Origin of the sequence: Thermococcus sp. MAR1, assembly GCF_012027305.1 — an archaeon.
In the GTDB taxonomy this organism is placed as follows: domain Archaea; phylum Methanobacteriota_B; class Thermococci; order Thermococcales; family Thermococcaceae; genus Thermococcus.
On the sequence record NZ_SNUF01000001.1, the window covers coordinates 930617 to 985226 of the forward strand.

Below are 54610 nucleotides of genomic sequence, written 5' to 3' on the forward strand. Positions count from 1 at the left end.
CCAGAACTCCTTGCCCCTGTGTATGCCCATCAGATCGCCAATGAGATAATAGCCGTAGAGGGGTATAAGCTTTGCGCCCTCGAATTTCGCACCTAATGCCTCGAAGAATTCGTGGTTCACACCCACGCCGCTGATTATCGCCGTCTCGATGTCCTCGCTGTACGGTTCAAAAAGCGCCATAAGCGGAGGCGCCGAGCGTACGGTGTTTATAGAGTCTCGCTCCATGATGCGGTTCGTGTACCTAACCAGTGGATCCAGTATCTTTAAAACAGCTTCCAACCCCTGGGTCTCGTAAACTTTCTTCAACCCATCGGTTTCCATACCTATGAAGTACAGCAAACCCCCGTAGCTCCACACCAGCTCGCTGATCTCTTCCTGAAACCATCCGTAGGGACCGTGGGCAATGGTTCTCATCCGGTGCTTCTCGTCGTAAGTCTTGTTGAGGGCGTAAACTTCATCTAGAGACGTTCTCAAATATCTATGAACGGCGAAAAGATATCCCCTGTCCCAGTGACCAATGGCCCGCTCCCTGGTGGTTCCAGAGGACTGATAGAACCTAATCTTCCCGGTGTATCCGTCGGGAACGAAGTCCACCCAGTTGTGCCTGAGGTATTCCTCCTCCACGATGAGTCCGGAATTAAAAATATTCTCAAAAACTTCCTCCAGAGTCCCTTGGAATATTGAATCCAAATCCGGCCGAAGCTCTGCGGAGACTCTCCTCCAGTAGGGGGTGGTTTGAAAATGAAACTCAAAAACCTCTCTGAGATACTCTGTTACAGTGAAGTCATTAATCTTCAGTGGATTTTTATACAAACTACCAAGTATCTCCCCATAGTTCATAGTGACAATTTAAAAAACTTGTATAAAAATATTTCCTGTTGAAACTTATTCTACAAGTTGGAAAAATCTCAATTGTTATATAATCCAAAGTAATGTATTGTTCCGGTGAGTTTACATGGCTTTGGTTGTTGGAAGGGTTGATAGGGAGGGGGTTGATGACCTTAGATACACTCTTGGAAAAGCCCTAGAGACGACACGATTCTGGCAGGAGAAGTTCTCAGGAGTTGACCCCGATGAACTATCCATAGAGGACCTCGCCAGTCTCGTTGATGCCGTAAAGATAACCCCCTGCGATCTCTACGACATCGATAGGGTATGGCCCGATTATATCCAAGATGCCCGGATATTTTACACCGTGATGCGGACGAGCGGAACAACTGGGAAGCCCAAGAGAATAGCCTACACCCGAGACGACCGCTTCCGGACTGCCCGTCAGATAGAGCCATGGGTCAGAGAGTACATGGACAAAGGTGATAGAATCGCCTCGTTTTTCCCACCGCTACCATCTTCATCCGGAATGTTTGCCTTCGGGAGCTTTGAAGCGCTCAACGCAAAGTCCGCCTACTACCAGATACCGATCCAGTACCTCCTCGACAAGGAGATGCTCCTTAAGGAGCTAAACTACATAAAACCCACCGCTCTCTTCTGTCTGACGGCGACTGCCTACAACCTCGGCCTCGTTCTCCCAGAGTCCATAAAGAAGGATATCCAGACGATAGTGGTAGGCGGCGAGACACTTACCCCCGAGCTCGCGAGGGCGACCCTTGAGCTGTTTGAAAACGCTGTGATAATAGACAACTTCGGCTCGACGGAGGATGCCATAACCGGCTACCGCGTCATCACGAAGAAGAAAGCCACTAAATTCAACTTCGAGGAGTCCATAGTCGTCCTCAAAGACAACGGCGACGGCTACGACGAATACAAGCGCATCTACATAACCAAGGTCATGAGAGAGGGCGAGCTCACTGGTCTGCCCCTCTTCAACTACGACATCGGCGACCTCGCAAGGATTGAAGACGGCGAGGTCAAGAACATAATCCGCATCAAGGATGTCGTAACGCTCGCAGGAGCCAAGCTCCACATCGACCAAGTGATGGAGATAGTCTACGATCATCCGGACCTCCTTGACTTCGTGATAATCTACTACCCACTCTCACCCGAGAACCCCAAGCCGAAGGCCATACTCCGCGTTGCCTACAGCGGAGAAAAGCCAGCGGGAATAGAGGACGAGGTTAGGGAGCTCATCTACGAGGCAAACAACCCGGTTCGCTACGAGGTGGAGGAGTCCAAGCAGGCAGAGCTGGTCATTGAGGCGGTTCCCCTTGAGAAGCTCAGGGCTGACCTCCCTAAGAGGCTCGGAAAGACCAAGAGGATATACATCGTCGGCAAGGATCTCTGATTCTGCCGTTCTTTCCCTTCCAATTTTGTCACAATGCCGAAAATTTATATAAGGCTCTTCTCAAACTTCCAGCGGTGGTGTAGATGGATGGGAAAATCATTCACGATGGCATTCATGGTAGCATGAAACTCACCGGCATTATCCTTGACCTCGTCAAGACCCCGGAGTTTCAGAGGCTCAGAAACATAAGACAGCTCGGCCTAGCCTACCTCGTCTATCCGGGTGCCAACCACTCCCGCTTTGAGCACTCCCTCGGCGCGTGGCACCTCGCCAAGAGGCTCTCACAGGAAGTCGGCCTGGATGAGAACGAGAGCATGCTCCTGCAGGTAGGAGCCCTGCTTCACGACATCGGGCACGGTCCCTTCAGCCACACCTTTGAGAGCATATACAAGCACTACGTCAAGGAGCACGACCACATGCACCTCGGCCAGGATATGGTGCTAGGAAAGGTGAACATAACTGAGAGCGAGAATGGGGGAAGGATCCCGGAGATAATTGAGAGTTATTCCTATGACTTCACGCCCAGGGACGTTGCCGACCTCATACGCGGGAAGCACAAAAAGCATTACCTTGGCCACATGCTGCACGGCGATGTTGATGTTGACCAGCTCGACTACCTTGTGAGGGACGCCCACTACACCGGCGTCGCCCACGGTATAATAGACCTTGAGAGGTTGCTGAAGGTTCTTAAAATCCACGGTGGGGAGCTAGTCGTTGACGAGAAGGGTATAGAGGCCGTCGAGGGCATGATGGTGGCCCGCTCGCTGATGTACTCGCGCGTCTATTTCCATCACACGGTCAAGATAGCTGAGGGGATGCTGACCAGAGCCCTAGAGTTTGCCCTAGAGGAGGGTTACCTCTGGGACTTTTGGAGAATGACCGACTGCAGAGTCCTGGTCGAGCTGGAGGACCTCGAGGGTTTTCCGGCCGAGATGGTGAGGCGCATAAAGTACCGCGAGCTTTACAAGGCCGCGGTTCTTGCGAGTGCGGACGAGCTGACGGGCGAGGAGAAGAGGGAACTCCTAACGGCATACAGAAACGTGAGGCGGAGGCAGGAGATAGAAAGAACCCTCGCGGAGATGGTCGGCGCGAGGGAGGGCGAGGTCATCCTTGAGTTCAGCATAGCAGACCTCATGCTCAGCGAACCGAGGCTCAAGGCGACTGAAATAAACGTCCTCCTGGGCAACGGGGAGCTTCAGCCACTTACCAAGGTTACCCCACTTGCCAACGCCCTTAAGAGACGCCAGACGCCGCGCTGGGCAGTCCTCATAGCTGCGCCAAAGGAGTACGTCCCGAAGGTAAGGGAAGTCTGGAGAAAAGTTATCTTCAGCTGAAGAGTTCCTTCTTTATCTCCTTCTTGAGCTCCTCTATCATCTCTATGAGTTCGTCGGCGTCTCTGACTTCCTCAAGACTTTCCTTCGGTATCAACGGGACCTCACCGACAACCTCGGTTCTGGTCTTTTCCAGGATGAAAACGCCGTCGCTGTTGATTATCTTGCTGACCTCCGTCACCATCTCGGCCCGTTTCACCGTTGAACGAGTCTTCGTCTCGTCTATCCCTGTGAGGATGTTGAATTCATCCTCCTTGGACACCGCGTTGAAGGGCGCCTTTTTGACCTTCACGACTCCAAGGCCCAGTCCCTTGAGACGTTCAAAAATCTCCCTTTCAAGGGGGCTCTCCGGAGTCACGTTGAGGTTGGCCTCGACCGTTGAATGGAGTATGTCAATCGGCTCCGCAAGGGGCTCGTCGAACAGTTCCTCAAGCCTTATCGCAACCTCAAGCGACACCGCTTGCTCACCGCGCTCGTAGTTTATCAGGCTCTTGCGTGAGACTCCCAAGAGTTGCGCCAGCTCGTTCACGGAATAGCCGTACTTCTCCCTCAGCCTTTTAAGAAGCCCGCCGTTTATCCTTACGTAGAAGCCACCACGCTCGGCGAATATCGCCGGCAACTCGTTCTCGACGAGGACGTCGTACAGGGTCTCGGGCCTGAGCGCGTATATTCCAAACCTCTCGTAAACTACACCCTCTTCCAGCTCAGCGTTCTTCGTCTTCAGCCCCACTATCAGTGGCGAGGCCTTGAAAAACTTGGAGAGTCTCTTTAAGTCTTCGGCCTGCTCCTCGGTGACGGTATCTATGTTTGTGGCCACCTTGACGAAGAGCAGGAGGAGTAACCTGCTCGCCACTATGTCGAAGCACGAGCCCTTGAAGTCCATCCGTGCCGTTTTGTATCCCGTGCCCCTGAGTATTGCCTCGACGGTTCTTATGAGCCTTTCCCTGTCCATCATTTTTAAATACGCAAAGGGCTTAATAAAGTTAAGGTGTTCGCATGAGGCCGATAATCGTTAAGGGTAATCTGGTCTCCCTTGGCGTGCTCCTCCGAGAGGACTTGAAGCACGCTTGGGTTTGGTACAACGACCGCGACGTCAGGCGCTACCTCTCATTCTCGGAGGAGATATTCTTCTACGAGGACGAGCTGGAGTGGTACGAGGCTCTGAGACGGGAGAAGAAGCACGAAAAAGTTTTTGCAATCATAGAAAACTCCTCGCGCTCCCTCGTTGGCCTTATAGGCCTTCACAGGATAGACTACCACAACGGTAGGGCAGAGCTCGGTTACTTCCTGGCCAAGGAGTACTGGGGGCACGGATATGCCAGCGAGGCCGTAAAGCTCGCCCTTGAATATGCCTTTGACTGGCTCAACCTGCGAAAGGTCTATGCCTACGTCTTCGAAACCAACATCCCCTCCATCCGGGTGCTGGAGAAGAACGGCTTCAGGCTGGCAGGCCGCTGGAGGAAGCATCAGTACGTGCCGGGGGAGGGCTTCGTTGATGTGCTGATGTACGAGAGGTTTAGGGAATAGCGGGCCACTTGAGGGGGCTCCGGTTGATTTTTAAACCCCCTCCCTTTTCTCTCAACGATGAGGCTTCACATCGGAATCGACGACACCGATTCACCCAACGGCATGTGCACCACGTACCTCGGTGCCCTCCTTTACAGGGAGCTTTCCAGTCTAGCGGAGCCCATCGACCTGCCGAGGCTTATCAGACTCAACCCGAACATCCCCTACAAAACGAGGGGAAACGGAGCGGTCGCGATGACCTTCGAGGTCGAGGAGGATTTGATCCCAGAAATCAAAGATACCGTCCTTTTTTACGTAAACCAGCTTTCTGACTTCACCCACGAGAACACCAACCCGGGAGTTGTCTTTTTTGAAGGTGAAATTCCCGGGGAGCTCCGCGAGTTTTCGCTTAAAGCTCTGAGGGAGCACGTTAAGATCGAAGATGCCGAAAGGGTCGCGAGAAAAGTTGGGGCAGAGTACTTCAAGTTCAAGCTCGGCAGAGGGATAATCGGCGCGCTCGCTTCCCTCGGCTACCCTCTTGAGCGCTTCACCTACGAGTTGCTGGCTTATCGCGAGCCCGAGAACTGGGGAACTCCGAGGAGAGTGGAGGAGGAGAGCGTTTTTATGGCAGACCGCTGGAGTTTCCCTTTCACCTATGACAACGTTGACCCCTACAAGAGGAGCGTCCTCATAACACCGCACGGCAAAGACCCCGTTCTCGTTGGAATCCGCGGGATTGACAGAGGAAAAGTCCTACAGACCTTCGAGCGGGTTCGCTTTGGGGAGCCTGTCGCCTTTTACCAGCTCTACAAGACCAACCAGAACACCGACGACCACCTTACCCCAAAGAAAATCGGCGAACTGAAGCTCTACGACAGCGCGGTAGTTAGGGGCAGGGTTGCGAGCCCTTACTGGGAGAAAGGCCGGCACGTCTTCTTCGAGCTGGAGGACGAGACGGGAAAAATCAGAGTAGCGGCCTTTGAGCCGACGAAGAAGTTCCGCAATTACGTGAGGAAGCTTTTGCCGGGCGATGAAATCATCGCGGCCGGTGGCGTTAAGGAGCACGAGGGCGTTCTGACGCTCAACCTCGAAAAGTTCTATCCGGTGACGCTCGTCCCCAGAATCGAGTACCGAAAGCCCAGGTGCCCGCGCTGTGGAGGGACGATGAAGAGCAAGGGCAACTATTTGAAGTGCAAGCGTTGCGGTTATAGAATGCCGAAGAAGCTCATTCCGGTCGAAGTTCCGCGCGAGCTGGAGAGGAAGATTTATGAAGTCCCTCCGGATGCCAGAAAGCACCTGTCGAGGCCGCTGGTGCTTTCTGGTGGTGAGGAGAGGATTTTGGGACTTTTGTGAAGTGAAATAATTGGTAATCACAATTATCATAACGGTGATTATCATTGATTGATTTGCATTCACCCTGCAAAGGGATTTAAAAAGAGTTTGCAGTGAGGATACAATCTATCTAATGACTTCAATCGCGTTAATGCCCTCAAAGTCAGAATCAAAGGTCGCTATCCGTGGAATGCCGTGCTTCATGCAGGTCGCGAGGATCGTTGCATCGCTTGGCAGGAGGCCGTACATGGCGGCAACCTCTTTTATTATTTCGGCTCTATCTTCATCGGGGAGGATATCAATCCCAGCATCCCCGATGAGACCTAAGACCATGGAAAACGCCGTTTCAATCAGTTTTAAACCATCTGTAGTCTTGACGAATCGCTTTACATCGTAGATGTTAGAAATTCCGTGTTTCTCTTTGGCGAGCTTCCTAAAAGAGACGTAAACTGCTTCGTTGATTGAAATCGGAGAAATAACCAGCTCGTCTTCTGAAGTTAGTATGTCCCTCGCTCTTGGAGTTAAGGACGTCGTGAAAAGAAAGTTGTAGATGATGTTGGCGTCAATGTATGTCCTCAAAGCCCTTTAGATAGAGCGTAGGTGTCAAGCTCCTCAACGGAAGCCTTTCCGAGTATTCCCATGTAGCTCTCAACGGGAAGTTTCTTACGTTTTTTCTTTGATTTTAATTCAAGGTAGATTCGAAGGGCTTCAAGCTCAAGCTCTCTTTCAATGGTCCGTTTGGTCTCCTCACTAACCTTACCGGGTAGTTTCACGCGAAGGGTTACCTCTTCCATGCTCCCACCGCTCTTAGTTTGGGGTTCATTAGATATAACCCTATCCCCTCATCACCTTCCACACCAGCAGCGGGAAGACGAGCGTTGCATCTGCCCAGATTTCAACGTAGTCGGCCTTAGCCCTTATCTTGCCCCAGCTGACACCTTCGCTCGGTGGAGCACCGCTCAGAGAGCCGTCCCAGGGGATGGCAGTGGTGATGTAAATCGCGTAGTCCGTTCCACCCCTGAAGAGGTTGGCGTTGATTATCGCGTGCTTGGGTAGAGAACCTCCAAGAATTATCGAGGCGGTCTCCTTCGCTGTGACCGCGAGGTTGTTGAGCTTGACGATGTCGTTGGCGATATCAATGATCAGCTCCCTGTCACCGCGCTCCTCCTTGAAGAAGTATAGCATGTCCCCTATCGAGCCGTCGGTTATGGCCGGACAGAAAATTGGGACGTTCCGCCTGTAGGCCCAGTAGATTACGCTCTTCTCCTTCTCCTTCCCCAGCTTCTCGTCCATGTAGCGACCCATCTCGTGGATAAACTCGCTCGCCGTCAGGGGCTTGCCCCTCTCGCGCTCCATCTCAAGAACCCGCTCGAAGAAGGGAATCATGTACTTCTCGAACTCGATGTAGCGGTCGTTGGGCACGAAGATGTTGCCTATCCTGTTGATGCCCTTCTCGCGCATCAGGACGTCGTTCACATGCCAGTCGCCGATGATGAACGGCTTCAGGGCCTTTATGAAGTCCTCCTCGATCCCGCCGGCGGTAGTTACAATGACGTCCACTTTACCTTCCTTGACGAGCCACGCGACCAGCTCCCTTAAGCCGGAAGAGATTATGTTGGAAGTGTAGCCGAGAAAAACTCTCACCTCTTCCCCCTTAGCGCGCTTCTCCTCGACCTTGCGCCATATCTCTATCGCCTTTCCGAGATGGGTCGCCTGAAAGCCTATGCGCTCGTAATAATCCAAAACCTCCTCAAGGCTCGAAACCTCGTCCAGCCAGGGGCCCTCAATAGGAAGCCCCTCAACTTCTTCGCTCTCCTTTAGCACGATGTCCTTCGGCTCGGTCATGGTTGGCACTTCGAGGGTGGACGTATAAAGTTTTGGGAAAGCGTTTTATTCTCCAGCCCCAACTTTCCCACATGCCGGTGAAGATAGATCTAAACGGCCTCGGGGTCATAGTCACGGCATCATCGCGAGGCATAGGCTTCAACGTTGCAAAGGAGCTGTTGAAAAGGAACGCGCGCGTAGTAATAAGCTCCCAGAACGAGGAGAACCTGAAGAAGGCCCTGGATGAGCTTTCAAGCTACGGTGAGGTTTATTCCGTCAGGACAAACCTCTTTGACCAGAACGACCTTGAGAACCTCGTCAAAAAAAGCTGGGAACTTCTTGGAGAAATTGATGCCCTCATTTGGAACGCTGGAAACGTCCGCTGCGAGCCGTGCCTCCTCCACGAGGCAAGCTATATCGACTGGATCGAGGCCTCTGCCCTCCACACGGTCGCCCCGGGCTACCTGACAACGCTTCTCGTTCAGGCATGGCTCGAGAGAAAAAGGAAGGGCATTCTCGTTTACCTCAACTCAGTCTCGATTAAAGAGCCCATGCCCCCGCTGGTCTTAGCCGATGTAACGCGGGCGGGGCTGGTTCAGCTGGCGAAAAGCGTTTCTCGGACGTACGGGAAGAGAGGCATTAGGGCATACTCCGTCCTGCTCGGTAGCTTCGATACACCTGGAGCGAGGGAGAACCTCAAGGCCGTTGCCGAGTCTAGGGGTGAGACCTTTGAGGAAACCTGGGAGCGGGAGGTTCTGGCCAGAACGCCCCTCCACAGGACTGGCAGATGGGACGAGCTCGGCTCGCTCGTGGCTTTCCTCCTGAGCGAGGAAGCGGAGTACATGCTCGGCTCGACCGTTGTCATAGACGGCGCGATGACGAGGGGGATAGACATTTAAGGCCTCCCTCCCTTCCCACACCCATGAAGGAGGACTACCTCACCGGAGAATTCATAGCCAAGATGCGGGAGGGGTATTTCAAACCGAGGAAGTGGGAGAAGGTCAAACCGTTCCGGAAGGTGGCGGTTCTGGCGATAGACCTTCAGGCATATTTCCTCAAGCCCGAGAGCAGGGCGTTTCTACCTTCCGCGCCGCGCTTCGTACCGAGGCTGGTGGAGTTTTACAGAGAGACGGAGAAGCTCGGAGTCCCGATAATCTTCACCCGCCACTTCCACCGGAACGACATAATGACCCTCTGGTGGGGCGGCGATATGCCAAAGAACGACCCGTTGAACGAACTTCTCGAAGAGTTCAAGCCCTTCGCCGGAACCGTCATTGAGAAGAAGACCTACGACGCCTTTCACGGCACTAACCTTGAGGGCCTGCTGAGGGGGCTTGGAGTTGAGACGGTAGTCATAACCGGCGTCATGACTCACCTCTGCTGTGAAACCACTGCCAGAGAGGCCTTCGTGAGGGGCTTCAACGTGATTTTTCCAGTCGATGGGACGCTAACCCAGAACAGGCTCTTCCACGAGGCGACGCTCAGAAACCTCTCCCACGGCTTCGCGGTTACGCCCCTGTTAAAGGAGGTGCTGGAATGGCTCTCGTCGGAATAATCGGGGCTGGAATAGGGGGCATAGCGACGGCCGTCCAGCTGGCGCGCTACGGCATTGAGAGTGTAATTTTCGAGCGCGACCGGATAGGTGGACTCATAAGGAACGCCTACTCCGTAGAGAACACCATGTTCTTTCCAGACGGGATCAAGGGCGAGAAGGTCGTCAAAATTCTTGAGGAGTACGTGAGAAAGTACGACCTGAAAATCCTCTACCAGGAAGTCAAGGCCGTGAGAAAGACCGGCGAGATGTTTGAAGTCGAAACGGAGGGAGGAACTTACCGCTTCAAGTACCTCGTGGTTGCGACGGGTACGAGGCCGAAGAAGCTCCCCTTCGAGGGGATAGCCTACCACGTCTCTGAAGTCCCGAGGCGGCACTACGGAAGGGTTCTCATAATCGGCGGCGGCGATGTGGCCTTTGACTACGCTTTAACAGTGAGCGAGACCAGCGACGAGGTAATAATCCTAATGAGGAGCAAGCCGAAGGCCCTGCCCTATCTCCAGGGGCTTGTGAAAAAGCGCTCAAACATCAGGACGCTGATGGGACAGGTTAGGGAAGTAAGACCCATAAACGGGAAGGGAAAGCTTTTAGCCAGGACCAGCGCTGGCGACTTTGAGGTAGAGTTAGTGCTCGGGGCCATTGGGAGGGTCCCAAACATCGAGCTGGTTCAGAACATCGAGGACGATAACCTTTTCCTGGTCGGGGACGTTAAGAACGGAATCTACAGGCAAACGGCCCTGGCCATAGCCGATGGAATCAAAACGGCAATGACGATATGGAGGAGGGAGCGGTATGGAGATACTGAGTGAGGTTGGCGACCCCAACGTTGCGGTGGTTTATATAGGAAAGACCTCCAAGGGGAACATCGTCGAGTTCGTTGAATCAATTCCCACCTACAACCCGGCCGAGAAGTGGGTGCTCATCGTCTCATCGCTCAACGGCTGTCCCGTCGGCTGTAAGATGTGCGACGCGGGCTTCTTCTACAAGGGAAGGTTGGACCTCGATGAGCTGATGGAGCAGATAGAGTACCCGATAGCTAGGCGCTGGAACGGGAAGCCAAAAACCAAAAAGTTCAAGGTGCAGTTCGCGAGAATGGGCGAGCCGAGCTTCAACATGGCGGTGATAGAGGCGATGCGGCTTTTGGGTGAGCGCTACGAGAACTTCCACCCATCGCTCTCGACGATAGCCCCGATAGGAACCGATAAGTTCTTCGATGCCCTGCTGGAGCTCAAGAAGGAGATGTTTCCGACCAACTTCCAGCTCCAGTTCTCGATACACTCGACCAATCCCGAGCAGAGGGACGAGATAATCCCGGTCAGGAAGTGGGACTTCGAGAAAATCGCGGAGTACGGCAAAGCTTTCTACGACGATGGCGGCAAGAAGATTACGCTCAACTTCGCCCTCGCGAGGGAGAACGAGGCCGATGCAAGCGTCATAGCTGAGTACTTCCCGAAGGAATACTTCCTCATCAAGATAACGCCGCTCAACCCGACGGTGAGTGCCCTAAAGAACAGACTCACCAACGACGTTGACCTTGAGACCGGCCTTCCGATGAAGCACCGGAAGTTCGTGGACGATTTAAGGAGGCTCGGCTACGACGTCATCATATCGGTCGGCGACACGAGGGAGAACCTCATCGGCTCGAACTGCGGCCAGTACATTCTCAGGTTCCTCAAGGAGCGGCCAGAGCTGATGGAAGCATACACCTTTGTGCGGGGATTTGAGTTCAGGGTGAGCTGACGAAAGGCTTATCTTCTTCTTTGTCTCAGTTTATACGGTGGTTCAATGAAACTCATGGCAGTGCTCCGCAGGGACTTCCAGGAGTTTAAAGACTCGTGCATGGGAATTCTCCTATACGGGTCCCACGCTAAGGGCGATGCTACAAGCAGAAGCGACATCGATGTATGCCTCGTTAAGCCAAAACCCGGCGTATATGGGGAAGTCCTCCAAAAACTCGGTGGAAAGTACGATATCAAAGTCTTCGAGGAGCTTCCGCTCTACCTCCAGATCGAGGTTATCAGGAACCACAAAGTAATTTACGGCGACGAGATTGAACTGTCGGAGTACTTCTACCGCTTCCGAAAGCTGTGGAAGGACATGGAGCACAGAATAAAGGAGAACCGGTTTGAGAGCGTGAGGGAGAAGATAAGACTCAGGAGGCGTGCCCGTGAGAAGGCAGAGGTACTTAGAGAAGCTTGAGAGGTTTGAGGAGGAATACGAGTTCATAAAGAGCCATGAAATGAAGGACGATGTTACCCAGAGGGCCCTCTTTTATTCCCTTCAGCTCTGTGTGGATATCGCAATGGACATCGTTGCAATGCTTGTTAAGGACTTGGGCATGACCGTTGAAGATGATTATACAAACATCGAGCGACTTAGAAAGGCAAAAGTTATATCCGAAGGTGAAGCAGGACTTTTGAGGGCGTACAACGGACTTAGAAATGCCATTGTTCACAAGTACGACAGACTTAACCTCGATGCTGTGAGGGAGGGCCTCAGCAGAATTGATGAGCTATACGAGATTGTTATAAAGCTCGTGGAAAAGTATGAAAAGCTGGAAGACTAAAGCTCCGCCTCGTGAATCAGCTCGCCCTCCGCGAAGACGTGCGTCGGGTAGTTCTCAAGGCTGAAGGGGTCGCCGTTCCAGACGACGAGCGAGGCCCACTTGCCCTTCTCTATGCTTCCAAGCCTGTCATCAACGCCGAGTATTTTCGCGTTGTTGTGGGTGATTATCTTTATCGCTTCCGCCTTGCTCATGCCGAGCCTTATGAAGTGCCTGAGCTGGAGGTAGAGGTTGGCCTGAAGCGTGACAGGGTGGTCGCTCATGAGGCCGAAGAGGGGTTTTACCTCGAGCAGGTAGCGGGCGTTCTTCCAGTCCTCGTGCTTGAGTTCGACCTTGTAGGGGAGGCTGTCGAAGGGGCCGTAGATTATCGGAACTCCTTCTGCCTTAATCTTCTCGAAGGTCCCCCTGCTGTGGACGTCGCCGGCATGCTCGATTGTAATCCGCAGTCCGAACTTCCTCTTTATCATGAGGAGCGCCGCGATGTCGTCCTCCTTGTGGACGTGGACGCGGAGCGGGACTTCGCCCTTGAGGACTGGTATGAGGGCCTCAACCGTAGGCTCGACCTCTTCGGGTTCCTTCTTGCCCTTCTCAAGGAGCGCTATGGTGTTCCTGGTCTTTATGAGCCAGCTGAGGAGTATCCCTATTGCACCCATCCTCGTGCTTGGCCTCGTCCCCTTCCACTCCTTGGTGGAACGCGGGTTGTAGCCGAAAGCCGCTTTGACGCCCGCGTACTGGATAAAGGCATCCTCGATGTCGCGTCCGTAGTTCCTTATGAAGACCGCCTTTCCGCCGATTATGTTTCCGCTTCCCGGCAGAACTGACGAGTAGAGAACACCGAACTCGATGGAGTGCTTGAAGGCCTTGTCGTCCATGTAAATTGAGTAGAGGGCATCGACGAGTGGAAGAACCGCGTCCATCTGCTCGTTGGCTTCGCCCTCCTGGTAGGGCTCTCCGTAGCGCTCCATTCCTATGTGGCTGTGGCCGTCTATGAACGCGGGTGTAACAACGCCCTCGGCTATAACTTCGGCTTCCTTCGGCTTTTCCTTCGTTACATCAACTATGTTCCTATCGAAGACGACGTACACATCCCTGAGAACGTTCCCCAGACCGTCGTAGAGAATGGTGGCTTTAACGGCCTTCATGGTTGTCACCGCTTAAGAGTCCGCCCGAACGCTTAAATGCCTGTCGATGATTTAATTACAGAATTAGATAATTATGGGATTCCAAAACTCCGCAATATCCACCTATCTGCAAAGGCAAGATAGAAACAGAAAAGAACCTCAGAAGTATATGCCCATCTCCTCGGCGATTTTCCTGAGCCTCTCGATCCTCGCTTCGGTGGGAGGATGAGTCGAGAACAGGTTCGCTATGCTGGCGCCCCTGAACGGGTTGACGATGAACATGTGGGCCGTTGCCGGGTTCCCTTCCCTCATTGGTCTGTAGCGAACCGCCCCTTCAATTTTCATCAGGGCGCTCGCCAGGGCATGGGGCTTGCCGCTTATCTTTGCTCCACCCTCATCCGCCAGGAACTCCCTGGAGCGGCTTATAGCTGCCTGAATCAGCATCGCCGCTATTGGGGCCAGAACTGCCACAAGTATTGCCGCGATTATATTTCCTCCATCATCATCGTCCCTGCCGAAGCCGCCGAAGATGGCTATCCACCTTGCCCAGTAGGCGAGCTGGATTATGGCCCCGGCCATCGCGGCCGCTATCGTCCCTATGAGGATGTCCCTGTTCTTTACGTGGGTCAGCTCATGGCCTATGACACCTTCAAGTTCATCCCTGTCGAGAATCCTGAGAAGTCCGGTCGTGACTGCCACGACGGCGTGCTTCGGATCCCTGCCGGTGGCAAAGGCATTCGGCGTCTCGCTGGGGATTATGGCCACCCTCGGCATCGGAAGGCCGGCGTTCTCGGCAAGCTTTCTGACTATCGCGTAGAGCGCAGGGGCCTCAAACTCATCCACGATCCTCGCACGATACCAGCTCAGGACGATTCTATCGCTGTACCAGTAGGTTATGAAGTTGAAGGCCAGCGAGAACAGGAACATCAGGAAGGCCACGTTCGGCCCGCCGAAGACGTAGCCGATGGCCATTAGCAATCCCGTCAGTATGGCCATGAGCAAGCCGGTTCTGAGCCACATCAGCAGTCCCATCTTTTCACCCCCCGAGAAGTTAAAATAACCGATTGGTACTAAAAGCTTTCGGTGCATTCCCTCAGCCTAGACAAGAACTCCTCCCTGCCAAGGCAGTTTTTACCTTTTCTCAGGTTAACGGCCGCGATTTTGTAGTTGCCTTTCCCAACAAACCTGCAGGCCTCTGAGGGATCATCTACAAGCCTTGCCACCGCAAAGGTCTCGCCACCGCACTCCATGTAGTCTATGACGGTATCCTGGAAGCCGGTGAAGGCCACGACGCACTTCCTGTCTGGGTTGAAGGGCATGAGGTCCTCATCTACGGGCGGGAGCTCCTTAACGACGCAGGACTCCGGAAAGCGGCCGGACTTTATCTCTCTGATAAGCGCCGGAAGCTCGCTCGTTCTCTCGAAGTTCTCAACTTCCTCGATGGTTACGGGCAGGGGCTCAAGGGAATAGCAGAGAACCCTCTCGTCGTGGTACATGATGTAGGTTCCGCCATCTTTGAAGAGAAAGGCTATCCTCCCGCGCGGAAGGTCGAAGATGTAGCCGGCCCTGCTCTTCTTCACGGTGTACATGCCATCACCGTCTGGAATGCGTGAGAGCCAATTTATAAGCTATTCTGGACAGAAAAGGGAAGTGAAAGGGCATCACATGCCCATGTCCATGCCGCCCATACCGCCCATACCGCCGGGCATTCCGCCACCGCTCTGCTCGGGCTTGCTTATCTTTGCCGCGATGACGTCGTCAATGCGAAGTATCATTATCGCGGCCTCGCTGGCGCTCTTGATGGCCTGCTTCTTAACCCTCAACGGCTCGATGATGCCCTTGGCGAGCATGTCGGCCGGCTCGCCGGCGAAGACATCGATGCCTATGGCCCTGCCCCTGTTCTTGTGCTCGCTGATGACCTTGACGAGCATCTCAACGGTGTCGAGACCTGCGTTCTCTGCCAGGGTCTTCGGGATTATCTTAAGGGCCTCGGCGAAGTTCTCTATAGCGAGGGCCTCCTTGCCGCCGACCTGCTTGGCGTACTCGTCGAGCTTGATGCTGAGCTCTATCTCGCCGGCACCACCGGCCGGGAGAACGTAGCCGTCCTCCATGACGTCCTTGACGACCTTGATGGCGTCTTCCAGAGCGCGCTCAACCTCATCTATAACGTGCTCGGTTCCACCGCGGATGAGTATGGTTACGGCCTTCGGGTTCTTGCAGCCCTCAACGAAGATCATGCTCTCGCCGGCGATCTTGCGCTCCTCGACGATGTCGGCGTGGCCGAGGTCTTCACTGGTGAGATCCTTGACGTTGGTGACGACCTTAGCTCCAGTAGCTTTCGCGAGCTTCTCCATGTCGCTCTTCTTGACCCTCCTAACGGCGAGAATGCCGTACTTGGCCAGGTAGTGCTGGGCGAGGTCGTCAATGCCCTTCTGGACAAAGAGGACGTTCGCACCGGTGGCGGCTATCTTGTCCACCATTTCCTTTATCATCTGCTCTTCCTGCTCAAGGAAGCTCATGAGCTGGTCAGGACTGGTGATGTTTATCTTCGCATCGGTCTCGGTCTTTTTGACCTCCAATGCCTCGTTTATGAGGGCGATCTTGGCACCCTCGATCTTGGTGGGCATCCTCGGGTGGACGCGCTCCTTGTCGATAACGACGCCCCTTATCAGCTCGCTCTCCTCGACGCTCTCACCGGCCTTCTTCTCGATCTTGATGTTGTCGATGTCGACGGTGTACCTGCCGTCCTTCTTCTCGGCGACCTGCCTGACGGCATCAACGGCGAGCTTGGCGAAGAGCTCCTTGTGGCTCTCGGCGTTCTTGCCAGTTATGGACGTCATGGCTATCTTCATGAGGGTCTCCTCGTCGTCCGGGGTGACCTCTATGGCGATCTCCTGGAGTATTTCCTGGGCCTTCTCGGCCGCCATGGTGTAGCCCTTGACGATGATGCTGGGGTGTATGTTCTGGTCGAGGAGCTCCTCAGCCTTCCTGAGAAGCTCGCCAGCAATGACGACGGCGGTAGTGGTTCCATCGCCAGCCTCCTTGTCCTGGGTCTTCGCAACCTCAACCATCATCTTGGCAGCGGGGTGCTGAAGGTCTATCCTGTCGAGAATAGTGGCTCCATCGTTGGTGACAACGACGTCGCCAAGGCTGTCGACGAGCATTTTATCCATTCCCTTCGGGCCGAGGGTCGTCCTGACCGTCTCGGCTATAATCCTAGCAGCCAGAATGTTGAGCCTCTGGGCGTCCCTACCAACGTACCTCTGGGTTCCCTCAGGCAGAATAACAACCGGCTGTCCGCTGAGCTGTGCCATTTGACATTCCTCCTACTAAATTGCTTTTTGCAGAAACGCTTCGTCAGCGTTGCATATAAATTTTTGGGTCAAAAATTTCAAGAAATGTGAAGATCTTTGAATAAATGACAGAAACAAAGATTGTAACTGGGGGAAAGGGCTAAAACCTTTAGAACCAAGGCACCGCTGGTGGGAGTGATGGAACCCATGATATACCCGTTGACCCCAGAGAAAGCCCTGAGGATTCTTGACGTCATAGAGAAATACGGCGTCATGAGTGTGGACGTTGACAACGTCGCCTCCATTCTGGATGATATGTTATACTCCAATGCCGAAAAGCTTCAATACGCGCGCAGAATTATAAGCGAGGGAAACGTTGATAAGGCTGTTTTAGTTGTACGGGATGACACAGGGATTTTGGTCATCAAAATGGAGAACGTCGTTGAGATAAGGGTTGCAATAAAGGACTACTTAAGGTTGATTAAGGATTTCGCGCCTAGCCAGGGGTGATTCCATGGAGCTGATAAAGCAGGGAGCCGAGGCAAAGATATACCTGGCCGAGTTTGAGGAGTTCTTCGGAGTAAACCTCCTCCCCGGAGAGAAAGTCGTGATAAAGCACCGAATCCCGAAGCGCTACCGCATAAGGGAGATAGATGAGAAGCTGAGGAAGGAGAGGACGGTGAGAGAAGCCAGGGTTCTCCACCGTGCCAAAGAGTTCGGCGTGAACTGTCCTCACGTTTACGAGGTCAATCTGAGGGACATGGTAATCGCAATGGAGTTCATCGACGGAAAGAGACTGAAGGAGCACCTCGAGGAGATTCCAATGGAGGAAAGGCTTTCCCTCTGCCGCGAGATAGGCAGGCAGGTTGGAAAACTTCACGAGGCTGGAATAGTGCACGGCGATTTGACAACAAGTAATATGATACTCTGGGAGGGAAAGGTTTACATGATAGACTTCGGTTTGGCGGACTTTGACCCCACCCTGGAGGCCCAGGGCGTCGATCTGCATCTCCTAAAGCGGGCCATGGAGAGCACGCACTACACCTGGTTCGAGGAGGGGTTTGAGGCGGTTCTGGAGGGCTACGCCGAGGTTCGCGGCGAGGAGGCTAGGAGAGAAATAGAGGTAAAAATCGAGGAGATAGAAAGCCGTGGTAGGTACAGGGAGCGGAGCTGGGTGGGGTAAGTTCAATATATCAAGCCAAAAAGGAAGAGCGGAATCCTGCCGTTTCCGGTCAGCAGTCCGTCCACGGCTATATAATCCGGCCTCTGATATCTCCTCTTCTTCTCACCACCAACTTCTATTATCCAGTCTCCAACTTTAAAGTCCGCGGTTTTTTCACCCCGCTTTCCCTTTAGGTAGCACGGCTGGGAGATCCACCTCACGTGGTTCACGAAGAACTCCTCCCTCAAGGCACCCAGGTGAATGCTGAAGCCCTTTTTGGCAAAGAACATTCTGAGTGGAACTGTAAGGTAGATCTTTGGCTCCTTTCTTACGCTACCGCAGGGCTGGAGGGTGTATAGCAAACCTGCCTTGGAGAGGTCCTCAACGAGCCTTATGGCCATGTTCTTTGAGACGCCCAGCTCCTTGGCTATTGAGGAATAATTCACCTCAAAGGGAGCAGATTTAGCCACGAGATAGAGCAGGCGGTATGCATCTGTCTCGTACTTCACGCTGATTTCCCTCAGCGCGGATAGGTCCTCGAGTATAACCTTTCTGATGGAGTTTTCGAGGGCATCGTAGAACCCGCTCTCCGGGTAGAGGGCACCACCCCGCTCCATGTACTCCGTCCAGAGGGCGTGAAGTTCCATGTACATCTCTGTCATGTCAAACGGTCTGGAAATCACTTCTTCCATTGAGTGGACGGGGATATCCATACCCTTTCGAATGTTCAGCCACTCCCTAAACGATGCCGGCGGCAATTCCTTCAGCACGACCCTACGGGACAGGTCCGCTCCGGAGTGAAGGACATCAACGGCAGATGACCCCTTTATAAACATTGTCCCCACGTGAGGACGATATGCATGCATTCCGTCACCGCTCAGGGACGAGTGCAGAACTCACTCCTGCCCGAACGCCCTCAGAACCCTCTCGAATATCTCCCTCTCCTTCCCGCGCTTCTTTCGTGCAAGTCTTTCAACGATGAGCTCTGGAGTACTCCGACCGAGCTTTCCGAAGACCGGCTGCCGATCAACGATGAGGTTGAGGTTCTCATCAAGGCCTTTGGCCTCTATTCCATCGACTCTGGCAAAGGGAAGTTCTTTCTTCAAATCCTCTCCCAGGTGGGAGACTATGACAACGTAAAAGCCCCTCTCGTGGGCAATTTTGAGGAGCTCACCGATTATCTTCACCGCCGCGCCCGGCTCTGTTATGGCCTCGAACTCGTCTATGAGGATGAGCTTTCTGCCCGAACCCTTCAACGCACGGACGAATGAGCGCAGGGCCGTTTCAAAGGCCCCGGCTCCATAGACACTCCTCTTCCTCCGGAAGAAGAACAACTCATCGAGGGGCTCAACCCAGGCCTTCTCGGCCGGCACGGGAAGACCCATATGGAAGAGGATCATTATCTGGGTCATCAGCTCCAGAAGGCTCGTCTTTCCGCCGCTGTTGGCACCGGTGAGGATAACCACTTTCTCGCCGCCTATATCTCCAGCTCCCTGGACTGAGAACTCATCAGGCGTTTTCCCGACAGCATAGCTGACCGGCTGGGGGTTTTCTATGAAGAGGTGCCTCCCGCTGACGAACGCCATTCCACCCTCCCAGAGCTCCGGAAAGGAAAAGCCCTCGGTGAAGTCTTTCACCGCCAGCAGGAAGTCAAGCTCATAAACCCTGCCGAGTTCTTCCCGGAGCTTGGGGAGAAGGGGCATTATCCTCTCAAGCACTTCCCTGCTCTTTAGGTAAAGCTCGACCCTAAGCTCCCTATCGAGCTCCTCGCGGAGCATCTCCACCCTCTCCGGGGGCACGGTCACCGGATACAGCTCCTCCCGGGAAAAGAGCTCAACGGTTATGCCAAGCTTCTCGCTCAGCTCCTTTTCGGTTTCGTTGATTAAGTCAATAATTTCACCCTCAACCTCTCCAAAGTGTCTGAATATGGCCTCGTAGTTCCCGGCCTTGAGCTCTCCGAGGAAGTCGAGCAATTCCTTCCCGCTCAGCGTCAGGCTGAACTTCTCAAGTTTCTCTGCTATTTCCTCGTTAAGCTCGCGCTCTTTCTCGGCTATTAGTTCCTCAAGGCCGTCGAGGAGCTTCCGCTTTCCCATGACCTCCCCAAGCTCGTTCAGCTCACGGAGGATTTCTGAGGCGACGCTGCCCTCGCCGGTTAGCTCGCCGATTTTGGCCAGGGCCTCAAGGGTTCCCTTATTCTCCCATAGGGGCATGATGTAGAGCTCCGGTGCTATCTGGGACGGCGTTAGCTCGACGTCAATCCCGTAGCCAACGGTGCTGAGCACCAGCTGATAGCCCTCCGCCTCCTCTAAACCCGTCGAGACCTCACAGAGTCCCAGGCTCTGGGCCCTTTCGAGTTCACTTTCGTCAACTATGAGGATTCTGTCGTGAAGGTAATCGCGGCGGAACTTTATCGGTTTGACTTTGGCTACCTGCTCCCTCAGCTCGGCCCGGATTTTAGGGAGGTTTTCCCGGAAATAATCCCGCCTGCGAAGAATTTCATCCCGCTCGGAGGTGGGTTCAAACCTATCTAGAAAGACCGAACTCCCAGGGAGGACTAACCGCCTCTTTATCTCCTCTCTGATTGCGCGGTATATCGCTTTAGCCTCGGGGTTCAGCTTGAGCGTCATCGCTAAGGAAATGGGCAAAGGACTAAAAAAGTTACCTGAAGCTCGGGAACGGCAAATTTTATAAAATCGTAGAGTAAATTCCAAACAATGCCCTCGGGTGAGGTGAATGATAGTCAAGAGAATTCTCAGACCGGCCTACCGTATCAGAGTGCTGGAATTCGCAAAATCCACGCCCAAGGATATCCTACCTCATTTTAAGAGGAAGGGAGCGTATGTTGTCGAATTCTCCTCTGATATCGATCCGGAGCTTCATGTGGAATCCTTCCTGGCCTCAAGCTACGGGGAGTACGTTTATCTGTTAAAATTCAAAGATGGAAAAATGTTTCTTGCAAGGCACACATCATGGGTTTCCAAGGAGGAATGGCCGAGCCCAAAGCGGTTCATGGCCCGAGATGAGAACGGGCTAAAGCGCTTCCTCGTGTCCAGAACCTCTCTAAGGGAGAGGTTTCTCACAGAACTGCCTCCTCTTGTGATATGGGGGGCTGTGTTTCTCGGGATAATAAACCGGGCCTTCAGGGACAATCCCAGCGGAAGCCTCTTTCTGCTATTCTTTGGTTTCATACTGAACGATTTAGCGAAACTACTGGAATACGCCCTGATTGGCTACTGTGAAGAGTAGGTCTCCTTCACCTTCTCGACCACATGAACGTCCTCAATCCTCGTGAAGGGATACTGACCGTTCTCGTCCTTCTCAACGGCCTTCACCATGTCCCATATCGTCAGAAGTGCAACTGTGACGCCGGTTAAAGCCTCCATCTCAACTCCCGTCTTGTAATAGGCGCGAACTTCGCAGGTTGCTTCGATGTAGTCCTCGCCGAACTCGAAGGAGATGTCAACGCCTGTGAGTGGTATCGGGTGGCAGAGGGGAACCAGCTCCGGCGTCTTCTTGACGGCCAGGATTCCCGCTATCTGGGCGGTGGCTACAACGTTACCTTTCTTCGTCTTCCCGGACCTTATCAATTCTATCGTTTCCGGCCTGAGCCTTATCCTGCCCTTTGCCACGGCCCTTCTGAAAACCTCACTCTTGTGGCCAACCTCAACCATCTTAACGCCCCTTTCATCGAAGTGAGTGAACCCCTTCATGAATCTCCCCCAGCTATATAAGTCGCTCCCCCTTTAAAACCCTGCCCGTAATCCTTTTAAGTTATGCCCTCCTTACTATCGTCAGAGGTGGTAATGCATGCCGTCACCCGCCATACTCATCGAGAACCTCACAAAATCGTACGGGACCCTGAGGGCGGTTGATTCCCTCACCCTGGAGGTCAACGAGGGAGAAATCTTCGGTTTCCTGGGTCCAAACGGCGCAGGTAAAACCACCACCATCCTCAGCATGCTCAATCTGGTTATACCTGACGAAGGTAGGGTGGAGCTTCTCGGAATGGACGTGACAAAGGAGCCGATTCGGATAAAGGAACGGCTTGGATACCTCCCGGAGAACGCAACGGTATACGGCGAGCTGACAGCATGGAAAAACCTGGAGTTCTTCGCAAACTTTTACAGGATGTCGAACGCTGAGAAGGAGAAGCGAATAACCGAACTCCTGAAGATGGTCGGCCTCTGGGAGGTTCGCTATAGAAAGGCGAAGACCTTCTCCAAGGGCATGAAGCAGAGACTTCTGATAGCCCAGACGTTTATAAACGACCCCGAACTGCTCATCCTCGACGAGCCGACGAGCGGCCTCGACCCCGAGGGAGCCCACCTCGTTAAGAGGCTCATCAGGGAGGCAAAGGCCGAGGGCAGAACCGTCTTCTTTTCATCCCACGTGCTCAGCGAGGTCGAGGAGCTCAGCGACAGGGTCGGTATAATAGTGAAAGGGAAGCTGAAGGCCGTCGGAACCCTCGGGGAGATAAAGAGGCAGTTCATGGAGCTTGAGGGCTACGAGATAAAGGTTGAGACCAAGGAGCCGCTGCCGGAGATAGAGCATTCCGAGATAACGAGGGTCGAGCCGGTCGGACCGAATCGGGCCATAATATTTGCCAGGACCGACATAAGGGAAGACCTCTCCAAATACCTCTCCGAAAAAGGCCTCACGATCCTGAAGCTCGATGTTGAAGAACCCAGCCTGGAGGACGTTTTCCTCCGGACTATCTACGGGAGGGATGGAGAATGAGAAAATTCCTGGTGGTTCTGCTTTCCTTCGTTCTTCTGTCCTCACTCGTTGCGGCTCAGCCTTACGTGACGGTGTTCGAGGACAGGATCTCCGTGGGGCAGACGATCGCGGTTGGGAACTACACGATAACGGTGGTTCAGGCCGCCGACGGGAGTTACTATCTGATGCTGAGGAACGGGAGCAGGATACTGGAACTGAAGCCCTTCGCCTTTGGAACCGAAATAGAGCGTGACGGCCTCAGGATACTCATGGGGAGCTACACCGCGCAGGGCGGCTTCATAGTCGTGTCCGTGAAGCCAGAGTTCGTTACGTCCCTAAAACCCGAAGTCGGTGCCAAGGCAGTTTTCAATGGGAACGTTGTCCGCGTTATCGCAGCGGGCAACAGGACCGTAGACGTCTCCGTGAACGGTGTTGCGAGGACTCTGGAGGTAAACGGAAGTGCCATTGTCGACCTCATAGCCTTGGAGTACGATGGAAAGGAGATAAAAGTATACGCCGCGGAACCCGCCTCGGAAACGGTCAGCATGGAATACTCGGTGTTCTACCCTTACGGGAAGATAAGGGTCTCCGGGCCCGTTGATGTGCCGATAACGATAACCAGCGCCTCGAACTCGGAGCTTAGACTGCCCCTCAGGGTCACCTCGATGCCGGAAGGGTGGAGGGCAAGCTTCCTGTACGGTGGTGTCGAGGTCGAGGAGATAACGCTTCACCCCAAGGGTTCGGTAACGGTCAGCCTTCACATTGAGCCTGCCGGTAGCGGAACCCTCGGATTCTCCATTGGGGACCTTCCGGGAAGCGTTCAGATAGAGGCCGCTGCAATCGATGTCTCAATTCCGTATCTGGGCCTGGAGGCAGAGGCGGGACAGAAACTCGCGGTTCCAATAACCTTCACGGGAAGCGGCGCCGTGGAGTTCCAGGCAACTGAGGTCCCGGCAGGATGGACGATGTACCTGACGGACGGCCAGTACAGGCTCAGGAGCTTTACCGTTTCGGGAACCTTCAGCGCCACCCTGTTCATCGAGATACCCAGGAACGCGACCCTTGGCGACCACAGGCTGAGCTTCACCATAAACGGGAAGGAATACGGCCTGACGGTTCACATATACAAGACGTACCTCGGCCAGCCCGCGAAGCTGACGGTGATCCTGACCGACGGGAGCGGGAATCCATTGAAGGGATGGGTCAGCATCGGCGGAAAGAACGTTACGACGTCGGCGGTTGGCAGCGTTACCGTTGAGCTCCCAGCGGGAGAGTATAGAATCGCCGCCGGCGCTCCTGGGGCAGTCCCAATAGAGGAAACTGTAAAACTGGGGGACGGCGAGGAGAAGACCCTCAATATAGCCCTAACAAAGGCGCCCCACTACTTCGAGGCCAGGCTCAAGAACGACGTTCTTACAGTGACAGCGGGGGCGAGTGCCAGCACGGAGCTCACGATAACCAACCTCGGCTCCAAAGAGGACGAGTACCGTGTCACGCTGGAGGGTCTCGAACCCGAGTGGAGCTACGTGATCAGCCGGGATCCCACCGGCGCAACGCCTATTGGCACAATGAAAGCAGACCCCGGAGAGAGTGCCAGCGCGTACCTCGTTGTTATAGCCCCGTTCAACGTAGTGTCCGGCGAAATAAACGCCAAGCTCATCATCACCGGGAAGGGCACCAAGGTTGAAATCCCCGTCATAATCAAAGTCGAGAACCCTGCCGCACTCTCCCTCAACGCTGATTATCCGGCGCTCACGGTCAAGGCAGGGGGCTCAACGGCCACCACGGTATGGATTGACAGCATGGGGACAACGGTCACCAACATCAAGATAACCGTCCAGGCCCCCAGCGGATGGGAAGTTGAGGCGGTTCCCAGCAGCATACCCCGAGTAGGACCGATCAGAAAGGGAAACGTTGTGGTCAGCGAGGGCCCCAGCCAGTTTGAGTTGAGGATCAAGGTTCCCAAGTCAGCCCCCGCGGGGACCTACACCATAACCGTAACCGCCACCGGTGACCAGGCAAAGGCAGAAACCGTGATAACGGTCAGGGTTACGCAGGGCTCAAGCAGCGCTTATCTCGGAATCCTCCTGCTCGTGGTCGTCTTCGGCATCGTAATATGGCTGATGAGGAGGGTCGGTAGGAGATGAACCCCGCCTGGAACATAGCTCTCAAGGAGCTATACACCTCGGTGAAGAGCAAGAGGTTCATCGTCATCATGGCTCTCTACCTCCTTATTTTTGGCCTCGCGGTCTACGGCATCAAGGACTACCTGATTCAGATGGGCGTTCCAAGCGTCGAATCCAACGAGTTCGGCCTGTGGGGAACCACGGGTGAGGTTTACATGACCCCCCTTGCGATGCTCTTCATGATAAACATGATGATAATCACCGTCATTGGGGCGGTCCTCGGAGCCGCCCTCGGATCGGACGCAATAAACCGGGAGGTTGAAACCGGAACGGCCAAGGTTCTCCTGGGCCACCCAGTTTACAGGGACGAGGTCATCAACGGCAAGTTCCTTGGAATGGGGGCCCTGATAGTACTGACGAACCTGGTGGTATACGTTGCCATCATCGCCGTGATGCTCATACTGGGAATACCCGTTGATGGGGACTCGCTCCTTAGAGGGTTCCTGGCGATCCTGGCGACAATGCTTTACACGCTGGTATTCCTCTCAATTGGAGTGCTGTTCTCAACGCTCTTCAAAAAGCCTGAGACCTCGATGCTCGCCACAGTTGGTCTGGCGATTTTCCTCACGGTCTTCTACGGCATCGTGGTGGAGATCGTGGCACCAAAGCTCGCAGGACCAGAGCCGCCTTGGGGGACGAGCGCCCATGAGGTCTGGCGAGAAACCGTGAACACATGGATGGCAAGGCTCCACTTCCTGAACCCCGCACACCACTACGCCCAGCTCGTTCAGTACATCTTCGGAGGCGACAGATTCCTCAACTACTACCTCCCCCTTGGAGACTCCTTCACCTACGGCTTCAACAACCTGGCGATACTGTTGGTCATGCTATTCCTGCCCTTTGCCTTCGCCTACGTCAGGTTCATGACCAGCGACATCAACTGACTTTCCGCTTTTCTATTTGCAAATTTGTAAAGAATAGGAAAACCGAAATCAGCCCTTGGCGACGCCCATCGGGCGCATTCTCGCCACGAGGTTCGCTATCCCCGCCTCGTGGACGACGTTGACGACGTTGTCAACGCTCTTGTAAGCTCCAGGTGCCTCCTCGGCAACGACCCTCAGCGAAGCCGCGCGGACGTAGATTCCCCTCTGGAGGAGTTCATTCCTCAGCCTGTCCCCGCGGTACTGTCTCGTTGCGGCCTTCCTGCTGAGCAACCTGCCTGCACCGTGGCACGAGCTTCCGAAGGTTTCCCTCATCGAGCCCTCGGCACCAGCAAGAACGTAGCTCGCGGTTCCCATCGAACCTGGAATCAGAACCGGCTGACCGACATCCCTGTAGGACTTCGGAACGTCCGGGTGGCCGGCAGGGAAGGCCCTCGTGGCTCCCTTCCTGTGGACGACCACCTTGACCTTCTTCCCATCGACCTCGTGCTCCTCGACCTTCGCTATGTTGTGAGCCACGTCGTAGACTATATGCATCTCCATGTCTTCTGCTTTTCTCTTGAAGACCTCCTCAAAGCTCTCCCTGACCCAGTGGGTTATCATCTGCCGGTTGGCCCAGGCGAAGTTTGCAGCTGCCTTCATCGCGCTGAAGTACCTCTGCCCCTCCTCCGTCTGGAAGGGGACGCTGACGAGCTCACGGTCAGGCCACGGCACACCGTACTTTCTGTTGGCCTTCTCCATTATCCTGAGGTAGTCGCTCGCCACCTGGTGGCCCAAACCGCGCGAACCTGTGTGAACCATCACAACGACCTGTCCCTCGAAGAGGCCATAAGCTTTGGCTATCTTCTCGTCAAAGACCCTATCAACCACCTGAACCTCGAGGAAGTGGTTTCCTGAGCCGAGGGAACCGAGCTGTGGAGCGCCTCTCTGCTTCGCCTTCTGGCTCACCGCCCCGGGGTTGGCACCTTCCATTCTGCCGCCTTCCTCCAGGTGCTCCAAGTCCTCCTTCCAGCCGTAGCCGTTGTCAACTGCCCACTTGGCTCCATCAGCCAAGACGTCATCGAGCTGGCTCCAGTGGAGCCTCACCCTACCTTTACTCCCAAGTCCGCTCGGAACGTTTTTGAAGAGCGTATCGACGAGCTCCTTTATCTTTGGTCTGACTTCCTTCTCGGTGAGGTTGGTCCGGATTAGGCGGACGCCGCAGTTGTGGACTACTACGCCGTTGGCTATGAAGTTGTGGGCGCTGTGATAAACGCCGATGTCGTAGAACTTGGTGTAGTCCGGCTTGACCCGCTCTATCTTTACGACTTTTTCAGCCACAAAGCCACCTTCGTAGCCCCTTTCCTTCACAAACTCCTCGAAGGTCGGAAAGTCCTTGGGAACGCGTGGCTCCTTTTCACCCTCGTAGATTGCCCTCTCGACGAAGCGCTTGTTAACTACATCCTTAACGGACTCATAGGCCTTCTTGACACTTCTGGTTTCTTCGTAAACCTTCCTCGCGGTTTCAGAGGCTCGCTTTCTCTCGGCTTTAACACGCTCTTTGAACTTCAGGTAGGCGTAGGCGATTAGGCCCTTGGCCTTCTTTTCAAGGTCGTACTCGTAGTTTATCCTCCCGAGGAAGTTCCTTATGCTATCCTCGCCGACGAGGGCGAGCCGGTAGGTGACACCCTTCTTCGACTTAATCCTGTAAACCGTCGTCCTAACGCCGAACTCTGCGAGAAGCTTTGTTATATCATCCATGAACTCCTTAATGTTCGCCTCAAGTTCTTTTGCCTTCGACTGGGTGAGGTTTATTGGCAATGGAGTGTTGCCCTTGAACTCGACGATGCTTCCATCTGCCGCAAAAAGTCCGGCAAGGAAGTTCCTCTTTATCCAGAGCGGGGCTTCCTTGATCCACTCCGGAATTCTGTAGGTTTTCTCAGCCTTCCTGCCCCTAGGCATCCCGAGGTTCTCCATGAGCAGGGCAAAGCTCCTCGATGTAACCCTGAGCTCTGCCGAAACGCTTTTACCTTCGTACTCACCGCTGACGGTCTCGATGCGATAATCTCTCTCGCGCACGTAGAGGTTTGCTTTGATTCCGAGCCTCTCAAGGTCCTTCTTGAGCTCCCTCAGCGTCCCCTCTTTTCCATAGAAGCTCAGGTAAAGCCTTTCGTCCATCTCACCGAGGTGGCCGTCGCCGAATGCAAAGCCGAGGATTCTCGCAAGGGTTCCGAGCCTTGGGTCGTTCCAGTGGAGGGGCAGGAGCTTCCTCTCGCGCAGAAACATTAGCACTTGGTTATCAACGCCCTCGAAGTCCTTCTCGCTCAGGAGAACTCCTCCCCTCCCCTCGAACTTAACGCCCTCGAAGGGATAAACTAAGACCTCATCGCCTTCCCTTAGGTTTCCAAGGTAAACGTAGCCCTGTGGTGTTAAAACCGGGTGGTCTTCACTGCCCTCGATGATCCTTCCCGACTCGGTGACGATTCTAACTGCAAGCTCTTTCTCCTCAACCTCCCTCTCGGCAACGAAAGCAACATCCGAAAAGTCGTTGTGACCTTCATCAATGTCGTAAACCCTGAGTCCCTGGAGTTTGAACCTCTCGGGCATCTCCTCAACTTTAACCCAGTATCCATGCTCGGTAAGGACTTTCGAGTTGGGGGCAAGGCAGTTAATGTCGTATCCGACGCCCCCGGGGCTTATCACGCCCTCTTTGACGTCAAAGGCCGCGACACCGCCAATGGGGAAGCCGTAGCCCTGATGGCCGTCGGGCATGACTATGGAATACTTGTAGATGCCAGGGAGCATCGCAACGTTGGCGGCCTGCTCAAGGGTTCTATCTCCGCGCATCTTCTCTATCAGCTGGTCGTCAGCGTAAACCCTGCCCGGAACTCTCATGCGCTTGTCGTACTTCGGTATCTCCCAGCGAATCTTGTCTATCCTCTTCAGCGGCACCATCCTTCCACCTCCGTTTTAGATTACCCTAACGTTATTTTAAGCTTTCGAGGGACGGAAATGTTACTCCAGCTTCAGCCTCCTCTCCCTCGGCACGTAGTTTATGAGCTTTCCAGCTTTAGCCTTGGCCGAGCCGAGGTAGTAGGAGCGCCACTTAACTATTACCCACCCATGGAGGTTCTTATCTTCAATCTCGACGCTCTCACCCGCCAGATACAGCCTCGCCCTCTCGTCGTCCAGCTCTACGACGTTCTTCGTGGCCTTTGGCCCAACGAGGAAGGAACCCTCGATGCTCAGCCTTATCCCATCGCTCTCTATTCTCCCGAAGTACACCCCGTTTCTGTCGGGGCCCCTGATTTCAAGGGGGCATGGCTTCCAGGCGTAGACCTTGTGATACCTCCCGCGTATCTCGTAGAGGAGATCAGGTGCATAGCCGTAGTTCTCAAGGAGGAGTTTTTTGACGAGTTCGGCGTCATTCGTCTGCCCTATCTCAGCCCTTGGGTTTTCGCTCATTCCGCTCCCTCCGCCTTGACTATCTTGGCTATGAAGAACGCCTCTGTGTCGTTGTCGTTTGGATGAATTCTGAGGGCTTTTTTCAGCTCCTCAGAGTAGGTTCTCCCCTCCCACTCAAGGACCGGCTCGCTGGTCTTCACCGGCAGATCTATCGGCTCAAGCCTCGCGTCGGTCTTCCTCAGGAGGTAATCAACGACCTCCTCGTTCTCCAGGGGGTCTATCGTGCATGTTGAGTAAACCAGAGTCCCGCCCGGCTTGAGCGCCCGGTAGGCGGCCAGGATGAGCCTCTTCTGAACCTTCATGTACTTGATGACGCCCCTCAGGCGCCACTCAGAGAGAAACTTCCACCTCTTTCTTATCATTCCCACAGAAGAGCACGGAGCGTCGAGGAGAATCCTGTCAAAAGTATTTTCAAAACGGCCGAAGTAAGCACCGTCCTTTGTGGTTACGCGGGTATTTAAGACGCCCATCCTGTTAAGGTTCGCTATGAGGACGTTGGCCCTGCTGAGCTTCGGGTCGTTTGCTATTATGCATCCCTCGTTCTCCATGTATTGCGCTATTTGCCCGGTCTTCGAGCCAGGTGCTGCCGCCATGTCGAGAACCAGCTCACCTGGCTTCGGATCGAGTACCACCGGGGGAATCATGGAGCTCGCTTCCTGGCCGAAGATCAGGCCAAGGCTGTGTTCCGGCACCTTCGCGAGGTTGTCAACGTTGATGAAAAAGCCCTCGCGAACCCAGGGGATGGGTTCGAGCTCGAACTCCTCCTTGAGCCTCTCAACGACCACCTCAAGCGGTGCTTTCAGCGTGTTCACCCTTATGCTCTGCCTGAGCGGTTTAACTAAAAACTCCCAGAACTCGTCCGTGTCTTCGAGCATCGAATAGCGCTCGTAAAAGGCCGGATTGGTTTCTTTAATCCTGTCCCTCGCGCTCATGGAACCACCTCAGATGTCCGGAACCAGCTGCGCCATCCATCTCCCGTCCGGTAGCCGCTCTATCTTCATCTCGTGGTAGGTTATCGCCTTCACCTCTTCCTTCGGCTCGTGCTTCTCGTAATCCAAGGGCTCACCGCAGGCCTTGGCTTTAAGCCGGTAGCCCTCCGTGGTCTTCTCAATCTCAACGTCAACGTCTCCAAAGACCAGCCCTTCCATGTCGTGAAGCACGAGAAGCTCCTCAAGGAAGTTGTAGAGGAGCGCCATCATGTCTTCACCCTCGGCCTCGACCTGGCGGCATTCTTTGCTCTCGACCTTCCTCACATCAACCATCACGTCAAAGAGCGCCAGCGCAACGGCCTCGAAGGCCTCCTCAAGGCTCTCGCCGTAGCCCCTGATTCCAACGTCAGCCGTGTGCTCGTAGTGCTCCCACTTCCTCATCTTCTCACCTCCTCATTCCAGTAAGACTGTCCTGAGTCCCTCCTTCAGGGCAATCTCACCGAGCCTCTTATCAGCGGTGTAAAACTCATGAGCGGACTCGTATTTGGCCGAGACTATCTGAAGTGCATCGGCCTGATAAATATGGTGTCGCCCTATAATTTCCCATGAATCCGCCAGAAGCATAGAGTGGACGGGAACTATCTCCAGGACTCCGATGGTTGACATCCTCTTGACGTCTGTCAGGAAGGCCCTCCTTACGAAGTCGTGGGTCTTCTCGTCGAGTTCTCCCCGTCTTCTCTTCCTATCAAAGACTCCCAAAGCCTCCCCGACGTTCCAGAGACTCGTTATGAGTTTGATTTCCCCGCTGTAGGCCTTTTTGTAGAGTTCTTGGATAACCTCGCTTCCGCTCTCCTCTATGTAGCGTTTAATGAGTGCGCTACTGTCCAAGTAGACTCTTCTCGCGTTCATCCCTCATCTCCCTCACTAGTTCGGATGCCGGCTTTCCCTTGGCCTTGACGGGCTCGAACCATATCGGAATGTCTGAATCGTCTACATTTATCAGCTCCCTGACTATGTAGTTCCTCATTGCTTCTTCCAGTAGCTTGCTGACCTCGCTTCCCTCCCTGATTGCCAGTTCCTTGAACTCCTTCCACAGCTCCTCGTCCACGTAGATGCTCGTCTTGACCCTACCCATCGAACCACCTGTAATGAATTACCGACATAGGTATATAAACCCATCGAAACCGTTAATTAGACCGCCCTCCAACCCTCCAGAGGTGGAGAACATGAGGGAGATAACGCCTCGGAAAATAATCGAGATGAAGGGAAAGGAAAAGATAGCCATGATAACCGCTTACGATTATCCCTCAGCGCTCATAGCAGACAAAGCGGGGATGGACATAATCTTTATCGGAGATTCCCTGGGAATGGTTGTTTACGGCGAGGAAAACACGCTCAACGTCACGATGGAGCAGATGGTCTTCCACACCAGGGCGGTCTCGAAGGCCGTCAAAAGGGCACTCGTTTTGGCCGATATGCCATTTGGAAGCTATGAGATCAATATCGACGAAGGCGTTAGAAACGCCGTAAGACTCATTCAGGCCGGGGCGGATGCTGTGAAGATAGAAGGGGGCTACGACCACAGGAAGCTCGTTAAAAAGCTCGTCCGCATGGGCATACCGGTTATGGGGCACACCGGGCTTACCCCGCAGCGCTACCTCCGCCTCGGAGGTTACCGGCTGATGGGAGAGACCGAGGAAGAGATAGAGGAAATCCTCCGCGATGCTAAGGCACTTGAGAAGGCCGGTGCCTTTGCTGTGGTCCTGGAGTTCACGCTCGCCGACGTTGCGAAGCTTGTAACCGAAGAAGTCTCAATTCCCACCATAGGCATAGGCTCCGGCCCCTGGGTCGATGGGCAGGTTCTCGTCTGGCACGACCTCCTGGGAATCTACGAAGAGACCCCACCCTTTGTCAAGAAGTACGCCGACATCGGCGGGATGATGCGCCTGGCGATTGAGAGCTACCGGGAGGAGGTTAAAGGCGGCGTGTTTCCGGGCAGGGAGCACTACTGGGAGTTCCTCGATAAGGAGGACTTCAAGAAAAAGGCCGCGCATGCCCTGAAGAAACTGAGAGAGGAGGATTGAATGCTGGATGGAAAACGGGTAAGCGTTGTGATTCCAGCGTACAACGAAGAAAAGCGCCTTCCCAACGTTCTGGATAGGATACCTGACTTTATCGACGAGGTAATAGTAGTTGACGACGGCTCCGGCGATGCGACTTACGAGGTGGCACGGGCGTTCTTCGAGAAGGACCCCAGGGTAAAGGCGATCCGACTCGAGAGGAACTGCGGCAAGGGCTGCGCAATGAGAAGGGGCATTGAAGAAGCCTCTGGGGACGTGATAGTTTTCATCGATGCCGACGGACAGCACAAACCCGAGGAGATAAGGAACCTCGTGGAGCCTATAGTCCGTGGTGAGGCCGATCTTGTGATAGGGGCTAGGAAAGTTGAAGAAGCCGGAAAGAGACCCCTTCACAGAAGGCTCAGCAACATAATAACGACTCGCCTCATACGCCTCAAGCTACGGCAGTACGTCTACGACACCCAGAGCGGCTTCAGGGCGTTCAGCCGGAAGTTCCTCCCGGAGATAGAGAGCGACCGCTACGAGGTCGAAACCGAGATGCTGATTAAAGCTGCAAAGATGGGAGCACGAATACAGGAAGTGCCGGTGAGTATGATATACGATCCCTCCCGGGAGGGACGTTTCGGCCCGAGAGACGTTTTTCGATTCCTTAGAGCACTTTTCAAGTCCTGATCTCACTTTCCACCCTAACCGCGCCCAGTGTTCCCAGGGTAATGAGGAGGAAACCGAGGGCATGATAGACTGTAAAGCTTTCACCGAGCAAGACGCCCAGTCCGATTGCAACTGCCGGCGCTGGCGTTATGATGGCGGTGGCCTTGGAGAGGTTGATGAGCTTTATCGAGCGGTACCAGACCAGCTGACCGACGGCTATCACCAGGCCCTCCGCAATAACAAAGCGAGAGAACTCTAGGCCGGTGGCAATGGCAAATGGAAAGAGCAGTAGAAATCCGAAGGTATTCCTTAGAGCCGCTATCGTGGGTGGACTGTATGGCAGTCTTTTGGCTATTACGTGGCCCAATTGCCAGAAGAAAGGAACTAGGAGAAGAAGGAAATCGCCGAGGTGGAGCTCCATCGAGCGTCCCTGGAGTATGACAACGATCAATCCAACCAGTACGGCGGTGGAGTAGCCAATCAACCTCCGCGTTATTCTCTCGCCGAGGAAAAGCCACGAGAGGAAGAACGAGAAGAGCACCTCGCTCCGCGTTATCAGGGCAGCGTTTATTGCCGTGCTCATTCGCACTCCAAATGAGTACGCTAGGTAGGCGAGGGCCGTGCCGAAAAGACCCATGAAAAAGGCTCCCTTTAGATTCCTCGGATTCTCCCTGATTTCTTCCAGTCCTCCTGAAACGATGAGTTTGACCCACAGAAGGAGAGACGCCACGAGTGCCGAAAAGGCGGCAAAGCTTATGGGATTAGACGGGTTAGACTTTATCACAACCGGCTCAAGGCCATAAATAAACATCCCGACGATTGCGAAGAGCGCGCCGAGGGTTTCCCGTCTCATACTTCTTTCTCAGCACCTCATCTTAAAAAATCCTCGGAAAATCGTGGAGACTTCTACAAACTCCTGCGGCCAAGGAAAGCCCAAGTAAAGCCCCTCCATATCTTGGATTTTGTCCAAGATGGTGGGCAAGCTCCAGATTGTGGGGACACACGTAACAAAAAAGAATAAAACTAAAACTTAAAGTCACAAGGTTTAAATACAGCGATAACAAGATTATAATGGGGGAATCGGGGTGGCGGCGATAACTACAGGGTCCCTCACGATGAAGAGGATAGAGGCGTTCGGATTCACGATTCTAATCGTCGGAGCTATACTCCTAGCCGCCACCCTGTGGGGAGTCTCGTACAAGTTCCAGGAGAACATCGTGATACCTGCTGGGGGGTACTACGCATACAAGCTGGACGGCTACGAATGGAGCGTGATACAGTTCTCCGTGAAGTCCAACGAACCGGTGACTATATGTATCACGGACGAAGTGGGCTTCAGAATCCTGAAATCCGGCGATGGTGCATTGTGTCTGTTCAAGGTCGACGGTGCCACCAAGGTTGACAAAATCTGGCGGTTCCCCAAGAACGGTCCGATGTACCTGATAATAATCCCCGACTCAAAAGGCGGCCCCGTTTCAATCTCCCTCCGTGTGAAGGGTGGGCTGATTCTGTGGTGAGCTTCAATTGAAGGGGTAGTCCAAAAGGACTTTTCCGAAGTAAGGGCTTTGAGAAAGGGACGAAGATTGTGGAGCCGGGAGCGGGATTTGAACCCGCGACCTGCGGATTACGAGTCCGCCGCCCTGCCGAGCTAGGCTACCCCGGCACCCGATGTTAAGGTTCACGGGAAGTTTATAAGTTTTTCTCAGGGGCCTGGAAGGAGACCGTTTATGACCTCCAGCCATCTATCGGGGTTTGCGGCGACTATAAGGACAAGAACCGCAAGAAGAAAGTTTGCCAGGGTTACTTTTCTGAGGGATGCGATCTCCAAGCTGTAAAGGGTTTCAGGAATGCTGGTCTTTCGTCCGTCAGTGGCTCCGGATATAACGGCTCCCAAAGCTATGCCAGTTAAAACATCGTAGACCCAGTGGTGGCCCAGGAAGACCGTGGCAAAGGGTATGAGGGTGTTCACCAGTATAAGAAGCTTGCCGCCGAGCTCTTTTCTGTATCTCCAGAGGGTCACGATGTTTATCGTTATGATGGTGTTGTGAAGGGAGGGAAGGACGAACTCCTGCCTCGTCAAGAGCGTGTTCGACGAGTTGTATCCATGTAGATTGTAGACTATGTGAGGGGCGTAAATGTGGAAGACGAGATATATAGCCCCCGCCACGGCGTAGGCCATTAGATAGCGGATGAACAGCTCGTCCGAGGCCTTCAAATCCCTTTTGTAAATGAGGAGATACGCTACTATCAGGGCTATCGAGCCTGAAAAGCCCAGGTAATAAACAACCGTGAAAAGCGAATACAGGGGCGGAATGCTCTTTGTAAATTCCACGAGCCCAACTACAAATTCCCTTGAGGTTAGGGGAAGCTCCAGAAACTCGTTCGTGACGTCAACGCTCCAGCGGCCGATAACCCCGTACAGCACTCCGAAAGCTATCCATCCAAAGTAGCTGAGAAAGAATGCATTAAGCCGTACGAGCACCTCCGGGTCCTGAAGGCGACGCTGGAGCAGGTTCATAACTTTTACCCCCGAGTAGTCAAACCTTTAATTCCCAGCTCTTAAACACACTATCGCCTTCGACTCCAACCCTTAAAAACCTTACACCCGAATAAGGAGTGGTGAGAACATGCGAATACCAAACTACGGGGAAATAATGGCTCAGAACATCATTTTCGACCTCAATGGAACCCTTGGAGAAAGCGGAAAAGTTGATGGGGAGGTAAAGCATCTCCTCGAACGGCTCGCGGATAAATACACGGTCGTCGTTCTGAGCGCGGACACCTTCGGGACGCTCGAAGAGGAGTTTAAAGGCCTCCCCCTGAGGATCGAGAGGGTTTCGGGCGGTGCTGAGAAAGCAGAAATCGCAAGGGGCTACGGACCCTATATAGCAGTTGGAAACGGCAACAACGACGTGGCCATGCTCGAAGGTGCAGAGCTTGCCTTCTGCGTAATAGGGCCTGAGGGGGCGAGCATAGATGCCCTCCTGGCGAGCGACGTTGTCGTTAGGGACGTTAAGGACGCCATAGGCATGCTCCTCGACGAGAAAAAGCTCATAGCTACGCTCAGAGGGTGAGCTATGGACTACAGAACGCTGAAGGGTATCGGAACAGCGGAGCTGGTGATCAAGAAGTCCGTCTTCATAGGCTATGCCTCGCCAGCGAAGACGGAAGAAGAGGCCAAAGCCTTCATCTCAAAAATCAAGGCCCACCACAGTGACGCAACGCACAACGTCTCCGCATACCTCATCAACGACGGAAAGAACTTTGCGGTTCGCTACGATGACGACGGCGAGCCCAAAGGCTCTGCCGGGAAACCGGTTCTCAAGGTAATCCAGAATAAAGGTCTTAGTAACGTTGTGGTCGTCGTTACCCGCTACTTCGGCGGCATAAAGCTCGGCTACGGCGGTTTAGTCAAAGCCTACAGCGATACTACAAGTTTGGCCATTGAGAACGCGGGTATAGTCGAGGTTTACGAGACGGAGCGCTTCCAGGTTGCATTACCCTACAGCCTCTTTCACACCGTCAGAGAGACCGTTGAGAATTCCGGCGGGAGGGTCGTTGGGGAGGAGTACGGCGAGCTGGTAACCTTCACCGTCGAGACGAGAAAGGGCGAGGCGGAAAAGCTGATGGAGCTTTTGACGGAGAGGACGAGGGGGAGGGTAAGGCTGAGGAGGCTCTTCATGAGTTCGTTTGAGGGCAACCTTTAAATTTACACGGTATGTAATTTACATGGGGTGTAAATTACATGGGGTGTAAAAACTTCTTCCGAACCAGACCGGTGATGGAGGAGGAATGTCTCTGGGGAGAGGGCCACAGAAAGACCGTTGAGAGCCTTCTCAGGGCAGTTCTCCGGGGCAATGCTGCGGTTCTTCTCGGTCCGAGAAGGGTTGGAAAAACGAGTGTGGTCAGTGTGATGGCGGAAAAGGTGCGGAGAAAAAGGGGACACCACTACGTCTATTTCAACTTCTCCCGATTCCTCGGGTCGAAGGCGATTTCAATATCAGATATAGAACCCAAGAGAACATCGCTGAAGATGATAACGACGAGCAAGAGCTATACACTATCTTTCAGGGGCCTCAGCGTGGAGGTGAGAAAAACGAGCATCGAGGAGTTCAGCAGGGACTTTTCAAGGCTGGTCAGGGTATTGTCTGAGAACGCCAGGCTGGGTGTTTTGATATTCGACGAAGCCCAGGTCTTAGCGAGACTGAAGAACCTCGACTTTAGAGGGCTTTTGCAGGAGATAACGGACAGCTATCCGAACATCTCCCTCGTTTTCACGGGTTCAATGCCGGGCATGCTGGTTGAATATCTGAATCCAAGCGCCGAAAGGCCCAACTTCATGCGCTCGGCGGAAATCTTCACCCTTCCAAGGTGGAGCACCAGTGAGGGGAAGGGCTACCTCATGGAGGGGTTCAGAAGTTACGGGATAAGTCGGGTGAACGAGCTGGAGCTCTCAAGAGCCGTTGAAGAGCTGGGGGGAGTTCCGGGATTCGTCTCCCATTATGGCATCACGGTCGTCAACTTCGTGAGGGATGGAAAAAGCCCGGAAGAAGCGCTTCCAATGGCCCTTATGGAAAGCAGGAGGTATGCTCTTGAGGAATGGCGGAAGGATATAGAGGCTTTTCTGAACGTCTACAACAGTACGGTTTACATGGGGGTCCTCAGAGTCCTGGCCGAAGCTTATCCTAGCGCCCTCAGGGGGGCCGAAATCTACAGGAGGCTTCAATCCATAGGTCTTGCTCCTACCAGGGTACAGCACGTTTACAAATACCTCGAAACGCTGGAAAGGGCGGGCTTCGTTCGTTCATCGGAAAAAAGGTACTGGGTTGAGGATCCACTCCTCCGGGAGGCAGTTAAAAGATTCAGCACCCCTTGAAGCCCTCTCCTCTATTTTCCAGAACCTTTTCCCACACCCTTATCGCTGTCCACTTATCAAGGAACTCATTGAAGGTGCCGCACTTCGGTGAGAGCGTGCACACCGGACAGCCATCTTTACATGGGCAGGAACGGAGGTGCTCTAAACTCTTCTCCATCAATTTTTCGGCGTTCCCGTAGATTATCGGAGCTAAACCACTCCCCCCTTCGTTGCCGTCGTAGATAAACACGACCGGCCTTCCGACGTGGGGCAAACCCGGAAAGCTCGCGTAGCTGTAGCCACCGAGCTCCCTTGAGTCCACGTAGGTGAAGATGGGGGCGATTTTTATCATGTTGTGCTCTATCGCATGCAAAGCGGAGCCGATTCCGTCCTTGCTGTCGACCATCTTCTTTATCGCAAAGGCCAGCTCCTCGTCGCTGATTCCGAGCCTCTGGAGGGCGTCACCTATGGTCTTCTTTATGACGTGACTCGTTGTCCCGAGGTAGAGCGGAAAGAGCTTCCTCCGGTCGAGGTCGCTGTAGAGGGTGAAAGCGAGGTCTTCAGAGCCTTTCTCGACGGCAACATCGAGGAACTCCCTGAACTCCTCGGAAGCAGCTTCCCTTATCGAGTCCGGAAAGACGAGCCATATTCCCTCCGTCTCGAACTCCCTGACGTATGGCTCCTCGAACTCGACCTTCGCGAACTTCTCCCAGTTGAGGATTGAGAAGTCCCCTTCATCAACCCTCTCGCCGGTCATCGGGGAATATATTTCGGCCCGAAGGATTCCGCTTTCCTTCAGCTTGAGAAGTTCTTCCACGTAGTTCCCTGTGTCAGTGCCATTGACGGAGAATCCGGTGTAAACGTGCCTGACACTCAGCCGGCCGAGATGAATCTCCACTCCCCTGTAGGTTTTCTTCTCTTCCATTTCCAGTATCTCGACCTCCTCCCTCTTGGCCGCGAAGGTCTCAACCCGCCAGAAGCGGTTAAGTTGCCTTGCGAAGACGAAGTGAAACTTTCCGAACGCGAGTCTGTCCATGGCCATGTAGAGTTCTCCACGCGAGAAGTATGCCATTCCCGGGAGGAGAGAGCGGTGATACTCGTTGGAATCGACCTCCTCAACGATGTAGCCCTTGAGCTTGAGCCAGTTGATGAAGTTGAGGAGCTCCCTGAGCGAGGACTTCTCCATCAGCCTGCCCCTTATCCAGGGCTCGTCCCTAACGAGGAAAAAGGTCTCGTCGCTCGCCGTTCTCAGGGAAGAGTAGCCGAAGGCAGGCTTTCTCAGGCGGACTTCAAGTTTGCCCGTGAGCGGATTTCTCTTCAGGTCCGCCTTCCGTTCGATGACGAGCTTCTCCACGACTTTCCTCTCGAACTCGTCAAGCTCGTCCCAGTCGACTATTCCCAGCTCGGTGAGGAGGTAGTGGAGGTGTTTCTCGGCTATGCGCTCGTTCTCCAGGTTGACCGGCATGTATTCGATTATACCCCGCTCCACTCTCTCAACGAGCTCGTCAAAGTGCTCCCGGTAGTAGTAGTCGAGACCGTTCTTCCTGAGGACTATGGCGTTCAAAGCTTCCCTATCGGCACTCCTCCCGGCCCGGCCGAAGCGCTGGATGAGGGAGAAGAGCCCGTCGGGTGGGATTCCGTAGTTCACCGCCGCATCGAGGTCGCCGATGTCTATGCCGAGTTCAAGGGCGTTCGTCGTCAGGAGAACGAGCAGCTTGCCCTCCTTGAAGTCCCGTTCTATCTCCCAGCGGACGTTCTTGGGCAGGGTTCCCTTGTAGGTGGTCACCTTCGAGAAAGCCGTTGAACCGAGGAGGAATCGGAGGAGCTTTTCGGTTCCCCTTCTGCTGTCGAAGAACACAAGCGTCTTGACCTTCTCCCCGGTGAGGCGCTCGACCACCGCCCGGAGGAGCTGCCTCTCGTCGAGGTTTTTGGGTTCGAAGAGGACGAGATATCTCCTCGGAAAGGGGTTGGTGGCACCGCTTATCGCCTCAAATTCCTTCCTGAAGAGCTTCTCCGCAAAATCCTTTGGGTTCCTCAGCGTTGCCGAGAGCGCTATGATCTGGGGCCTTGCTCCAAGCTTCCTTAGCCTGAAGCCAAGGCGGCGGAAGAGGTACGCGAAGTTGCTCCCGAAGACGCCGCGGTAAACGTGGAGCTCGTCCACGACGAGATAGCGGAGGCTTCTGAGGAGCCACTCGTAGTCCCTCCATCTCCTCAAAATGTTGTAGTGGAGCATGTCTGGCGTTGTGAAAATAACCCTTGGTCTCTCGCGGATTAAGGTTTTCCTCTCCTCCCACGGGACGTCGCCCGTCAGAACCCTCGCGCTAACGAGCTTTCCGGTGAGGCGGTAGAAGATGAGGTTCTGGAGGGAGAACTTTTCGAGCTGGTTGTTTATGAGGGCCCTCGTGGGGTATATGAGCAGATAAGTTGCGCGGGGGTTGGAGATGTAGGAATCAAAAATGGCCAGCCGGAATATCTCGCTCTTGCCGCTGGCCGTTGGTGTTGTAACGACGATGTTCTTTCCAGCGTAGAGGCTCTTGAGGGCCTCGACCTGGTGGCGGTAGAGGGAAAAGCCGAGCTCTTCAAGGAGTTGATTTACCTCCGGGTTGTCGAAGCGGAATTCCCCGAATTCGCCTTCCTTTGGGGGAAAAACATGGACCTTGGCAATCTCTGACTTGAGGTGCTTGAGCGTCTCAAAGAGCGACATGGTGATGGGTAGGGAAAGAGAGTTAAAAAAGCATCGGACCTCAGTCGGTGCTCCCAGAGGACGTTCCCGCGGGTCCCGGCTTGTCCCGGGCTATGGCGGAGTATGCAATCTCAAAACCCTCCATGAGGACTTCCCTCGCCCTCTGAAGCTCCCCACCGGATATGAGTTCCTTCCCCAGCGATGCCCTCTCGATGACCTCCCTCCTCAGAGTTTCATCCGGAATGCCCCTTGAAAGCGTCACGAGCCTGTTCAGGGACATGGAGAGGGCTTTTTTCTCGTCGATTTCCATGGGTATGCAGTCGGGACAGGGAGTGGAGTTTCCGTTGTCCTTATCAACGAGCGTCGGACCGTAGAGGTACACCGACCTGCAGCAGGTGCTCGCAGAGGCCATCTTGCTCGTTAGCCCCGACTTCTCGTGAATCGCGTTGACGAGGTCGTGGTGGGGGAGGGCCATTATTATCGGCTCGTCCTCCTCTTCGAGGATGTAGAGTATCGCTCCCTCGTCCCATCCGTCCACGAGGTACACGTCCCCCTTCGGCTTGTAGCCGCTGTCAATAATCCAGTTCAGGAGCATCTCGGAGGTTTCTGCCCTGTCCTTTCCAGCGATCCTCGTGACCTTGATTCCCTTAGCCTCAAGAACCTCGGAGTAGTTCGCTGGCACAGCGAGGGGGCCGCCTACTACAACCACCTCGCCTGGCCGGGCTGAGAGAACCTTTCCAAGGAGGTTCTCATCGAACCGTCCCCATGGTGTAGTTACTATGGTTCCGCCTGCTGCCAAAGAGAGAACCTTGGCCCCAGCGTAATCGGCAGGGTTGTCGCTTACCAGGATCACCATTCCCTCGGCCTGAACTTCGGGGATCAAAAAAGCGCCGCCAAGAATCAGAAAAGCGGCGAGAATTGAAAGAAGCTTTGTCACCTTCATGCGGGTTCTCCTCCCACTGTGTAAGGCGTCATCGTATAAAAGACCTTCCAATGAGAGGTTTTTCATACTCCAGCGAGGGTTCAAAGCCTCGCAACCTTTTAAAAGCCCCCCTCAAAGGCTAACCCGGTGGTGAGGATGAGGATAGCGGTCATCGATTACGACAAGTGTAATCCAGACAAGTGCGGCAACTTCCTGTGCGAGCGCGTTTGTCCAGTCAATCGAATGGGCGGAGAGGCGATAATCATAGACGAGGAGAACTACCGCCCGGTGATCCAAGAGGCGAGCTGTACCGGCTGCGGAATCTGCGTGCATAAGTGCCCCTTCAACTCGATAACCATAGTGAACCTCCCGAAGGAGCTTGAGGAGGGTTGCGTCCACCGCTATGGGGTAAACGCTTTCGTCCTCTATCGTCTCCCAGTGGTCAAGGACGGTATGGTCGTTGGCATACTCGGACCGAACGGAACCGGTAAGACCACCGCGGTTAAGGTCCTGTCGGGTCAAATCGTTCCAAACCTCTGTGGCGACAACGAGGATTGGGACGCTGTCATAAGGACATTCCGCGGCAACGAGCTCCAGAACTACTTTGAAAGACTCAAGAACGGCGAGATAAGGCCTGTAGTGAAACCGCAGTATGTGGATTTAATACCAAAAGCGGTTAAGGGCAAAGTCAGGGATTTACTCAAGCGGGCCGACGAAAACGGAAGGTTCGATGAGGTTGTTGAGGAGCTTGAACTCGAGAACATTCTCGACAGGGAGATAAAGCAGCTATCCGGCGGTGAGCTTCAGAGGGTTGCCATTGCGGCCGCGATGCTTAGAAACGCTCACTTCTACTTCTTCGACGAGCCCTCGAGCTACCTGGACATAAGGCAGCGCCTCAGGGTGGCTAGGATCATCCGCAAGCTTGCCGACTCTGGAAAGGCCGTCCTCACAGTCGAGCACGATTTAGCTATACTCGACTACATGAGCGACATAATCCACGTGGTCTACGGCAAGCCCGGAGCGTACGGTATATTCTCCCAGCCGAAGTCAACTCGCAACGGCATAAACGAGTTCCTGCGCGGCTATCTTCGCGACGAGAACGTTAGGTTCAGACCGTATGAGGTCAGCTTTACCAAGAAGAGCGAGAGAAAGAGCCAGGAGGGCGAGATACTGGTCGAGTATCCGAGGCTGGTGAAGGACTACGGAGCCTTCAGGCTCGAAGCTGAACCCGGAACGCTCTACGTCGGCGAGGTGGTTGGCATAGTGGGACCCAACGGAATAGGCAAGACCACCTTCGTCAAGATGCTCGCCGGTGTTGAGAAACCAACCGAGGGAGAAGTTGACTGGACGCTCACAGTAAGCTACAAGCCTCAGTACATCAAGGTGGACTACGAGGGAACGGTCTTCGAGCTATTGAGCAAGATAAACTCAGGAAAGCTGATGAACAGCTTCTACAAGAGTGAGCTTCTCAACCCGCTTGGCATTCCAGAGCTTTACGACAAGAAGGTGAACGAGCTGAGCGGTGGAGAACTCCAGAGGGTTGCAATAACCGCCTGCCTGATAAGAGATGCCGACCTGTACCTTCTCGACGAGCCCTCTGCACATCTCGACGTCGAGCAGAGATTGGCCGTCTCAAAGGCTATACGTTCTCTCATGGCCAAGAACGAGAAAACAGCTTTGATAGTCGAACACGACGTCATGATGGTCGACTACCTCAGTGACAGGCTCATAGTCTTCGAAGGAACTCCCGGAAAGAGCGGAAAAGCTTTGCCACCCATGGGGATGAGGGAAGGCATGAACCGCTTCCTTGCGTCAGTTGGGATAACCTTCAGGCGCGATCCGGAGACTGGGAGGCCCAGGGCAAACAAGGAAGGCTCCGTAAAGGACAGGGAGCAGAAGGAGAGGGGCGAGTACTACTACGTCTCCGCATGAGTCTCGGACTTTTTCCTTTTCCCCATAACTGGAGGCATGGAGTGGGAATGTTCTGGAAGGTTTTAAGGTTATACGCCGGGCTATTGGGGCATCGTACAGGAGTCAGGCCCCCATTTTTTGTCCTCTCCTTTAAAACAGGGAATTAAACACAAATAAACGGTAGATAACGTTGTTTAACGATAAAACTCAAGAAAAGAGAGAAGGGACTGCTTCAATAAACGAACGTGAATCTACACGGACGATTTCGTGAAAAAAGCTTAAATATGTCTTATTTCATAGAAAACATCGAGGTGAAGCGGCATGATATGGAAAAAAGGTGTTGCATTGCTCTTTGGTTTGATGCTTGTAACAACCACGCTGTCCTTCGGGGGGGTTGCCGCGGCAGATAGGCCGGTGACCGTGATTCTGGTAAGCGACAACGAAGCGGACTGCGCCCTAGCCGAATACCTAGCGAACGTTACAGGGGCCATCGTGGTAACCACAGAGTGGGGTACCTACGATCCGAACGTTACGGCGGAGATCATGAGCTACGCCCCGGACGATGTGATAATAATAGGAGGTCCTGATGCGGTTGTAGAGCAGTACGTCAATGATCTCCTGGATCTCAACATCACCGTAGAACGCTGGTGGGGCCAGAACAGGTACGAGACCAACATAGCCGTCATCGGTAACGCGACCCTCAAGCTCAGGATAAAATTTGAAAACAGTGTGATAGTTGTTCCGGGCAACGACACAGGAGCGATAAAGGAGGCGCTCAGGAGAGCCATTAAGGTCCACGGAATCATAATATTCGCCAACGATACCACCGACCCTATGAGAATAATGGCAAAGTTCCAGATAATGCCCAGGAACATTACGGTAATCCACAGCCGCGTGATGATGAGAGTTGCCGAGAGGATCAGGGAGAGAATGAAGACCCACGCCAACATCACGGAGATTAAGGTAAATGTCACCCCAGAGATGGCACTCGAGGCCATTAACGCGAGCGAGGAGAGACTAGAGACCGCCAAGGAGATGCTCGACAATGTGACCCTTGATCCCCGGGAAGAGATGCTCGTAACCAGGATGCTGGCCCTCGCGGAGAGGGAGCTGGAGAACGCCAAGGACGCCTACGATATGGGCAAGTACGGAAGGGCCTACGGTCAGGCGATAGCGGCCAAAGCCCACGCAGAGTTCGTGATACGGGTGGCCTCCGATGAGTGGGAAACCAAAGTGCGCTTTGAGCCAACCATGAGGGCAGAGATATTCGTTCACCGCGTTGAGGTTCAACTCAATGCCATGGAGAGGGCGGGGATCAACGTTACGGAGCTAAAGGCGCTTGTGGAACAGTTGAAGACGGCTATTAAGAACAGGGACTACGATGCCATCGACTCTCTGATGGAGCGGATAACACGCAAGTTACTTGAGCTGTACATCCACGGAAGGGGCAAATTCAGAGAGCGTATAGTGCTCCCGGTACACAGCGGGCACGCAAGGCCATGAAGCCGCTTTTGGATTTCTTTTTATACTCACTTTGCCATCTTCCACTTGTGCTGTCCTTTTACAGTTCCCTCGCTTCCTGGGGCTCGCTCTAAGCCTTCCTGAGGTGCTGGTTCGAAAGCTTTTTATTCCTCTCCATCAACTTATGTAAGAGCCTGCTGCCCTATGGAAGCTCAAGAGTGATGTGAGATGGTCGAGAGCATACAGGAGATAACAGTGATTGCAGAGGCCCTGAGTTCCCCCGTGAGGGTGAAGATACTCAAAATGCTCTGCGAGAAGGAGTGGTACGTCTACGAGCTGGCCAAGGCCCTTGGCATTTCCCGCCAGCTGCTTTACCTCCATCTCAAAAAGCTCGAAAAGGCCAACCTAGTCGAGAGCGAGCTCCGTCTGGAGCCCAACGACCCCAGGGCAAAGAAGTACTACCGGGCAAAGCCGTTTAAGTTCGTCGTTGATAATGAGACCATAAAGAACCTTAAGGAGGTGTGATGATGCCCTACGCATCGACCCCGAGCGGGTGGATAAGCATAATCCTCGGGCTCATACTTGTAGTGATAGTGGTCTTCGCATTCTACCAGATGAACAAGACCCTAGGGGAGCTCAAACTTGAGCTCGCCCAGCTGAGGAACACACTGGAGGAGACCAAGAGACACACCGAAGAAGTCAAGAAGAAGCTTGAGGAAGTCTGAAATGCTGCCTCCAGGTAAAATTCCCCCGGAGAAGCTCAGGGAGCTGGTCTTTAATTACCTTGGGGCTAGGGGAGAGAGGGTTATAATCGGGGCCGACCTTGGCATAGACGCCGCTGCAATCGATTTTGGTTCTTCCGTTCTCGTGGCATCAACGGACCCGATAACTGGGGCCGAAAAGGGGATAGGTTTCTATGCGGTTCACGTCAACGCCAACGACGTTGCAACCTTTGGAGCGAAACCAAAGTGGTTTCTTGTGAGCATACTCCTCCCAGAGAGCGCCGATGAGAGGCTCCTCGCCGAGATAATGCGCGAGCTCCACGAGAGCGCATCAAAGCTCGGGGTTGCCATAGTTGGCGGCCACACTGAGGTGACCCCCGGGTTGGAGAAGCCGATAGTGGTAGGAACGATGCTCGGTGAGGTTGAGCGGGAGAAGCTCGTAACCTCCAACGGGGCTAGACCGGGGGATGCGGTTATCGTCACCAAGTGGGCTGGCCTAGAGGGAACGTCGATAATAGCCAGCGAAAGAAAGGAGGAACTGGAGAGAGCCTTCGGAAGGGATTTCGTGGAAAAAGCCATGTCTTTCATCGAGATGATAAGCGTCGTGGATGATGCCCTCACTGCCAACGAGGTCGGCGTCCATGCCATGCACGACCCAACGGAGGGGGGCATAGCCAACGGTCTCCACGAGATGGCGGATGCCGCTGGAGTAGGCTTCCGCGTTTATCGGGAGAGAATTCCCATAAGGGAAGAGACGCTGAAGATATGTAGGTTCTACAACCTAAACCCCCTGGCGCTGATAAGCTCCGGGACGCTGATGATAGCGGCTCCGAAGAATAAGGTCAGAGACATTGCTGATGCCCTTAGGGCCAGGGGGATAAACGCCGCAGTTATAGGTGAGTTCGTGGAAGACCCGGGCGTGAAAGTAATCGTTGAGAATGGAAGTGAGATGCCCTTGAAGAGGCCCGAAAGCGACGAGCTCTGGAAGGTCGTCTAAAGCTCCACGGCTATTCTCAGCCTTTCCTCTTCCTCAAGCTTCCGGAGTATCTCAAGGGCAGTTTTGGGGTCCAGTTGAACCGTTCTGAGGTGTTCGTAGGCCTTTCTTATCTCATTCCTCTGGTGGCCCGGGGCCATCTTCTCCATGTACAGCAGGACTGCAAGGAGAACGCCCTTGATGCTCTTCTCCGGAAGGGGCAGGAGCTTCCAGCCACCCTCGTAGACGTAAGCCGCCTTGGGAGTTTCGTCTCCACGGAGCTCGGTAACGGGTAGCGTTGTGGAACCCTCGCGGGAAGTCAGATACTCGACGAGAGTTTTTTCGGAATAGCCCTCCTTCCTCAGCCCCTCGAAGCTCAGCTCAAGTGCCTTAAGCAGGGAGGCAAGCCTCTCGACGTCCCTTATCCTGGACTTGGAGAGGATGGAGAGCTTGAGGACGACCCTCTCAAGGGGCTCCTCCTCGATGTTAGCGGCTATTAAAACCCTGTCCCAGAGGCGGGAGCCTTCTTCAAATGCTTTAACAGCTATCCAGACTGTGCCGTTCGTAAGAATCCCATACCTCACGCCGGAGTTGAAGCAGTACCGCGCCAGCTGGCGCAGGGGTTCATCCTTCTTCAGGATGTTCACGCCCATGTTCTTTGCCTCGACGTAGGCGAAGACCTTTCTGTCCAGCATAAGGGCGTAATCAGCTCTTCCATCTTCGGTCCTGGCCTCTGGTCTAACCTCCTCCGGATTGTTCCAGTCCCAGCCGAGCGCCTGAAATATCTCGCCGATGAGATGCTGCTTTACCGCCTCTTCGTTCTTGAGGTAGAGGCTTCTGTGAGCGCGCACCTTCCTGAGAACGTTGACCACCGCTTCCCTGAGTTCATCCATGCCCATACCCCCAGCACGTAGGTTCTGCTACGGGCAACCTAAAAGCTTTTGGGGTTGGTCGAGTAGTATCACCCGGTGAAAGACATGTGTCGAATACTCTTCGCGACGGGGGATGGCAGGGACGTCGCCCCCCTTCTGGATGCGCTGGTCAAGGCGTCCGAAAACGATCCCTACAAGGAAAAGCGCGGAAGAGGAAAACAGCATCGCGACGGCTGGGGCTACGTGCTGCTCAAGGGTGGAAGCGTGAGACACTACAGGTCAATGAAACCCGTCTTTGAGGACACCGAGGCGGTGGAATCCCTCAGAGGTGAGCTTACTGGTTTCGTAACGCTTATGGTGCACGCCAGGGCGGCATCCCAGGGTGTCAGGAGCCTGTTCAACGTCCAACCCTTCGCGTTCTCCTCGAGGCACGGCTTCACCTTCTGGCTCATTCACAACGGTGACCTCGACAAGTCCAGAATCATAGAGCTGGCGGACCTGGACGAGAAGGAGCTGGAGAACGCCTCTGACACCTACGCCTTCGCAACCTACCTGTGCAGAAAGCTTCAGAACCCAAGTCTCAGCAACCTGCTCGTCCACTACAGAACCATCGAGGAGACCACAAAGTCCCTTTTCAACACGGCGACTCTCTTCCACCGCCCGGCCGGGGACTTTATGGCCTTCATCACTGCGAGGATGAGCGACGAATACATGAAAAACTCCCTGAACTACGACTACGGCAAGCTCCTGGTTCTGCAGAAGGAGAAACTCTTCGCGGTCGTCTCATCGACCTTGGAGCTCTACCACCCCGCGGAATACGAGGTGGCACCGAACGAAACCGCATTCTTCGTGCGTATTCGTGAGGATGCATTTGAGGTTGAGACTGTCCACCTGTGAAACGTTATATACGATGCCTCCCCATTTTTATTTTGGGTGGTGGGATGGACACGAACGCCCCGATTAAAGTTTACATGACGAGAAAGCTCATCGGCGTTGAGCCGGACGATACCATAAAGCGGGCCTGCGAGGTCATGGTGGAGTTCGACATAGGTTCTCTTGTCGTCGTTGAGAAAGGTAAGGTCGTCGGCTTCTTCACGAAGAGCGACATAATACGGCGCGTTGTCATTCCGGGACTTCCGAACACGACGCCCGTGAGGGAGATAATGAGCGGGGAGCTGATAAGTGTCGATTCCAACACTCCCCTCAGAGAGGTGCTCGACCTGATGGCGAAAAAGGGCATCAAGCACATGCTCATCAAGGAATCGGGGGAAATAGTCGGGATATTCAGCCTGAGCGACTTACTTACCGCGAGCCGGAGAAGGCTTGAGACAGCCATAGCGGCTGAGTGATGGCGATGATAAGAATAGCCCACATAAGTGACACCCACATAACGGGCGAGAGCGCCTACAAGGGGTACGCTTACGACCTCATAGTCAACGAAATAAACAGGGGAGACTTTGACTTCGTAATCCATACGGGTGACGTGACCAACCAGGGATTGCGCGAGGAGTATGAGAGGGCCTCCTACGAGCTCAGGAAAATCCAGAAGCCAGTCGTTGTTATTCCGGGCAACCACGATGTCAGGAACGTCGGCTATACACTCTTTGAAAGGTTCATCGGGCCGCTGAACGGAGTCTTTGAGTTCAAAGACGGCGTCGTGATATGGGTGGATTCCACTATCCCGGACTTAAGCGATGGCCGCGTTGGCGGCCACAAGTTCAGATGGCTGAAGAAAAAGCTTGAGGAGTACTCTGACAGGAAATTTAAGATAGTCGCCGCCCACCACCACCTAGTGCCGCTCCCGGACACTGGACGGGAAAGGAACGTGCTCTTCAACGCCGGAGACGTTCTCGACCTTCTCCTCAGGCACGAGGTCAACCTCTACACCTGCGGGCATAAGCACGTTCCCAACGTTTACAGAATAGAGGACATGGTGGTGGACAACGCAGGCTGCACTTCATGCAGAAAAACCCGCAAGGGCGATGTCAACAGCTACAACATCATAACCCTCCACGACGACGGAAGGATAGAGGTGAGAATAAAGCGAGTTACGGGGGAGCAGGTGATAAAAGAGCACCGACCGGTGAAGCCAAAGCTGTTCGTTCCGAAGGGCAAAAGACTCCTCAGAATAGTTCAGATGAGCGAGAGCAACGTCTCGGACAGGATATACTTCAGGAGAAAGGTGCTTGAAAACGCCATCAGGACGATAAACGAAAAGCTGAAGCCGGACATAGTGGTTCACTGCGGTGACGTCGTTGATATGGGCATAGAACGCTACTACGAGAGAGCCTACGAGTTCTACGAGAAAATAACCGCAGAGAAGCTGGTCGTCCCGGGCCACAACGACATAACCTACCTGGGCTACGACCTGTTCATGGAGTACTTCGGTGAGCCTGAGATAAAGGAGCTGGGGGGCTTCGCGTTCATCCCTGTCATAAGCGCCCAGTACGAGACACCCATAGGCGTTGTGGGGAGGATAGGTCAGAGAAAACTCGCCGTGCGCCTCGAAGAGTACAGGGAGAGCTTCACCGTCGTCGTTATGCACCATAACATAGTCCCGATACCCAGAAGCAGGGAGGTCGGCTTCCTGGAGGATGCGGGCGATGTTCTTCGCGTCATCACCAGGCGAGAAGCGAACCTTGTGCTTACCGGACACGGCGGCAACTCCTTCGGGATCAAAGTCGAGAAAACGCCCATCGTCAACGCAGGCTCCATAAGCTGGGAGCTCCACAGAAATCCGTACGGGAACACGTTCAACGTGATAGACGTCTACCGGGATATGGTGGTTGTCTTTGAGGTCCAGGCAACGTGGGGCTCCGGAAGACTCGTCGGAATATGGAAGATAAAGGCGCCCTTCAGGCTTTCATCTTTGTCCCCATCCTCTCCATGAGCCTTTCCATTATGTCTTCCATTATCGCATTGACCGTTTTCTCAAGCTCGACGTTGTTTATAACGGGAATCCCGTGTTCCTTTGCCCTCTCAACGATGAACTCCTGTATTTCAATTATTGCATCGAGGTGCTCTAGGTAGTAGTCGGCCGACCTCTTGCTGTATCGCGCCCTCTCGTAGAACCTTGCCTCAAGGTCCTTCCTGCCACTGACTGTTATCACGTACATGAAGCTGTTATCCTTGAGCTCTACATAGCCGGGGACGAGGTGAATGCCCTCGATTATCGCGTTGAATCCCTCCTTGTAGGCCCTGTCAAGAACGGCCGCGATGCCCACAGAGACATGCTCGACCTGGTTTTTGAAGCCCTTTATGAGGGGAGACTCTTCTCCCCTGTCCTGTGGCACCGCCTTCCAGGCCATGAACGACGAGGTATGTATGTCCGGAAGGAGCTCCGGCGCGATTATCTTCCTCATGACCTCCCTTATCGTGTCCGTGCCTATGACGCTCCTTATGCCGAGGCGAAAGGCCAGCTCGGTGGCTATCGTCGACTTGCCGACGCCCGTTGCACCCCCGAGGAGTATGGTTATGGGTATCTTGAGCCTCCGGAGCTGGCGCCAGAAGAGGTAGCGCTTCGCCGCCTCGCCCAGCCCGTGCTCGATGAGCTTTCTGTACGTCAGTTCTCTTATCTCCTCCGTGGTTACCAGCTTGCGCCTCTCCTCGTTGAGCTCCTTCTGAACCTCCGTCGCGATGATGTAGGCTATGCCAACCTCAACGCCGGCGAGAGTTATGGAGCGCGTTAGGATGCCCCTTGAAAATGGCAGACGTATCTTTCTCTCGGGGTCGGTGACGATTATCATCTTCCTCCCTCCAGAATCGAACGTCCCAGCCTTAGAACAGCCTCCCTCAGGTCTTTCCCGTCTATGTTAACCGGCTCGTTGTCAAGATAGATGACCTCTATCCCATTCTCCAGTGCCCATTTAGTGACGACGTCAACGGCCGCAGCTTTGAGCTCAACCGCAACCGCGTCTATCCCCCTAAAGGCCTGAAGGTTCTTCAGGAGTAACCGTCTCCTTGATAGGTTGGCCGAGGCGCAGACTATCTCCGCCCCCAGCTTTTCAAGCCATTCACCTGCCCTGGGGAGTGCATCTGGGGAGGTCATAACCAGACCGAGCCTTTTCCCCGAGACGTCCCCTAAGGGTCTTGAGCGTAGGGCCGTCAGATGAACATCTGCTTCAGGATTGATTGACTTTACATCCTCCTTCAGCGCCCTGAGACGTCCTTCACTCACGGAATCGGCCATGGTGACGACGACTATGTCGGCCAGGCTTACCCTGAAGGGACCGAAGTAGCCCCTGATGAAGTCCAATTTTTGTTTTGCGCTGGTTACCAGGATGTAGCCATCGGCGCGGTAGGCGGGAAAAGTTGCCCCGCTGCCCTCAAGGATTATGAGGTCATTGGGGAGACTCTCGGCCAGCCGTATTCCCTCATCTATCACGTCGAAGAACGAAAATCCCGCCATGCCTCCCCCGCAGCGGCGGCAGCCTATGGTTGTTACGCGCGAAGTTAGGGCGTCCTCGAAGTGATCCGATGCGGCGTGTTTTCCACTCTGGGCAAGTTGCAGTAAAAACTCGGGGGTTATCTCGAACTTGTCTCCCTCTATTAGCTCCGGCTTTTCGGGACCGCCGCGTCCCATAGTCACTATCACCGGCCTCGCTATCTCCTTGAGCGTCCTCGCTATGAAGCCGCTCACAGCTGTTTTTCCGACCCTCTTCCCCGTGCCGATAACGGCCAAACTGGGCTTTCGAGTGCTCTTGAGCCTGCGGGGGGCGAAGTAGAAATCGGCCCCCCTGTAAGGGACGCCGTAGAGCATGCAGAGCGAGGCTATCCTGAACCTGTCCTCATAATCGAGTACCGGCTCATCGCTTAAATCAACAACCTCGGTTATATCGTTCTCATCCAAGGCTCTCCTCAGGGAGGTCATATAATCGTGATCGTGGTACACCCTAAGGGCGAGCTTTCCTTCTATATCGCCAACATCCCCAATCTTCTCGCTACCGCCGAGAAAAACCGCACAGCAGACATCACCCAGCTTTCTCACCGCCCAAGCGGTGACATCGGGGTAATGCTCGCCGTCGATCAGGACGAGCCTTCCCTTTCCCATAACACCACCGTTAACATCTAGACCTAGGTGGATTTAACCTTTTGCCGAGATTCTAAAATGGACACCACTGGGGTGGGGGCGGAGACGCACATAGCCCAAGGAACCGTAGGAAGGGTTATAAACCCCGGAGGGGTAAAATAAATGGCAACCGCCCGAGGGCGGTGCCTGAGATGGAGGTGTGTGGAAATGGCTGAGCTGATAGTTAAGTCCAAGGTTAAGGAAGCCGTCAAGGCTATAGAGCCCGAGATGAGGGTTAACCCAGAGTTCTACGAGGCCCTTGAGGCCGAGATCAAGGCTCTCATCGAGAAGGCCGTCAAGAGGGCCAAGGACGAGGGCAAGAAGACCCTCTACCCGAGGCACGTCTGATTTATCCCCTTCTTTTTTCAGTCTTTGGTTCCGATGCCCTTTTATTCTCCCCTGCCTAATCACTACGGTGGTATTATGGCACTAAGGAAACTAGGCGATTCGGCCTATCTCTACCCAGGAAGCCCCTCAACCCTCATCAGGGTGGTCGAAGGAGGCGCTATCATCGTTGACCCAGGTCACGGGAGTGGGAGACACAAGGACCTTAGGCGAGAGGTCAGGAAGCTCGGGCTCGAGATAAAAGCTCAGCTCGCAACGCATGGCCACGCGGACCACGTGGCGGTGGCGCCCAGGATAAACGCCCCCCTCTTCATCCACCGCTTCGAGTTCTCCATCGCCGAGAGCCCGCTTAACAGGGAGCTCCTCACCTTCGGCTCGAAGGCACCGGAGGGATTCTTAGCCTACCAGTTCCCAGAGGAGGTTAAAGTTCACGCAGTTTTCGAGTGGGGGGATGAGCCGTTCGGCCTAAAGGCCGTCAAGCTGAACGGTCATTCTCCGGGAATGACTGGCTTTCTGGACGAGGAGAATGGTATCGTCTACGCAGGAGACGCTTTCTTCGGAGAGAGGGTAATAGAAGCGGTTGGATTGCCCTATCTGGTCGATCCAAGACTATTTAGAGCTTCAATTAAAGAATTGCATAATTATGCAGAAAAGGGCTTCCTGCTCATACCCTCCCATGGAAAGGCCGTGAAGGATGGGGAGGCGCTTGAACTGCTCGACTTTAATCTCAACCGCGTCGAGGAAATGGAGAACCTCATCATAGAACTCCTCAAAAACCCCATGGGGCTCGATGAGCTGGCCTTCAAAATTATGGGACATTACGGGGTCGAGGTGACACCCCAAAAACTCGCCCTCAACCTCGTCCCGCTGAGGGCCTTTATAGCTCAGCTCTACAACGAAGGGAAGATCGAGGCCCTCATTGAAGATGGATTGAAGTGGAGGGCTAGAAGGGATTGAAAATCGAAGAGTTCAGTTTGTGATTGCTATCCACAAACTCATTCCTCGTCCGGATAGCACAGGTACCTGTACGGGCAGAACCTACATGCGAAATCGTTCCAGCCCTTTGGGGGCTTTCCTTTCTCGTATGCCCGCTTAACGGAGTAGAAGTGCCTCAGCGTCTCGCGGAAAAGCTTGCCGTCGTAGGGAACTTCAAAAGCTTTAAAGTTTGGCCCCTTAACTATGGGGAAGCGGGAGAAGTCTATCTTGTTGATAACCTTCATCGGCTCCTCGTGGAGCTTGATGTAGTAGAGATAGCCATACTCTGCCTCTGCCCAGCGGAGGTAGACGTTTAGCTGGGCAAGGTGGTAGTCGTAGGGGTTCCGCGGGAGGCTCGTCTTCCCCTTGATTTCGATGGGGAAATCCCTTATGGCATCCACCCTCCCGTGTATCTCGAAGCCCAGGCGGGAGGAGCGCAGTATCATGCGCTTTTCAAGTTCAAAGCCGAAACGTTTCTGCAGAATCTCGCCAAGGATGTTGTGGGTGTTTATCCCCTGGTTGAGCCTCACCTTAACGAACTCCGGCCACCTCTCAGGATAACCCTTGAGTCGGAAGTATATCCTTCTGGGACAGGTTAGAGCCTCGCTGGCGTAAAACTCTATGAGTTCATCACCTTCATTGTGACCGTTATTGCTCATGGTCTTCCCTCCAGAGAGGGGGCGGGTCATAGGAAAGAACCTCGCCGCCCCTGCGTCAGCTAATACCGACGTCATCACCCATCAGACTGGGCAAGGGTCGTCATCCGCTTGGAGAGTTAAGGCTAACCCACCATTTAAATCTTTGGGGAAAGAAGACCGGAATAAAGAGGGCGAAATCAGAGTATGGTGCCCTTCTTCCTCTTGAGCGAGTAGCTGAGACCGTAAGCAGGCCAGAGGCTCGGCGGTTGCTCGTAGTGGTGCAGGTTGCGGAGTATCTTCTCCGCGGCTTTTCTGTTTTTTGCCCTGACGCGCAGGACTCCGTCCTCAAGCTCGACGGTTCCGTTCGAGAGCCT

Annotated in this window: 59 protein-coding genes and 1 tRNA gene (2 of these 60 cut by a window edge); 32 read left to right on the forward strand and 28 right to left on the reverse strand. The window is 54.1% G+C overall.

Features of this window, described 5'->3' with window-relative positions; all coding sequences use genetic code 11:
* On the reverse strand, positions 1–840 hold the 5' portion of the coding sequence (locus E3E25_RS05320) for a hypothetical protein (protein ID WP_167892121.1). Its footprint begins 219 nt before the window's first position; the window shows 840 of its 1059 coding nt (coding positions 1–840); it begins with the start codon at positions 838–840; its stop codon lies off the left edge, out of view.
* A 115-nt stretch (positions 841–955) separates the two neighbouring features.
* On the opposite strand from E3E25_RS05320, the gene E3E25_RS05325 reads away from it, so the two are divergent.
* Positions 956–2239 carry a phenylacetate--CoA ligase family protein gene (locus E3E25_RS05325; protein WP_167892122.1) on the forward strand — a complete coding sequence of 428 codons (1284 nt, stop codon included), beginning with the start codon at positions 956–958 and terminating at the stop codon, positions 2237–2239.
* An 83-nt stretch (positions 2240–2322) separates the two neighbouring features.
* Positions 2323–3573 carry an HD domain-containing protein gene (locus E3E25_RS05330; protein ID WP_167892123.1) on the forward strand — a complete coding sequence of 417 codons (1251 nt, stop codon included), beginning with the start codon at positions 2323–2325 and terminating at the stop codon, positions 3571–3573.
* Here the strand turns inward: E3E25_RS05330 and E3E25_RS05335 are convergent.
* On the reverse strand, positions 3566–4522 hold the full coding sequence (locus tag E3E25_RS05335; RefSeq protein WP_167892124.1) for a transcriptional regulator: 957 nt from the start codon (positions 4520–4522) through the stop codon (positions 3566–3568). The genes E3E25_RS05330 and E3E25_RS05335 overlap by 8 nt on opposite strands.
* A 44-nt stretch (positions 4523–4566) precedes the next feature.
* Between E3E25_RS05335 and E3E25_RS05340 the strand changes: the two genes are divergently transcribed.
* Together E3E25_RS05340 and tiaS are read left to right on the forward strand one after the other, a co-directional pair.
* Positions 4567–5097 carry a GNAT family N-acetyltransferase gene (locus E3E25_RS05340; RefSeq protein WP_167892125.1) on the forward strand — a complete coding sequence of 177 codons (531 nt, stop codon included), beginning with the start codon at positions 4567–4569 and terminating at the stop codon, positions 5095–5097.
* Positions 5098–5154: 57 nt separating this feature from the next.
* Entirely contained in the window at positions 5155–6429 is a 1275-nt protein-coding gene (tiaS, locus tag E3E25_RS05345) for a tRNA(Ile2) 2-agmatinylcytidine synthetase TiaS (protein WP_167892126.1), read from the forward strand.
* A 105-nt stretch (positions 6430–6534) separates the two neighbouring features.
* Here tiaS and E3E25_RS05350 read toward each other — a convergent pair whose 3' ends face one another.
* From E3E25_RS05350 to E3E25_RS05360, 3 genes are read right to left on the reverse strand one after another with little or no spacing between them, the layout of a single operon-like run.
* A complete protein-coding gene (locus tag E3E25_RS05350; RefSeq protein ID WP_167892127.1) occupies positions 6535–6987 on the reverse strand; it encodes a PIN domain-containing protein in 453 nt (150 codons plus the stop codon).
* Entirely contained in the window at positions 6984–7202 is a 219-nt protein-coding gene (locus E3E25_RS05355; protein ID WP_167892128.1) for a hypothetical protein, read from the reverse strand. The genes E3E25_RS05350 and E3E25_RS05355 overlap by 4 nt, the downstream gene beginning before the upstream one ends.
* A gap of 40 nt (positions 7203–7242) precedes the next feature.
* The gene (locus tag E3E25_RS05360) at positions 7243–8253 is read right to left on the reverse strand and encodes a deoxyhypusine synthase (protein ID WP_167892129.1); all 1011 of its coding nucleotides are present in this window, start codon (positions 8251–8253) and stop codon (positions 7243–7245) included.
* Positions 8254–8324: 71 nt separating this feature from the next.
* Between E3E25_RS05360 and E3E25_RS05365 the strand changes: the two genes are divergently transcribed.
* The 6 genes from E3E25_RS05365 to E3E25_RS05390 are packed head-to-tail and all read left to right on the forward strand — an operon-like array spanning position 8325 to position 12350.
* Positions 8325–9131: an SDR family oxidoreductase gene (locus E3E25_RS05365; protein ID WP_167892130.1), complete on the forward strand. Its 807-nt coding sequence runs from the start codon at positions 8325–8327 to the stop codon at positions 9129–9131.
* Between the two features lie 23 nt (positions 9132–9154).
* On the forward strand, positions 9155–9787 hold the full coding sequence (locus tag E3E25_RS05370; RefSeq protein WP_167892131.1) for an isochorismatase family cysteine hydrolase: 633 nt from the start codon (positions 9155–9157) through the stop codon (positions 9785–9787).
* Positions 9769–10593 (forward strand): NAD(P)/FAD-dependent oxidoreductase, encoded by an 825-nt coding sequence (locus E3E25_RS05375; RefSeq protein ID WP_167892132.1) that lies wholly within the window; start codon positions 9769–9771, stop codon positions 10591–10593. Before E3E25_RS05370 ends, E3E25_RS05375 begins: the two co-directional genes overlap by 19 nt.
* A complete protein-coding gene (locus tag E3E25_RS05380) occupies positions 10577–11524 on the forward strand; it encodes a radical SAM protein (RefSeq protein ID WP_167892133.1) in 948 nt (315 codons plus the stop codon). Before E3E25_RS05375 ends, E3E25_RS05380 begins: the two co-directional genes overlap by 17 nt.
* Before the next feature lie 45 nt (positions 11525–11569).
* The gene (locus tag E3E25_RS05385; protein ID WP_167892134.1) at positions 11570–11983 is read left to right on the forward strand and encodes a nucleotidyltransferase domain-containing protein; all 414 of its coding nucleotides are present in this window, start codon (positions 11570–11572) and stop codon (positions 11981–11983) included.
* The gene (locus tag E3E25_RS05390) at positions 11952–12350 is read left to right on the forward strand and encodes a DUF86 domain-containing protein (RefSeq protein ID WP_167892135.1); all 399 of its coding nucleotides are present in this window, start codon (positions 11952–11954) and stop codon (positions 12348–12350) included. The genes E3E25_RS05385 and E3E25_RS05390 overlap by 32 nt, the downstream gene beginning before the upstream one ends.
* On the opposite strand, the gene E3E25_RS05395 is transcribed toward E3E25_RS05390, so the two are convergent.
* The 4 genes from E3E25_RS05395 to thsB all read right to left on the reverse strand — a co-directional run bounded on the left by E3E25_RS05395 (position 12347) and on the right by thsB (position 16782).
* Entirely contained in the window at positions 12347–13489 is a 1143-nt protein-coding gene (locus tag E3E25_RS05395; protein ID WP_167892136.1) for an amidohydrolase, read from the reverse strand. The two genes, E3E25_RS05390 and E3E25_RS05395, sit on opposite strands and share 4 nt — an antisense overlap.
* A 138-nt stretch (positions 13490–13627) precedes the next feature.
* Positions 13628–14500: a zinc metalloprotease HtpX gene (locus E3E25_RS05400; protein ID WP_167892137.1), complete on the reverse strand. Its 873-nt coding sequence runs from the start codon at positions 14498–14500 to the stop codon at positions 13628–13630.
* A 38-nt stretch (positions 14501–14538) separates the two neighbouring features.
* Positions 14539–15057, reverse strand: coding sequence for a hypothetical protein (locus E3E25_RS05405; protein ID WP_167892138.1), 519 nt, complete (start codon positions 15055–15057; stop codon positions 14539–14541).
* 72 nt (positions 15058–15129) lie between these two features.
* Positions 15130–16782, reverse strand: a complete 1653-nt coding sequence (gene thsB / locus E3E25_RS05410; protein ID WP_167892139.1) for a thermosome subunit beta — start codon at positions 16780–16782, stop codon at positions 15130–15132.
* 177 nt (positions 16783–16959) lie between these two features.
* On the opposite strand from thsB, the gene E3E25_RS05415 reads away from it, so the two are divergent.
* A complete protein-coding gene (locus tag E3E25_RS05415) occupies positions 16960–17271 on the forward strand; it encodes a hypothetical protein (protein WP_167892140.1) in 312 nt (103 codons plus the stop codon).
* A gap of 4 nt (positions 17272–17275) precedes the next feature.
* Positions 17276–17944 (forward strand): Kae1-associated kinase Bud32, encoded by a 669-nt coding sequence (locus tag E3E25_RS05420; RefSeq protein ID WP_167892141.1) that lies wholly within the window; start codon positions 17276–17278, stop codon positions 17942–17944.
* Positions 17945–17946: 2 nt separating this feature from the next.
* On the opposite strand, the gene E3E25_RS05425 is transcribed toward E3E25_RS05420, so the two are convergent.
* Both E3E25_RS05425 and E3E25_RS05430 read right to left on the reverse strand, forming a co-directional pair.
* Positions 17947–18789 (reverse strand): ATP-binding protein, encoded by an 843-nt coding sequence (locus E3E25_RS05425; protein ID WP_240910743.1) that lies wholly within the window; start codon positions 18787–18789, stop codon positions 17947–17949.
* Between the two features lie 30 nt (positions 18790–18819).
* The gene (locus E3E25_RS05430; RefSeq protein WP_167892142.1) at positions 18820–20550 is read right to left on the reverse strand and encodes an endonuclease MutS2; all 1731 of its coding nucleotides are present in this window, start codon (positions 20548–20550) and stop codon (positions 18820–18822) included.
* Between the two features lie 106 nt (positions 20551–20656).
* On the opposite strand from E3E25_RS05430, the gene E3E25_RS05435 reads away from it, so the two are divergent.
* Entirely contained in the window at positions 20657–21169 is a 513-nt protein-coding gene (locus E3E25_RS05435) for a hypothetical protein (protein WP_167892143.1), read from the forward strand.
* Here the strand turns inward: E3E25_RS05435 and moaC are convergent.
* The gene (gene moaC, locus E3E25_RS05440) at positions 21154–21633 is read right to left on the reverse strand and encodes a cyclic pyranopterin monophosphate synthase MoaC (protein WP_167892144.1); all 480 of its coding nucleotides are present in this window, start codon (positions 21631–21633) and stop codon (positions 21154–21156) included. The two genes, E3E25_RS05435 and moaC, sit on opposite strands and share 16 nt — an antisense overlap.
* Positions 21634–21730: 97 nt before the next feature.
* Here moaC and E3E25_RS05445 point away from each other — a divergent pair, with 97 nt between their 5' ends.
* The 3 genes from E3E25_RS05445 to E3E25_RS05455 are packed head-to-tail and all read left to right on the forward strand — an operon-like array spanning position 21731 to position 25709.
* On the forward strand, positions 21731–22660 hold the full coding sequence (locus tag E3E25_RS05445) for an ABC transporter ATP-binding protein (protein WP_167892145.1): 930 nt from the start codon (positions 21731–21733) through the stop codon (positions 22658–22660).
* Positions 22657–24786, forward strand: coding sequence for an NEW3 domain-containing protein (locus tag E3E25_RS05450; RefSeq protein WP_167892146.1), 2130 nt, complete (start codon positions 22657–22659; stop codon positions 24784–24786). The genes E3E25_RS05445 and E3E25_RS05450 overlap by 4 nt, the downstream gene beginning before the upstream one ends.
* Complete coding sequence (locus E3E25_RS05455; RefSeq protein ID WP_167892147.1) at positions 24783–25709, forward strand: ABC transporter permease; 927 nt, start codon at positions 24783–24785, stop codon at positions 25707–25709. Before E3E25_RS05450 ends, E3E25_RS05455 begins: the two co-directional genes overlap by 4 nt.
* 48 nt (positions 25710–25757) lie before the next feature.
* Here E3E25_RS05455 and E3E25_RS05460 read toward each other — a convergent pair whose 3' ends face one another.
* From E3E25_RS05460 to E3E25_RS05485, 6 genes are read right to left on the reverse strand one after another with little or no spacing between them, the layout of a single operon-like run.
* Positions 25758–28640, reverse strand: coding sequence for an intein-containing RctB family protein (locus tag E3E25_RS05460; RefSeq protein ID WP_167892148.1), 2883 nt, complete (start codon positions 28638–28640; stop codon positions 25758–25760).
* 60 nt (positions 28641–28700) lie between these two features.
* Entirely contained in the window at positions 28701–29150 is a 450-nt protein-coding gene (locus tag E3E25_RS05465) for a hypothetical protein (protein ID WP_167892149.1), read from the reverse strand.
* Entirely contained in the window at positions 29147–30082 is a 936-nt protein-coding gene (locus E3E25_RS05470) for a tRNA (cytosine(49)-C(5))-methyltransferase (RefSeq protein ID WP_167892150.1), read from the reverse strand. The genes E3E25_RS05465 and E3E25_RS05470 overlap by 4 nt, the downstream gene beginning before the upstream one ends.
* 9 nt (positions 30083–30091) lie before the next feature.
* Positions 30092–30520 (reverse strand): archease, encoded by a 429-nt coding sequence (locus E3E25_RS05475; protein ID WP_167892151.1) that lies wholly within the window; start codon positions 30518–30520, stop codon positions 30092–30094.
* A gap of 12 nt (positions 30521–30532) precedes the next feature.
* On the reverse strand, positions 30533–30988 hold the full coding sequence (locus E3E25_RS05480; protein WP_167892152.1) for a type II toxin-antitoxin system VapC family toxin: 456 nt from the start codon (positions 30986–30988) through the stop codon (positions 30533–30535).
* A complete protein-coding gene (locus E3E25_RS05485) occupies positions 30957–31214 on the reverse strand; it encodes a ribbon-helix-helix domain-containing protein (protein WP_167892153.1) in 258 nt (85 codons plus the stop codon). The genes E3E25_RS05480 and E3E25_RS05485 overlap by 32 nt, the downstream gene beginning before the upstream one ends.
* 91 nt (positions 31215–31305) lie before the next feature.
* On the opposite strand from E3E25_RS05485, the gene panB reads away from it, so the two are divergent.
* Together panB and E3E25_RS05495 are read left to right on the forward strand one after the other, a co-directional pair.
* The gene (gene panB, locus E3E25_RS05490; RefSeq protein ID WP_167892705.1) at positions 31306–32163 is read left to right on the forward strand and encodes a 3-methyl-2-oxobutanoate hydroxymethyltransferase; all 858 of its coding nucleotides are present in this window, start codon (positions 31306–31308) and stop codon (positions 32161–32163) included.
* On the forward strand, positions 32164–32832 hold the full coding sequence (locus E3E25_RS05495) for a glycosyltransferase family 2 protein (protein ID WP_167892154.1): 669 nt from the start codon (positions 32164–32166) through the stop codon (positions 32830–32832).
* On the opposite strand, the gene E3E25_RS05500 is transcribed toward E3E25_RS05495, so the two are convergent.
* Complete coding sequence (locus tag E3E25_RS05500; RefSeq protein ID WP_167892155.1) at positions 32822–33664, reverse strand: DMT family transporter; 843 nt, start codon at positions 33662–33664, stop codon at positions 32822–32824. The genes E3E25_RS05495 and E3E25_RS05500 overlap by 11 nt on opposite strands.
* A gap of 232 nt (positions 33665–33896) precedes the next feature.
* Here E3E25_RS05500 and E3E25_RS05505 point away from each other — a divergent pair, with 232 nt between their 5' ends.
* Positions 33897–34328: a hypothetical protein gene (locus tag E3E25_RS05505; RefSeq protein WP_370456651.1), complete on the forward strand. Its 432-nt coding sequence runs from the start codon at positions 33897–33899 to the stop codon at positions 34326–34328.
* 69 nt (positions 34329–34397) lie between these two features.
* Here the strand turns inward: E3E25_RS05505 and E3E25_RS05510 are convergent.
* Together E3E25_RS05510 and E3E25_RS05515 are read right to left on the reverse strand one after the other, a co-directional pair.
* Positions 34398–34474, reverse strand: a tRNA-Thr gene (locus E3E25_RS05510).
* Positions 34475–34513: 39 nt separating this feature from the next.
* A complete protein-coding gene (locus E3E25_RS05515) occupies positions 34514–35329 on the reverse strand; it encodes a phosphatase PAP2 family protein (protein ID WP_167892156.1) in 816 nt (271 codons plus the stop codon).
* 109 nt (positions 35330–35438) lie between these two features.
* On the opposite strand from E3E25_RS05515, the gene E3E25_RS05520 reads away from it, so the two are divergent.
* The 3 genes from E3E25_RS05520 to E3E25_RS05530 all read left to right on the forward strand — a co-directional run bounded on the left by E3E25_RS05520 (position 35439) and on the right by E3E25_RS05530 (position 37687).
* A complete protein-coding gene (locus tag E3E25_RS05520; RefSeq protein WP_167892157.1) occupies positions 35439–35885 on the forward strand; it encodes an HAD family hydrolase in 447 nt (148 codons plus the stop codon).
* Positions 35886–35888: 3 nt separating this feature from the next.
* Complete coding sequence (locus tag E3E25_RS05525; RefSeq protein WP_167892158.1) at positions 35889–36518, forward strand: YigZ family protein; 630 nt, start codon at positions 35889–35891, stop codon at positions 36516–36518.
* Between the two features lie 74 nt (positions 36519–36592).
* Positions 36593–37687 carry an ATP-binding protein gene (locus tag E3E25_RS05530; protein WP_240910744.1) on the forward strand — a complete coding sequence of 365 codons (1095 nt, stop codon included), beginning with the start codon at positions 36593–36595 and terminating at the stop codon, positions 37685–37687.
* Here E3E25_RS05530 and E3E25_RS05535 read toward each other — a convergent pair.
* Together E3E25_RS05535 and E3E25_RS05540 are read right to left on the reverse strand one after the other, a co-directional pair.
* Entirely contained in the window at positions 37674–40370 is a 2697-nt protein-coding gene (locus tag E3E25_RS05535; protein ID WP_167892160.1) for a DEAD/DEAH box helicase, read from the reverse strand. The two genes, E3E25_RS05530 and E3E25_RS05535, sit on opposite strands and share 14 nt — an antisense overlap.
* Before the next feature lie 40 nt (positions 40371–40410).
* Positions 40411–41292, reverse strand: a complete 882-nt coding sequence (locus E3E25_RS05540; protein WP_167892161.1) for a cell wall-binding repeat-containing protein — start codon at positions 41290–41292, stop codon at positions 40411–40413.
* 135 nt (positions 41293–41427) lie between these two features.
* Between E3E25_RS05540 and E3E25_RS05545 the strand changes: the two genes are divergently transcribed.
* The 5 genes from E3E25_RS05545 to E3E25_RS05565 all read left to right on the forward strand — a co-directional run bounded on the left by E3E25_RS05545 (position 41428) and on the right by E3E25_RS05565 (position 46362).
* Positions 41428–43203, forward strand: coding sequence for a ribosome biogenesis/translation initiation ATPase RLI (locus tag E3E25_RS05545; protein ID WP_167892707.1), 1776 nt, complete (start codon positions 41428–41430; stop codon positions 43201–43203).
* A 300-nt stretch (positions 43204–43503) separates the two neighbouring features.
* Positions 43504–44685, forward strand: coding sequence for a cell wall-binding repeat-containing protein (locus E3E25_RS05550; RefSeq protein ID WP_167892162.1), 1182 nt, complete (start codon positions 43504–43506; stop codon positions 44683–44685).
* Positions 44686–44871: 186 nt separating this feature from the next.
* Entirely contained in the window at positions 44872–45168 is a 297-nt protein-coding gene (locus tag E3E25_RS05555) for a winged helix-turn-helix domain-containing protein (RefSeq protein ID WP_167892163.1), read from the forward strand.
* A gap of 2 nt (positions 45169–45170) precedes the next feature.
* A complete protein-coding gene (locus E3E25_RS05560) occupies positions 45171–45368 on the forward strand; it encodes a hypothetical protein (RefSeq protein WP_167892164.1) in 198 nt (65 codons plus the stop codon).
* Position 45369: 1 nt separating this feature from the next.
* A complete protein-coding gene (locus tag E3E25_RS05565; protein WP_167892165.1) occupies positions 45370–46362 on the forward strand; it encodes an AIR synthase family protein in 993 nt (330 codons plus the stop codon).
* On the opposite strand, the gene E3E25_RS05570 is transcribed toward E3E25_RS05565, so the two are convergent.
* Positions 46359–47231 (reverse strand): type I restriction enzyme HsdR N-terminal domain-containing protein, encoded by an 873-nt coding sequence (locus E3E25_RS05570; protein ID WP_167892166.1) that lies wholly within the window; start codon positions 47229–47231, stop codon positions 46359–46361. The genes E3E25_RS05565 and E3E25_RS05570 overlap by 4 nt on opposite strands.
* A gap of 84 nt (positions 47232–47315) precedes the next feature.
* Between E3E25_RS05570 and E3E25_RS05575 the strand changes: the two genes are divergently transcribed.
* From E3E25_RS05575 to E3E25_RS05585, 3 genes are read left to right on the forward strand one after another with little or no spacing between them, the layout of a single operon-like run.
* Positions 47316–48107 (forward strand): class II glutamine amidotransferase, encoded by a 792-nt coding sequence (locus E3E25_RS05575; RefSeq protein ID WP_167892708.1) that lies wholly within the window; start codon positions 47316–47318, stop codon positions 48105–48107.
* Between the two features lie 44 nt (positions 48108–48151).
* A complete protein-coding gene (locus tag E3E25_RS05580; protein ID WP_167892167.1) occupies positions 48152–48559 on the forward strand; it encodes a cyclic nucleotide-binding/CBS domain-containing protein in 408 nt (135 codons plus the stop codon).
* A 5-nt stretch (positions 48560–48564) separates the two neighbouring features.
* Positions 48565–50100: a metallophosphoesterase gene (locus E3E25_RS05585; RefSeq protein ID WP_206204662.1), complete on the forward strand. Its 1536-nt coding sequence runs from the start codon at positions 48565–48567 to the stop codon at positions 50098–50100.
* On the opposite strand, the gene E3E25_RS05590 is transcribed toward E3E25_RS05585, so the two are convergent.
* A complete protein-coding gene (locus E3E25_RS05590; protein ID WP_167892168.1) occupies positions 50066–50956 on the reverse strand; it encodes a 2-phosphoglycerate kinase in 891 nt (296 codons plus the stop codon). The genes E3E25_RS05585 and E3E25_RS05590 overlap by 35 nt on opposite strands.
* The gene (locus tag E3E25_RS05595) at positions 50953–52260 is read right to left on the reverse strand and encodes a 2,3-diphosphoglycerate synthetase (protein WP_167892169.1); all 1308 of its coding nucleotides are present in this window, start codon (positions 52258–52260) and stop codon (positions 50953–50955) included. Before E3E25_RS05595 ends, E3E25_RS05590 begins: the two co-directional genes overlap by 4 nt.
* A 186-nt stretch (positions 52261–52446) precedes the next feature.
* On the opposite strand from E3E25_RS05595, the gene E3E25_RS05600 reads away from it, so the two are divergent.
* Complete coding sequence (locus E3E25_RS05600; protein ID WP_055429436.1) at positions 52447–52626, forward strand: hypothetical protein; 180 nt, start codon at positions 52447–52449, stop codon at positions 52624–52626.
* A 75-nt stretch (positions 52627–52701) separates the two neighbouring features.
* Positions 52702–53580: an MBL fold metallo-hydrolase gene (locus tag E3E25_RS05605; protein WP_167892170.1), complete on the forward strand. Its 879-nt coding sequence runs from the start codon at positions 52702–52704 to the stop codon at positions 53578–53580.
* Between the two features lie 38 nt (positions 53581–53618).
* Here E3E25_RS05605 and cas4 read toward each other — a convergent pair whose 3' ends face one another.
* Both cas4 and E3E25_RS05615 read right to left on the reverse strand, forming a co-directional pair.
* A complete protein-coding gene (gene cas4 / locus E3E25_RS05610) occupies positions 53619–54257 on the reverse strand; it encodes a CRISPR-associated protein Cas4 (RefSeq protein ID WP_167892710.1) in 639 nt (212 codons plus the stop codon).
* A 176-nt stretch (positions 54258–54433) separates the two neighbouring features.
* Positions 54434–54610, reverse strand: the 3' portion of a protein-coding gene (locus E3E25_RS05615) for a hypothetical protein (protein ID WP_167892711.1). Its footprint extends 159 nt past the window's final position; 177 of the gene's 336 nt are visible here — the last part of the coding sequence; its start codon lies off the right edge, out of view — the gene reads right to left on this strand; the stop codon is at positions 54434–54436.

Excerpts from the sequence above, each read along its gene's own strand:
- E3E25_RS05325 (WP_167892122.1), top strand. The coding sequence starts at position 956 with ATGGCTTTGGTTGTTGGAAGGGTTGATAGGGAGGGGGTTGATGACCTT.
- E3E25_RS05330 (WP_167892123.1), top strand. The coding sequence starts at position 2,323 with ATGGATGGGAAAATCATTCACGATGGCATTCATGGTAGCATGAAACTC.
- E3E25_RS05335 (WP_167892124.1), bottom strand. The coding sequence starts at position 4,522 with ATGGACAGGGAAAGGCTCATAAGAACCGTCGAGGCAATACTCAGGGGC.
- E3E25_RS05340 (WP_167892125.1), top strand. The coding sequence starts at position 4,567 with ATGAGGCCGATAATCGTTAAGGGTAATCTGGTCTCCCTTGGCGTGCTC.
- tiaS (WP_167892126.1), top strand. The coding sequence starts at position 5,155 with ATGAGGCTTCACATCGGAATCGACGACACCGATTCACCCAACGGCATG.
- E3E25_RS05355 (WP_167892128.1), bottom strand. The coding sequence starts at position 7,202 with ATGGAAGAGGTAACCCTTCGCGTGAAACTACCCGGTAAGGTTAGTGAG.
- E3E25_RS05360 (WP_167892129.1), bottom strand. The coding sequence starts at position 8,253 with ATGACCGAGCCGAAGGACATCGTGCTAAAGGAGAGCGAAGAAGTTGAG.
- E3E25_RS05365 (WP_167892130.1), top strand. The coding sequence starts at position 8,325 with ATGCCGGTGAAGATAGATCTAAACGGCCTCGGGGTCATAGTCACGGCA.
- E3E25_RS05370 (WP_167892131.1), top strand. The coding sequence starts at position 9,155 with ATGAAGGAGGACTACCTCACCGGAGAATTCATAGCCAAGATGCGGGAG.
- E3E25_RS05375 (WP_167892132.1), top strand. The coding sequence starts at position 9,769 with ATGGCTCTCGTCGGAATAATCGGGGCTGGAATAGGGGGCATAGCGACG.
- E3E25_RS05380 (WP_167892133.1), top strand. The coding sequence starts at position 10,577 with ATGGAGATACTGAGTGAGGTTGGCGACCCCAACGTTGCGGTGGTTTAT.
- E3E25_RS05385 (WP_167892134.1), top strand. The coding sequence starts at position 11,570 with ATGAAACTCATGGCAGTGCTCCGCAGGGACTTCCAGGAGTTTAAAGAC.
- E3E25_RS05395 (WP_167892136.1), bottom strand. The coding sequence starts at position 13,489 with ATGAAGGCCGTTAAAGCCACCATTCTCTACGACGGTCTGGGGAACGTT.
- E3E25_RS05400 (WP_167892137.1), bottom strand. The coding sequence starts at position 14,500 with ATGGGACTGCTGATGTGGCTCAGAACCGGCTTGCTCATGGCCATACTG.
- E3E25_RS05405 (WP_167892138.1), bottom strand. The coding sequence starts at position 15,057 with ATGTACACCGTGAAGAAGAGCAGGGCCGGCTACATCTTCGACCTTCCG.
- thsB (WP_167892139.1), bottom strand. The coding sequence starts at position 16,782 with ATGGCACAGCTCAGCGGACAGCCGGTTGTTATTCTGCCTGAGGGAACC.
- E3E25_RS05415 (WP_167892140.1), top strand. The coding sequence starts at position 16,960 with ATGGAACCCATGATATACCCGTTGACCCCAGAGAAAGCCCTGAGGATT.
- E3E25_RS05420 (WP_167892141.1), top strand. The coding sequence starts at position 17,276 with ATGGAGCTGATAAAGCAGGGAGCCGAGGCAAAGATATACCTGGCCGAG.
- E3E25_RS05425 (WP_240910743.1), bottom strand. The coding sequence starts at position 18,789 with ATGCATGCATATCGTCCTCACGTGGGGACAATGTTTATAAAGGGGTCA.
- E3E25_RS05430 (WP_167892142.1), bottom strand. The coding sequence starts at position 20,550 with ATGACGCTCAAGCTGAACCCCGAGGCTAAAGCGATATACCGCGCAATC.
- E3E25_RS05435 (WP_167892143.1), top strand. The coding sequence starts at position 20,657 with ATGATAGTCAAGAGAATTCTCAGACCGGCCTACCGTATCAGAGTGCTG.
- moaC (WP_167892144.1), bottom strand. The coding sequence starts at position 21,633 with ATGAAGGGGTTCACTCACTTCGATGAAAGGGGCGTTAAGATGGTTGAG.
- E3E25_RS05445 (WP_167892145.1), top strand. The coding sequence starts at position 21,731 with ATGCCGTCACCCGCCATACTCATCGAGAACCTCACAAAATCGTACGGG.
- E3E25_RS05450 (WP_167892146.1), top strand. The coding sequence starts at position 22,657 with ATGAGAAAATTCCTGGTGGTTCTGCTTTCCTTCGTTCTTCTGTCCTCA.
- E3E25_RS05455 (WP_167892147.1), top strand. The coding sequence starts at position 24,783 with ATGAACCCCGCCTGGAACATAGCTCTCAAGGAGCTATACACCTCGGTG.
- E3E25_RS05460 (WP_167892148.1), bottom strand. The coding sequence starts at position 28,640 with ATGGTGCCGCTGAAGAGGATAGACAAGATTCGCTGGGAGATACCGAAG.
- E3E25_RS05465 (WP_167892149.1), bottom strand. The coding sequence starts at position 29,150 with ATGAGCGAAAACCCAAGGGCTGAGATAGGGCAGACGAATGACGCCGAA.
- E3E25_RS05470 (WP_167892150.1), bottom strand. The coding sequence starts at position 30,082 with ATGAGCGCGAGGGACAGGATTAAAGAAACCAATCCGGCCTTTTACGAG.
- E3E25_RS05475 (WP_167892151.1), bottom strand. The coding sequence starts at position 30,520 with ATGAGGAAGTGGGAGCACTACGAGCACACGGCTGACGTTGGAATCAGG.
- E3E25_RS05480 (WP_167892152.1), bottom strand. The coding sequence starts at position 30,988 with ATGAACGCGAGAAGAGTCTACTTGGACAGTAGCGCACTCATTAAACGC.
- E3E25_RS05485 (WP_167892153.1), bottom strand. The coding sequence starts at position 31,214 with ATGGGTAGGGTCAAGACGAGCATCTACGTGGACGAGGAGCTGTGGAAG.
- panB (WP_167892705.1), top strand. The coding sequence starts at position 31,306 with ATGAGGGAGATAACGCCTCGGAAAATAATCGAGATGAAGGGAAAGGAA.
- E3E25_RS05495 (WP_167892154.1), top strand. The coding sequence starts at position 32,164 with ATGCTGGATGGAAAACGGGTAAGCGTTGTGATTCCAGCGTACAACGAA.
- E3E25_RS05500 (WP_167892155.1), bottom strand. The coding sequence starts at position 33,664 with ATGAGACGGGAAACCCTCGGCGCGCTCTTCGCAATCGTCGGGATGTTT.
- E3E25_RS05515 (WP_167892156.1), bottom strand. The coding sequence starts at position 35,329 with ATGAACCTGCTCCAGCGTCGCCTTCAGGACCCGGAGGTGCTCGTACGG.
- E3E25_RS05520 (WP_167892157.1), top strand. The coding sequence starts at position 35,439 with ATGCGAATACCAAACTACGGGGAAATAATGGCTCAGAACATCATTTTC.
- E3E25_RS05525 (WP_167892158.1), top strand. The coding sequence starts at position 35,889 with ATGGACTACAGAACGCTGAAGGGTATCGGAACAGCGGAGCTGGTGATC.
- E3E25_RS05530 (WP_240910744.1), top strand. The coding sequence starts at position 36,593 with ATGGAGGAGGAATGTCTCTGGGGAGAGGGCCACAGAAAGACCGTTGAG.
- E3E25_RS05535 (WP_167892160.1), bottom strand. The coding sequence starts at position 40,370 with ATGTCGCTCTTTGAGACGCTCAAGCACCTCAAGTCAGAGATTGCCAAG.
- E3E25_RS05540 (WP_167892161.1), bottom strand. The coding sequence starts at position 41,292 with ATGAAGGTGACAAAGCTTCTTTCAATTCTCGCCGCTTTTCTGATTCTT.
- E3E25_RS05545 (WP_167892707.1), top strand. The coding sequence starts at position 41,428 with ATGAGGATAGCGGTCATCGATTACGACAAGTGTAATCCAGACAAGTGC.
- E3E25_RS05550 (WP_167892162.1), top strand. The coding sequence starts at position 43,504 with ATGATATGGAAAAAAGGTGTTGCATTGCTCTTTGGTTTGATGCTTGTA.
- E3E25_RS05555 (WP_167892163.1), top strand. The coding sequence starts at position 44,872 with ATGGTCGAGAGCATACAGGAGATAACAGTGATTGCAGAGGCCCTGAGT.
- E3E25_RS05560 (WP_167892164.1), top strand. The coding sequence starts at position 45,171 with ATGCCCTACGCATCGACCCCGAGCGGGTGGATAAGCATAATCCTCGGG.
- E3E25_RS05565 (WP_167892165.1), top strand. The coding sequence starts at position 45,370 with ATGCTGCCTCCAGGTAAAATTCCCCCGGAGAAGCTCAGGGAGCTGGTC.
- E3E25_RS05570 (WP_167892166.1), bottom strand. The coding sequence starts at position 47,231 with ATGGATGAACTCAGGGAAGCGGTGGTCAACGTTCTCAGGAAGGTGCGC.
- E3E25_RS05575 (WP_167892708.1), top strand. The coding sequence starts at position 47,316 with ATGTGTCGAATACTCTTCGCGACGGGGGATGGCAGGGACGTCGCCCCC.
- E3E25_RS05580 (WP_167892167.1), top strand. The coding sequence starts at position 48,152 with ATGGACACGAACGCCCCGATTAAAGTTTACATGACGAGAAAGCTCATC.
- E3E25_RS05585 (WP_206204662.1), top strand. The coding sequence starts at position 48,565 with ATGATAAGAATAGCCCACATAAGTGACACCCACATAACGGGCGAGAGC.
- E3E25_RS05590 (WP_167892168.1), bottom strand. The coding sequence starts at position 50,956 with ATGATAATCGTCACCGACCCCGAGAGAAAGATACGTCTGCCATTTTCA.
- E3E25_RS05595 (WP_167892169.1), bottom strand. The coding sequence starts at position 52,260 with ATGGGAAAGGGAAGGCTCGTCCTGATCGACGGCGAGCATTACCCCGAT.
- E3E25_RS05600 (WP_055429436.1), top strand. The coding sequence starts at position 52,447 with ATGGCTGAGCTGATAGTTAAGTCCAAGGTTAAGGAAGCCGTCAAGGCT.
- E3E25_RS05605 (WP_167892170.1), top strand. The coding sequence starts at position 52,702 with ATGGCACTAAGGAAACTAGGCGATTCGGCCTATCTCTACCCAGGAAGC.
- cas4 (WP_167892710.1), bottom strand. The coding sequence starts at position 54,257 with ATGAGCAATAACGGTCACAATGAAGGTGATGAACTCATAGAGTTTTAC.